This window comes from Pantoea agglomerans NBRC 102470 (assembly GCF_001598475.1).
GTDB lineage: Bacteria > Pseudomonadota > Gammaproteobacteria > Enterobacterales > Enterobacteriaceae > Pantoea > Pantoea agglomerans.
In genome coordinates, this window is sequence record NZ_BCZA01000007.1 from 172083 (window position 1) to 227810 (window position 55728).

At 56.2% G+C, this 55728-nt stretch carries 56 protein-coding genes and 2 tRNA genes (2 of these 58 running past the window's edge); 38 read left to right on the forward strand and 20 right to left on the reverse strand.

The window, feature by feature from the left end; all coding sequences use genetic code 11:
* A protein-coding gene (locus PAG01S_RS15720) for a calcium/sodium antiporter (RefSeq protein WP_010251901.1) crosses the window boundary here: on the reverse strand, positions 1-439 show its start. The gene continues 542 nt to the left of window position 1, outside the view; only the first 439 of its 981 coding nucleotides appear in the window; the start codon lies at positions 437-439; its stop codon lies off the left edge, out of view.
* On the opposite strand from PAG01S_RS15720, the gene PAG01S_RS22280 reads away from it, so the two are divergent.
* The 8 genes from PAG01S_RS22280 (at position 438) to murA (ending at position 5472) form a co-directional block, all read left to right on the forward strand.
* A complete protein-coding gene (locus PAG01S_RS22280) occupies positions 438-695 on the forward strand; it encodes a hypothetical protein (RefSeq protein ID WP_124889623.1) in 258 nt (85 codons plus the stop codon). The two genes, PAG01S_RS15720 and PAG01S_RS22280, sit on opposite strands and share 2 nt — an antisense overlap.
* Complete coding sequence (gene mlaF, locus PAG01S_RS15725) at positions 667-1482, forward strand: phospholipid ABC transporter ATP-binding protein MlaF (protein ID WP_010672012.1); 816 nt, start codon at positions 667-669, stop codon at positions 1480-1482. The genes PAG01S_RS22280 and mlaF overlap by 29 nt, the downstream gene beginning before the upstream one ends.
* Before the next feature lie 4 nt (positions 1483-1486).
* Entirely contained in the window at positions 1487-2269 is a 783-nt protein-coding gene (gene mlaE, locus PAG01S_RS15730; protein ID WP_010251894.1) for a lipid asymmetry maintenance ABC transporter permease subunit MlaE, read from the forward strand.
* A 4-nt stretch (positions 2270-2273) separates the two neighbouring features.
* Complete coding sequence (mlaD, locus tag PAG01S_RS15735; protein WP_010251890.1) at positions 2274-2819, forward strand: outer membrane lipid asymmetry maintenance protein MlaD; 546 nt, start codon at positions 2274-2276, stop codon at positions 2817-2819.
* Between the two features lie 15 nt (positions 2820-2834).
* Positions 2835-3470 carry a phospholipid-binding protein MlaC gene (gene mlaC / locus PAG01S_RS15740; RefSeq protein ID WP_010251887.1) on the forward strand — a complete coding sequence of 212 codons (636 nt, stop codon included), beginning with the start codon at positions 2835-2837 and terminating at the stop codon, positions 3468-3470.
* Complete coding sequence (mlaB, locus tag PAG01S_RS15745) at positions 3470-3775, forward strand: lipid asymmetry maintenance protein MlaB (RefSeq protein WP_010251883.1); 306 nt, start codon at positions 3470-3472, stop codon at positions 3773-3775. The genes mlaC and mlaB overlap by 1 nt, the downstream gene beginning before the upstream one ends.
* A 113-nt stretch (positions 3776-3888) precedes the next feature.
* Positions 3889-4146, forward strand: a complete 258-nt coding sequence (gene ibaG, locus PAG01S_RS15750; RefSeq protein WP_010251880.1) for a BolA family iron metabolism protein IbaG — start codon at positions 3889-3891, stop codon at positions 4144-4146.
* A 66-nt stretch (positions 4147-4212) separates the two neighbouring features.
* Positions 4213-5472 carry a UDP-N-acetylglucosamine 1-carboxyvinyltransferase gene (murA, locus tag PAG01S_RS15755; protein WP_010251868.1) on the forward strand — a complete coding sequence of 420 codons (1260 nt, stop codon included), beginning with the start codon at positions 4213-4215 and terminating at the stop codon, positions 5470-5472.
* 73 nt (positions 5473-5545) lie between these two features.
* On the opposite strand, the gene PAG01S_RS15760 is transcribed toward murA, so the two are convergent.
* Complete coding sequence (locus PAG01S_RS15760; RefSeq protein ID WP_022625265.1) at positions 5546-5830, reverse strand: helix-turn-helix domain-containing protein; 285 nt, start codon at positions 5828-5830, stop codon at positions 5546-5548.
* 237 nt (positions 5831-6067) lie between these two features.
* Positions 6068-7039: an octaprenyl diphosphate synthase gene (gene ispB / locus PAG01S_RS15765; RefSeq protein WP_031592018.1), complete on the reverse strand. Its 972-nt coding sequence runs from the start codon at positions 7037-7039 to the stop codon at positions 6068-6070.
* A gap of 257 nt (positions 7040-7296) precedes the next feature.
* Here ispB and rplU point away from each other — a divergent pair, with 257 nt between their 5' ends.
* The 3 genes from rplU to cgtA all read left to right on the forward strand — a co-directional run bounded on the left by rplU (position 7297) and on the right by cgtA (position 9296).
* On the forward strand, positions 7297-7608 hold the full coding sequence (gene rplU, locus PAG01S_RS15770; protein WP_008925416.1) for a 50S ribosomal protein L21: 312 nt from the start codon (positions 7297-7299) through the stop codon (positions 7606-7608).
* 15 nt (positions 7609-7623) lie between these two features.
* The gene (rpmA, locus tag PAG01S_RS15775; protein WP_003851093.1) at positions 7624-7881 is read left to right on the forward strand and encodes a 50S ribosomal protein L27; all 258 of its coding nucleotides are present in this window, start codon (positions 7624-7626) and stop codon (positions 7879-7881) included.
* Positions 7882-8123: 242 nt separating this feature from the next.
* Positions 8124-9296: an Obg family GTPase CgtA gene (gene cgtA / locus PAG01S_RS15780; protein ID WP_003851092.1), complete on the forward strand. Its 1173-nt coding sequence runs from the start codon at positions 8124-8126 to the stop codon at positions 9294-9296.
* Between the two features lie 72 nt (positions 9297-9368).
* Here cgtA and PAG01S_RS15785 read toward each other — a convergent pair whose 3' ends face one another.
* From PAG01S_RS15785 to PAG01S_RS15805, 5 genes are read right to left on the reverse strand one after another with little or no spacing between them, the layout of a single operon-like run.
* Positions 9369-9788, reverse strand: coding sequence for a hotdog fold thioesterase (locus tag PAG01S_RS15785; protein ID WP_029519501.1), 420 nt, complete (start codon positions 9786-9788; stop codon positions 9369-9371).
* 2 nt (positions 9789-9790) lie between these two features.
* The gene (gene dhbA, locus PAG01S_RS15790; RefSeq protein WP_062759361.1) at positions 9791-10549 is read right to left on the reverse strand and encodes a 2,3-dihydro-2,3-dihydroxybenzoate dehydrogenase; all 759 of its coding nucleotides are present in this window, start codon (positions 10547-10549) and stop codon (positions 9791-9793) included.
* Positions 10546-11400, reverse strand: a complete 855-nt coding sequence (locus PAG01S_RS15795; protein ID WP_052271178.1) for an isochorismatase family protein — start codon at positions 11398-11400, stop codon at positions 10546-10548. The genes dhbA and PAG01S_RS15795 overlap by 4 nt, the downstream gene beginning before the upstream one ends.
* A gap of 18 nt (positions 11401-11418) precedes the next feature.
* Complete coding sequence (locus PAG01S_RS15800; RefSeq protein ID WP_010251844.1) at positions 11419-13035, reverse strand: (2,3-dihydroxybenzoyl)adenylate synthase; 1617 nt, start codon at positions 13033-13035, stop codon at positions 11419-11421.
* A gap of 10 nt (positions 13036-13045) precedes the next feature.
* On the reverse strand, positions 13046-14224 hold the full coding sequence (locus PAG01S_RS15805; protein WP_062759362.1) for an isochorismate synthase: 1179 nt from the start codon (positions 14222-14224) through the stop codon (positions 13046-13048).
* A 177-nt stretch (positions 14225-14401) separates the two neighbouring features.
* Here PAG01S_RS15805 and fepB point away from each other — a divergent pair, with 177 nt between their 5' ends.
* Positions 14402-15370, forward strand: coding sequence for a Fe2+-enterobactin ABC transporter substrate-binding protein (gene fepB, locus PAG01S_RS15810; RefSeq protein WP_062759363.1), 969 nt, complete (start codon positions 14402-14404; stop codon positions 15368-15370).
* Here the strand turns inward: fepB and entS are convergent.
* Positions 15365-16609: an enterobactin transporter EntS gene (entS, locus tag PAG01S_RS15815; protein WP_022625272.1), complete on the reverse strand. Its 1245-nt coding sequence runs from the start codon at positions 16607-16609 to the stop codon at positions 15365-15367. The two genes, fepB and entS, sit on opposite strands and share 6 nt — an antisense overlap.
* A 145-nt stretch (positions 16610-16754) precedes the next feature.
* Between entS and fepD the strand changes: the two genes are divergently transcribed.
* The 3 genes from fepD to PAG01S_RS15830 are packed head-to-tail and all read left to right on the forward strand — an operon-like array spanning position 16755 to position 19509.
* Positions 16755-17744, forward strand: a complete 990-nt coding sequence (fepD, locus tag PAG01S_RS15820) for a Fe(3+)-siderophore ABC transporter permease (protein ID WP_073832255.1) — start codon at positions 16755-16757, stop codon at positions 17742-17744.
* Positions 17741-18721, forward strand: coding sequence for an iron-enterobactin ABC transporter permease (gene fepG, locus PAG01S_RS15825; protein ID WP_062759364.1), 981 nt, complete (start codon positions 17741-17743; stop codon positions 18719-18721). The genes fepD and fepG overlap by 4 nt, the downstream gene beginning before the upstream one ends.
* On the forward strand, positions 18718-19509 hold the full coding sequence (locus PAG01S_RS15830; RefSeq protein ID WP_022625275.1) for an ATP-binding cassette domain-containing protein: 792 nt from the start codon (positions 18718-18720) through the stop codon (positions 19507-19509). The genes fepG and PAG01S_RS15830 overlap by 4 nt, the downstream gene beginning before the upstream one ends.
* A gap of 43 nt (positions 19510-19552) precedes the next feature.
* On the opposite strand, the gene PAG01S_RS15835 is transcribed toward PAG01S_RS15830, so the two are convergent.
* The 3 genes from PAG01S_RS15835 to fes form a co-directional block, all read right to left on the reverse strand.
* A complete protein-coding gene (locus PAG01S_RS15835) occupies positions 19553-23482 on the reverse strand; it encodes an enterobactin synthase subunit F (protein ID WP_062759365.1) in 3930 nt (1309 codons plus the stop codon).
* Positions 23475-23693, reverse strand: a complete 219-nt coding sequence (locus PAG01S_RS15840; protein WP_029519500.1) for an MbtH family protein — start codon at positions 23691-23693, stop codon at positions 23475-23477. Before PAG01S_RS15840 ends, PAG01S_RS15835 begins: the two co-directional genes overlap by 8 nt.
* Before the next feature lie 102 nt (positions 23694-23795).
* The gene (gene fes, locus PAG01S_RS15845; RefSeq protein ID WP_073970686.1) at positions 23796-25001 is read right to left on the reverse strand and encodes an enterochelin esterase; all 1206 of its coding nucleotides are present in this window, start codon (positions 24999-25001) and stop codon (positions 23796-23798) included.
* A gap of 250 nt (positions 25002-25251) precedes the next feature.
* On the opposite strand from fes, the gene PAG01S_RS15850 reads away from it, so the two are divergent.
* Entirely contained in the window at positions 25252-27519 is a 2268-nt protein-coding gene (locus tag PAG01S_RS15850; RefSeq protein WP_062759366.1) for a TonB-dependent siderophore receptor, read from the forward strand.
* A 63-nt stretch (positions 27520-27582) separates the two neighbouring features.
* On the opposite strand, the gene dacB is transcribed toward PAG01S_RS15850, so the two are convergent.
* Positions 27583-29016, reverse strand: coding sequence for a serine-type D-Ala-D-Ala carboxypeptidase (gene dacB, locus PAG01S_RS15855; RefSeq protein ID WP_010251813.1), 1434 nt, complete (start codon positions 29014-29016; stop codon positions 27583-27585).
* Between the two features lie 249 nt (positions 29017-29265).
* On the opposite strand from dacB, the gene greA reads away from it, so the two are divergent.
* The gene (gene greA, locus PAG01S_RS15860; protein ID WP_010251811.1) at positions 29266-29742 is read left to right on the forward strand and encodes a transcription elongation factor GreA; all 477 of its coding nucleotides are present in this window, start codon (positions 29266-29268) and stop codon (positions 29740-29742) included.
* 106 nt (positions 29743-29848) lie between these two features.
* Here greA and yhbY read toward each other — a convergent pair whose 3' ends face one another.
* Positions 29849-30142, reverse strand: a complete 294-nt coding sequence (yhbY, locus tag PAG01S_RS15865; RefSeq protein WP_010251809.1) for a ribosome assembly RNA-binding protein YhbY — start codon at positions 30140-30142, stop codon at positions 29849-29851.
* A gap of 127 nt (positions 30143-30269) precedes the next feature.
* Between yhbY and rlmE the strand changes: the two genes are divergently transcribed.
* The 17 genes from rlmE (at position 30270) to PAG01S_RS15945 (ending at position 48291) form a co-directional block, all read left to right on the forward strand.
* On the forward strand, positions 30270-30899 hold the full coding sequence (gene rlmE, locus PAG01S_RS15870; protein ID WP_010251807.1) for a 23S rRNA (uridine(2552)-2'-O)-methyltransferase RlmE: 630 nt from the start codon (positions 30270-30272) through the stop codon (positions 30897-30899).
* A 113-nt stretch (positions 30900-31012) separates the two neighbouring features.
* Entirely contained in the window at positions 31013-32938 is a 1926-nt protein-coding gene (ftsH, locus tag PAG01S_RS15875) for an ATP-dependent zinc metalloprotease FtsH (RefSeq protein WP_010251805.1), read from the forward strand.
* Positions 32939-33017: 79 nt separating this feature from the next.
* Positions 33018-33857: a dihydropteroate synthase gene (gene folP / locus PAG01S_RS15880; RefSeq protein WP_010671999.1), complete on the forward strand. Its 840-nt coding sequence runs from the start codon at positions 33018-33020 to the stop codon at positions 33855-33857.
* Positions 33854-35188, forward strand: coding sequence for a phosphoglucosamine mutase (gene glmM, locus PAG01S_RS15885; protein ID WP_010251799.1), 1335 nt, complete (start codon positions 33854-33856; stop codon positions 35186-35188). The genes folP and glmM overlap by 4 nt, the downstream gene beginning before the upstream one ends.
* A gap of 216 nt (positions 35189-35404) precedes the next feature.
* On the forward strand, positions 35405-35743 hold the full coding sequence (gene secG / locus PAG01S_RS15890) for a preprotein translocase subunit SecG (protein WP_062759367.1): 339 nt from the start codon (positions 35405-35407) through the stop codon (positions 35741-35743).
* A gap of 37 nt (positions 35744-35780) precedes the next feature.
* A tRNA-Leu gene (locus PAG01S_RS15895) sits at positions 35781-35867 on the forward strand.
* 59 nt (positions 35868-35926) lie between these two features.
* A tRNA-Met gene (locus PAG01S_RS15900) sits at positions 35927-36003 on the forward strand.
* A gap of 212 nt (positions 36004-36215) precedes the next feature.
* The gene (gene rimP / locus PAG01S_RS15905; RefSeq protein WP_010251795.1) at positions 36216-36668 is read left to right on the forward strand and encodes a ribosome maturation factor RimP; all 453 of its coding nucleotides are present in this window, start codon (positions 36216-36218) and stop codon (positions 36666-36668) included.
* Between the two features lie 24 nt (positions 36669-36692).
* On the forward strand, positions 36693-38180 hold the full coding sequence (nusA, locus tag PAG01S_RS15910) for a transcription termination factor NusA (RefSeq protein WP_010251792.1): 1488 nt from the start codon (positions 36693-36695) through the stop codon (positions 38178-38180).
* 17 nt (positions 38181-38197) lie between these two features.
* The gene (gene infB, locus PAG01S_RS15915; RefSeq protein ID WP_010251789.1) at positions 38198-40891 is read left to right on the forward strand and encodes a translation initiation factor IF-2; all 2694 of its coding nucleotides are present in this window, start codon (positions 38198-38200) and stop codon (positions 40889-40891) included.
* Between the two features lie 65 nt (positions 40892-40956).
* Positions 40957-41364 carry a 30S ribosome-binding factor RbfA gene (gene rbfA / locus PAG01S_RS15920; RefSeq protein ID WP_010251785.1) on the forward strand — a complete coding sequence of 136 codons (408 nt, stop codon included), beginning with the start codon at positions 40957-40959 and terminating at the stop codon, positions 41362-41364.
* Positions 41364-42308 (forward strand): tRNA pseudouridine(55) synthase TruB, encoded by a 945-nt coding sequence (gene truB / locus PAG01S_RS15925; RefSeq protein WP_010251781.1) that lies wholly within the window; start codon positions 41364-41366, stop codon positions 42306-42308. The genes rbfA and truB overlap by 1 nt, the downstream gene beginning before the upstream one ends.
* Positions 42309-42439: 131 nt before the next feature.
* On the forward strand, positions 42440-42709 hold the full coding sequence (gene rpsO / locus PAG01S_RS15930; protein ID WP_003851063.1) for a 30S ribosomal protein S15: 270 nt from the start codon (positions 42440-42442) through the stop codon (positions 42707-42709).
* Between the two features lie 310 nt (positions 42710-43019).
* Complete coding sequence (gene pnp, locus PAG01S_RS15935) at positions 43020-45158, forward strand: polyribonucleotide nucleotidyltransferase (protein ID WP_010251767.1); 2139 nt, start codon at positions 43020-43022, stop codon at positions 45156-45158.
* A gap of 129 nt (positions 45159-45287) precedes the next feature.
* Positions 45288-46172: a lipoprotein NlpI gene (gene nlpI / locus PAG01S_RS15940; RefSeq protein ID WP_010251765.1), complete on the forward strand. Its 885-nt coding sequence runs from the start codon at positions 45288-45290 to the stop codon at positions 46170-46172.
* A 105-nt stretch (positions 46173-46277) separates the two neighbouring features.
* Positions 46278-46334, forward strand: a complete 57-nt coding sequence (yrbN, locus tag PAG01S_RS22745) for a protein YrbN (protein WP_098053093.1) — start codon at positions 46278-46280, stop codon at positions 46332-46334.
* A 16-nt stretch (positions 46335-46350) separates the two neighbouring features.
* Positions 46351-48291 (forward strand): DEAD/DEAH family ATP-dependent RNA helicase, encoded by a 1941-nt coding sequence (locus PAG01S_RS15945; protein WP_033769504.1) that lies wholly within the window; start codon positions 46351-46353, stop codon positions 48289-48291.
* A gap of 55 nt (positions 48292-48346) precedes the next feature.
* Here the strand turns inward: PAG01S_RS15945 and PAG01S_RS15950 are convergent, their stop codons facing one another.
* Positions 48347-49093, reverse strand: a complete 747-nt coding sequence (locus PAG01S_RS15950) for an SDR family NAD(P)-dependent oxidoreductase (RefSeq protein ID WP_062759368.1) — start codon at positions 49091-49093, stop codon at positions 48347-48349.
* 174 nt (positions 49094-49267) lie between these two features.
* Between PAG01S_RS15950 and PAG01S_RS15955 the strand changes: the two genes are divergently transcribed.
* On the forward strand, positions 49268-50188 hold the full coding sequence (locus PAG01S_RS15955; RefSeq protein WP_062759369.1) for an AraC family transcriptional regulator: 921 nt from the start codon (positions 49268-49270) through the stop codon (positions 50186-50188).
* On the opposite strand, the gene PAG01S_RS15960 is transcribed toward PAG01S_RS15955, so the two are convergent.
* The 3 genes from PAG01S_RS15960 to ubiU form a co-directional block, all read right to left on the reverse strand.
* Positions 50189-51199, reverse strand: coding sequence for a luciferase-like monooxygenase (locus PAG01S_RS15960; RefSeq protein ID WP_010251755.1), 1011 nt, complete (start codon positions 51197-51199; stop codon positions 50189-50191).
* Between the two features lie 120 nt (positions 51200-51319).
* Complete coding sequence (locus PAG01S_RS15965) at positions 51320-52198, reverse strand: U32 family peptidase (RefSeq protein WP_033759648.1); 879 nt, start codon at positions 52196-52198, stop codon at positions 51320-51322.
* Positions 52199-52207: 9 nt separating this feature from the next.
* Positions 52208-53203 (reverse strand): ubiquinone anaerobic biosynthesis protein UbiU, encoded by a 996-nt coding sequence (gene ubiU / locus PAG01S_RS15970; protein ID WP_062759370.1) that lies wholly within the window; start codon positions 53201-53203, stop codon positions 52208-52210.
* Between the two features lie 204 nt (positions 53204-53407).
* Between ubiU and ubiT the strand changes: the two genes are divergently transcribed.
* Positions 53408-53932, forward strand: coding sequence for a ubiquinone anaerobic biosynthesis accessory factor UbiT (ubiT, locus tag PAG01S_RS15975; RefSeq protein WP_010251750.1), 525 nt, complete (start codon positions 53408-53410; stop codon positions 53930-53932).
* Positions 53926-54432 (forward strand): GNAT family N-acetyltransferase, encoded by a 507-nt coding sequence (locus tag PAG01S_RS15980; RefSeq protein ID WP_010251747.1) that lies wholly within the window; start codon positions 53926-53928, stop codon positions 54430-54432. Before ubiT ends, PAG01S_RS15980 begins: the two co-directional genes overlap by 7 nt.
* Here PAG01S_RS15980 and PAG01S_RS15985 read toward each other — a convergent pair.
* Positions 54416-54709 (reverse strand): GIY-YIG nuclease family protein, encoded by a 294-nt coding sequence (locus PAG01S_RS15985; protein WP_031292823.1) that lies wholly within the window; start codon positions 54707-54709, stop codon positions 54416-54418. The genes PAG01S_RS15980 and PAG01S_RS15985 overlap by 17 nt on opposite strands.
* 75 nt (positions 54710-54784) lie before the next feature.
* On the opposite strand from PAG01S_RS15985, the gene PAG01S_RS15990 reads away from it, so the two are divergent.
* The gene (locus PAG01S_RS15990; RefSeq protein ID WP_022625289.1) at positions 54785-55213 is read left to right on the forward strand and encodes a YhbP family protein; all 429 of its coding nucleotides are present in this window, start codon (positions 54785-54787) and stop codon (positions 55211-55213) included.
* Positions 55214-55247: 34 nt separating this feature from the next.
* Here the strand turns inward: PAG01S_RS15990 and PAG01S_RS15995 are convergent, their stop codons facing one another.
* A protein-coding gene (locus PAG01S_RS15995; RefSeq protein WP_062759371.1) for a type 1 glutamine amidotransferase domain-containing protein crosses the window boundary here: on the reverse strand, positions 55248-55728 show its 3' portion. Its footprint extends 41 nt past the window's final position; 481 of the gene's 522 nt are visible here — the last part of the coding sequence; its start codon lies off the right edge, out of view; it ends in the stop codon at positions 55248-55250.

The following is a 55728-nucleotide window of genomic DNA, read 5'->3' on the forward strand; positions in this document are numbered from 1 at the left end:
CAATGCGAATCACCACCATCAGATAAATCGCGGCAATGGCGATCAGGCCTATTCCATCCAGTCGACTAAGCTGATTGTCAAACAGCATGAAACCGCTGAGCAGGGTAACCAGCAACATTAACGGCAGTTCACGGCGTATCAGATTAGAATGGACGCTGAGCGGGTGCATAAGCGCAGCGGCACCCAGGATGAGTAAAATATTGGTAATATTCGAGCCGAGCGCGGTGCCAACAGCAAGATCCATCTGGCCATGCTGCGCGGCGGAAAAGGAGAGGATCATCTCTGGCAGCGAGGTGCCGATGCTGACAACGGTCATGCCAATAATCAGTGGCGGGATGCCAAATGATCGACACAGTATAGAGGCGCTAAACACCAGACGATCGGCACCATATGCCAGTAAAAGCAAACCGATAATCAGCAGTGCAGAAGCTACGAACATGAAAAATCCTTGCGTAAAAACCCAGGCCGGCAATGCCTTTCCCGACCGGTTTAAGGTTCTGTTTGGCGAGACAGGCGCTGATTTTGACCGTCCGGACGGCAAAAGTAAATTTAATGACCATTTTCGCCAAATCTTAGCGGTAAGTTTCTGTAAAGCTATCGTGAATCAGGACCGAACAGGCTACCATCGTACCCCATGTTTACGCCCGATCCTTACAAGAGGTTATAATGATCCAGCAGCAATCGAATCTGGTTGAGGTTCGTGGCGTGAGTTTTTCGCGCGGAGATCGCACCATCTTCGATGACATTTCGCTGACCGTGCCAAAAGGCAAAGTGACGGCGATAATGGGGCCGTCGGGGATAGGAAAAACCACGCTGCTACGCTTGATTGGGGGGCAACTTCAGCCGACCCGCGGTGAAATCTTTTTCCGTGGTGAAAACATTCCGTCATTGTCTCGCACTAAATTGTACGAAGCGCGCAAAAAAATGAGCATGCTGTTCCAGTCTGGCGCGCTGTTTACTGACCTGACGGTCTATGAAAATGTTGCCTGGCCGCTGCGTGAACATACCCGTCTGCCTCCTCCGCTGCTGCACAGCACAGTGCTGATGAAGCTGGAAGCGGTGGGTCTGCGTGGCGCGGCCCAGCTGAAGCCCGCGGAGCTGTCGGGCGGAATGGCGCGTCGTGTGGCACTGGCGCGCGCTATCGCGCTGGAGCCGGAACTGATCATGTTTGATGAGCCTTTCGTCGGTCAGGATCCGATCACGATGGGCGTGCTGGTAAAACTCATTGATGAACTGAACCATGCTCTGGGCCTGACCTGTATTGTGGTCTCGCACGACGTACCGGAAGTACTGAGTATTGCGGACTATGCCTATATCGTGGCCGGACAAAAAATTATCGCACACGGCACCACGCCGGAGTTGCGAGCGAACAATGACCCGCGCGTTCGCCAGTTTATTGATGGCGATGCGGATGGTCCGGTTCCCTTCCGTTTTCCTGCCGGCGACTATCTCGCTGATTTAACCGGCTCAGGGAGTAACTAAACTGATGGTGTTGAAGGCGCTGGCGACATTTGGACGTCAGGGAATTGAAACGTGCGCCAGTTTTGGACGCGCAGGACTCATGCTCTTTCATGCGCTGGTGGGCAAGCCAGCGTTCCGCAGACACACGCCGCTACTGATTAAACAACTTTATAGCGTCGGCGTGCTGTCGCTGCTGATCATCGTGGTTTCCGGTCTGTTTATCGGCATGGTGCTTGGCCTTCAGGGTTATCTGGTCTTAAACACCTATGGCGCGGAAACCAGCCTCGGTATGCTGGTGGCGCTGTCATTGCTGCGCGAACTGGGGCCGGTTGTGACCGCGCTGCTGTTCGCCGGACGGGCAGGGTCTGCGCTGACCGCCGAAATCGGCCTGATGAAGGCCACCGAACAGCTCTCCAGTATGGAGATGATGGCGGTTGACCCGTTGCGCCGGGTGGTCTCGCCGCGCTTCTGGGCCGGTTTTATCAGTATGCCGTTACTGACGCTAATTTTTACCGCGGTAGGGATTGCCGGTGGGGCGCTGGTCGGGGTGAGCTGGAAAGGGATTGATCCTGGTTTCTTCTGGTCGGCGATGCAGAATGCCGTCGATTTTCGTGCCGATGTGGTTAACTGCCTGATTAAAAGTGCGGTATTTGCCATTACCGTGACGTGGATTGCGCTGTTTAACGGCTATGATGCGATTCCAACCTCTGAAGGGATCAGTCGCGCGACGACGCGCACTGTGGTGCACGCGTCACTGGCGGTGCTCGGATTGGATTTTGTGCTGACAGCACTGATGTTTGGGAATTGATGCAATGCAAAGCAAAAAAAGCGAAATCTGGGTTGGCATATTTATGATTATGGCGTTGCTGGCGGCGCTGTTTCTCGCGCTGCGCGTCGCCGATTTAAAGTCAATGGGCACCGAGCCGACGTGGAAGCTCTACGCCACCTTTGACAATATTGGTGGTCTCAAAGCCAGTTCGCCGGTCAAGATTGGTGGGGTGGTGATTGGCCGGGTGACCGACATTGAGTTAGAGCCGAAAACGCTGCTGCCGCGTGTCACCATGGACATCAGCGATCAGTATGCGAATAAAATTTCAGACACCAGCTCGCTGGCGGTTCGCACTCAGGGACTACTGGGTGAGCAATTCCTGGCACTCAATTTAGGATTTGACGATCCTGAACTGGGTTCGGCGATGCTGAAAGATGGCGATACGCTGCGCGATACGAAATCCGCCATGGTGCTCGAAGACCTGATCGGTCAGTTCCTTTATAAGAGCGGCGATAATAAACAAAACAGTGAAAACAAGGATGCGCAGGAAGGCGACAGTGCTGCGCCTGCGGCACCGGCTCAACCTTAAAGAAGAGGGTATACCATGTTTAAACGTTTACTGATGATTGCCATGCTGGTGGTTGCGGTACCGCTGACGGCAACCGCAGCCGATCAGAGCAACCCCTACAAACTGATGAATGAAGCGGCGCAAAAGACGTTCACCCGTCTGAAAAACGAGCAGCCGAAAATCAAGCAGGACCCTAACTACCTGCGTCAGATTGTGCGTCAGGAGCTGCTGCCTTATGTGCAGATCAAATATGCGGGCGCGTTAGTGCTGGGCCGCTACTATCGTGATTCCACGCCCGCTCAGCGTGAAGCCTACTTCAGCGCCTTTGGTGACTATCTGGCGCAGGCTTATGGTCAGGCACTGGCACTGTACAACGGACAGAGCTACCAGATTCAACCTGAGCAGCCGTTAGGCGATGCCCAGATTGTCGCTATTCGCGTTTCCATTATCGATCCAAATGGCCGTCCACCGGTTCGCCTCGACTTCCAGTGGCGTAAAAACAGCCAGAGCGGTAACTGGCAGGCGTATGACATGATCGCTGAAGGCGTCAGCATGATCACCACCAAACAAAATGAGTGGAGCGATCTGTTACGTACCAAAGGTATCGATGGTCTGACGGCGCAGCTGAAATCTTCTGCGGCACAGCCAATCACGCTGGATAAACAACAATAATGCACGAATCGTTACGCTGGGAGCGGGAAGCCAGCACGCTATTACTGAAAGGCGAACTGGATCGCGACACGTTGATGAGCCTGTGGCAGCAACGTGAAACGCTGATTAAAGATGTCGATACCATCGACGTCGCGGCGCTGGAGCGTGTGGACTCTTCCGGGCTTGCCCTGCTGGTGCATCTGCGGGAAATCGCGCGGGCACAGGGTATTACCCCTCGCTTTACGGGCATCAGCGACAAACTGCATTCGCTGATTACGCTTTACAATCTGCAACAGATTATTGTTTCTGCGGATAAAAGCGCCTGATATCCGGTTGTTATGCTAAGCCCCTGTTTTCAACAGGGGCTTTTGCGTATTTAAGAGTCAGCCGCTTTCCTCTACTATGTCAGCCTTATTATTATTAAGTGAAGTTAAGCCCAATGGAAAACAGTGAAATTCAGGCCGTGCTGATGGCAGCATTGCCTTTAGACGAAGTGCATGTGATGAGCAATGATGGCAGCCATTTTCAGGTGATCGCCGTAGGCGAACTGTTTGGCGAACTGAGCCGCGTGAAAAAGCAGCAGGCTGTCTACGCGCCGCTGATGGAATTTATCGCGGATAACCGCATTCATGCTGTCTCTATCAAAACCTATACTCCCGCTGAATGGGCGCGTGACCGTAAACTCAACGGTTTCTGATCCCCAGCGGGGTGAACTCGTCGCTGGCGAGTCCAATCTTTAGCTAGTTAATTGAGAGCCGTGTTAATGGACAAATTTCGTGTGCAAGGCCCCACCCGCTTAAGTGGTGAAGTAACCATTTCCGGGGCAAAGAACGCCGCGCTTCCTATTCTGTTTGCTGCGCTGCTGGCTGAAGAGCCGGTCGAGATCCAGAATGTGCCAAAGCTGCGCGACATTGATACCACCATGAAGCTGCTGAGCCAGCTGGGTGCGAAGGTGGAACGCAACGGTTCTGTGCATGTCGATGCCAGCGCGGTAGATGTATTTTGTGCGCCTTACGATCTGGTCAAAACCATGCGTGCCTCAATCTGGGCGCTGGGCCCGCTGGTGGCGCGTTTTGGTCAGGGTCAGGTTTCCCTGCCGGGTGGCTGCGCTATCGGCGCGCGTCCGGTTGATCTGCACATTACCGGTCTTGAACAGCTGGGTGCCGAGATCAAGCTGGAAGAGGGCTACGTGAAAGCGTCAGTCAATGGCCGCCTGAAGGGCGCACTGATTGTCATGGACAAAATCAGCGTCGGCGCGACCGTGACCATCATGAGTGCTGCGACGCTGGCGACCGGTACCACCGTGATTGAGAATGCGGCGCGTGAGCCGGAAATTGTCGATACCGCCAACTTCCTTAACACCCTGGGCGCCAGAATCAGTGGTGCAGGCAGCGATAAAATCACCATCGAAGGCGTAGAGCGTCTGGGTGGCGGTGTTTATCGTGTCCTGCCGGATCGTATCGAAACCGGTACCTTCCTGGTGGCTGCCGCCATTTCGGGTGGCAAAGTGATGTGTCACAAAACCCAGCCGGATACGCTGGATGCTGTGCTGGCCAAGCTGCGTGATGCGGGTGCCGATATCGAAACCGGCGAAGACTGGATCAGTCTGGATATGCACGGCAAGCGGCCAAAAGCGGTCAATGTGCGCACTGCACCGCATCCAGGTTTCCCGACCGATATGCAGGCGCAGTTCACACTGTTAAACATGGTTGCGGAAGGCACGGGCGTGATTACCGAAACCATTTTCGAAAACCGTTTCATGCATATCCCGGAACTGATTCGTATGGGCGGACATGCTGAGATTGAGAGCAACACGGCGATCTGTCATGGGGTTGAAACCCTGTCAGGTGCGCAGGTGATGGCGACCGATTTGCGTGCGTCTGCCAGCCTGGTTCTGGCTGGTTGTATTGCGGAAGGAACGACGTTCGTTGATCGCATTTATCACATCGATCGTGGCTATGAGCACATCGAAGATAAGCTGAAAGCCATGGGCGCAAACATCGAGCGCGTCAGCGAAGAGTAATCCCGCAGATGCTCTGAAAGAGCCAGCCCCCTTTGGGGGCTGGTTTTTTTTCGCCTGAGGATCGCCTGAGTTTTCAGGCGGTATCGGAATGATCGACAGGCGCCCGGATACGTTTTCTGCGATCCAGCAGGCAGTGGGTCTCGGGATCGTAATAGCGGCTGGGCCAGATCTCACAAGGATGAACCTTGATCGCGTCAGCGATCAACCATTCGCCCTTGGGCCATGGACGCGTGAGCGCATTAGCCAGCGTTGATGAACTGAGACCTGCTGCGCGTGATAGCGCCGCGAGTGTCATTCCACGCTTATGCAGCGCCGCGATAATGTCAGCCGGGTGCCAGTCTTCCATCCTTTTTTGCATATCCTGTTCTCCTTTTCCCTGTCATTGCGTCGTCCAGCAGGACGTGAGCTTTCCTTTTTACCGTTATCTGGAAAGATTGAGGTTTTTATAGCAAATAGTTCCCATTAGTTTCCAGTAATATTTGGATCCAGCATCTGATCTGTGGGGTGGCATGCAAAAGGAGTGCAACAGCTAAGAGATAACAAAAAGAAGTGAGAGCAGGGACGTAAAACGGAGCCTGTCAGGCTCCGTGAGGGATCAGAAATCGCGCTGAACTGACATGTGCGCCAGCGACTCCAGCGCACTGCGCCACGGCGATTCGGGCAGAATACGCAAGGCGTCAATGGCTTTATCCGCTTCCTGTTCGGCGCGGCTGCGCGTCCATTCGAGTGAACCACACTGATTCATCGCTTCCAGTACCGGTTCCAGCAGATGGCGGCCATTTCCCTGCTCAATGGCTTCACGGATCATCTTCGCCTGCTCAGGTGAGCCGTGCTGCATAGCATGCAGCAGTGGCAGCGTGGGTTTGCCTTCACTCAGATCATCGCCGGTATTTTTGCCCAGCGTCTCGCCGTCAGCACTGTAATCCAGTAAGTCGTCAATTAACTGGAAAGCGGTGCCCAGATAGCGCCCATAATCCTGTAGCGCTTTTTCCTCTTCAGGTGTGGCTTCAGCCAGTATCGCCGAGGCCTGCGAGGCCGCTTCAAACAGACGCGCGGTCTTGCTGTAAATCACGCGCATGTAACTCTCTTCGGTGATGTCGGGATCGTTGACGTTCATCAGCTGCAGGACTTCGCCCTCAGCAATCACGTTTACCGCTTCTGACATCAGCGCCAGGATACGCAGCGAACCCATGCTGGTCATCATCTGGAAGGCGCGGGTGTAAATAAAATCACCGACCAGCACGCTTGCCGCATTGCCAAACGCCGCGTTCGCGGTCGCTTTGCCACGACGCATATCGGATTCATCCACGACATCGTCATGCAGCAGCGTGGCGGTGTGGATAAATTCGATCAGCGCCGCATTGGTCACGTGCAGATCGCCCTTGTAGCCCATGGCACGTGCGGATAGCACGGCAATCATGGGACGGATACGCTTGCCCCCACCACTGATGATGTAGTAGCCCAACTGGTTGATGAGCGAGACATCTGAATTCAGCTGGTCGAGGATGGTCTGGTTAACGGCAGCCATATCCTGTGCGGTTAATTCATTAATCTGTTCTAAGTTCATTCGTCTTTTCAGCTATGACTCGTTATCTCTGCCATGGTAAGTGCTTTTACCCAGCCAGCGTTCAGGTAATCTGTTACTGATTGTACTTGAATTTTCTGCCTGAGAAACGGTTGCATTCAGCCTGTGTTTTTTTTCTGCAAGAGTGTGCAAAGTGCTCTTGTCTTCTTCTGGAGTTTTGCGTAGAATTCGCGCCCTATTGTGAATATTTAGCGCGCCGCCTGATGAACTAAAAGGCAAGCGCAGAAGCGGAGTTTTATATGTACGCGGTTTTCCAAAGTGGTGGTAAACAACACCGAGTAAGCGAAGGTCAGACCGTTCGCCTGGAAAAGCTGGACATCGCAACCGGTGAAACGATTGAGTTTGACCAGGTTCTGATGATTGCTAATGGCGAAGACGTGAAAATCGGCGCGCCACTGGTTTCAGGCGGAATGATCAAGGCAGAAGTTGTTGCTCACGGTCGTGGCGAGAAAATTAAGATCGTTAAGTTTCGTCGTCGTAAGCACTACCGTAAGCAAGCAGGCCATCGCCAGTGGTTCACTGATGTGAAAATCACTGGTATCACGGCATAAGAGGAGATCTGACAAATGGCACATAAAAAGGCTGGTGGTTCGACTCGAAATGGTCGTGACTCCAATGCAAAACGTCTGGGTGTAAAACGTTTCGGTGGCGAATCTGTTCTGGCAGGTAGCATCATCGTTCGTCAGCGTGGTACCAAATTCCACGCCGGTACCAATGTAGGTTGTGGTCGTGACCACACCCTGTTTGCTACCGCAGACGGTAAAGTACAGTTCGAAGTTAAAGGTCCGAACAACCGTAAATACATCAGCATCGTTGCTGAGTAAGGTTGTCGTGACGCAGACGTTTAACGTCTGAACGCACGAATTGAAGGCCCCGCAGCTCCTGCGGGGCTTTTTACATTCTGCGGTCTGTTGCGGTAAAAGCGACGCATCACAAAAGTTTGCTGTACACTTTATGTACGCACTGGCGAAAGCCAATCCTGATTTATCCGCCGCTGGTCAGCGCAGAAGACCCTGGCGGACCCGTCTGCAGAGTGCTGCAGGCGATTGTGTGACGGAGATAGAAAATGAAGTTTGTAGATGAAGCGACAATTTTGGTCGTCGCCGGTGATGGCGGTAATGGTTGCGTAAGCTTCCGCCGCGAAAAATATATCCCGAGAGGCGGCCCTGATGGGGGTGATGGCGGTGACGGCGGTGACGTTTATCTGATCGCTGATGAAAACCTCAACACCCTTATCGATTATCGTTTCGAAAAATCTTTCCGCGCCGAGCGTGGGCAGAACGGCCAGAGCCGCGACTGTACTGGCAAACGCGGTAAAGATATCGAAGTTAAAGTGCCGGTCGGCACCCGGGTTATCGATCAGGGTACCGGCGAGACACTGGGCGACATGACGCGGCACGGCCAGAAACTGATGGTCGGCAAAGGCGGCTGGCATGGCCTGGGTAACACCCGCTTTAAATCATCTGTAAACCGCAGTCCGCGCCAGAAAACCATGGGTACCCCAGGTGAAAAGCGCGATCTGCAGCTGGAGCTGATGCTGCTGGCAGATGTCGGGATGCTGGGCTTACCGAATGCCGGTAAATCGACCTTTATCCGTGCCGTATCGGCAGCGAAGCCAAAAGTGGCGGACTATCCGTTTACCACGCTGGTGCCGAGCCTGGGCGTGGTTCGTATGGACAGCGAGCAGAGCTTCGTCGTGGCCGATATCCCTGGCCTGATTGAAGGCGCAGCCGATGGCGCAGGCCTCGGCATTCGCTTCCTGAAGCACCTTGAGCGCTGCCGCGTGTTGCTGCACCTGATCGACATCGACCCCATCGATGAAAGCGATCCGGTTGAAAATGCCCGCATCATTCTCGGCGAGCTGGAAAAGTACAGCGAGAAGCTGTTCAACAAGCCACGCTGGCTGGTCTTCAACAAAATTGATCTGATCAGTGAAGAAGAGGCGCAGTCACGGGCTAAAGCGGTGGCTGAAGCACTGGGCTGGGAAGATAAGTATTACCTGATTTCTGCCGCAAGCCGTACCGGTGTCAACGAACTCTGCTGGGACGTGATGAGCTTCATCAACGCTAATCCGAAAGAAGCGGAGCTTGAAGAGAAGCAGCCGGAGAAAGTGGAGTTCATGTGGGACGATTACCACAAAGAAACCATTGAAAACACGGTTGAAGTGGAAGATGAAGAGTGGGATGACGACTGGGATGATGAAGACGACGAAGGCGTTGAAATTATCTATCAGCGTTAACCGATCGCCTGCTACAGCGTGATATGCAATGCCCCCTTTCAGGCCTGAAAGGGGGCATTGTTCTTTCTGCAGCTAGCTCATCACCGCCACACTCAGTCGCGCACTGCAGCACAGCTGATCCCGACCGTTCCGAATCTCAATCTGCCAGCTCTGACTGCGTTTACCCAGATGCAGTGGACGGCAAATTCCCCGCACCAGACCGGCAGAAACCGCACGATGATGGCTGGCATTCACTTCTACGCCAACCACGCTGCTGCCTTCCTCAACCGCCAGATATCCGGCAATTGAGCCCATCGACTCCGCCAGCACCACGGACGCACCGCCATGCAGCAGCCCGAACGGCTGTTGCGTACGGGCATCGACCGGCATCGTCGCTTCCAGATAATCATCACCTATCAGGGTAAAAACGATACCCAGATGGGCCACCAGAGAGTTCTCACCCAGCGCATTCAGGGCGGGAAGATCAATGGATCGCTTCCAGATCGCTGTCATTATCAGGCTCCCAGGGTTGCGCCACCATCAACCACAATATCCTGCAGCGTCACATGGCTGGCAAGATCCGACGCGAGAAACAATACGGTGGCTGCAATTTCCTGCGGCTGCGCGATCTTGCCCAGCGGGATACCCAGCTTGAACTGATCCGGGAAGCCGGCAATCATCTCCTGCTCACCCGTCGGTGTGTGCCACAGGCTGCGCTGCATATCGGTGTCGGTGGAACCCGGTGAAACGATGTTGCAACGGACGCCATAGGGCGCCATCTCCAGACCCACGGTCTGACAGAGACTGCGCAGCGCCGCTTTTGAAGCGCCATAAGCGGACATGCCAATACGCGGGGCATGAGCCGAATTAGACGCGACGGTGACGATGGCACCGGCGCGCTGTTCGCGAAAGCGTGGCAATGTTTGCTGGAACAGATTAAACGCGCCGCCCGCATTGACGTTAAGACACGCCTGCCAGTCGGCAAACGACAGCTCATCGGTGGCACCAATCCGTAAGATACCGGCTGCGTTGACCAGCACATCAATGCGCGGTTGCACGGCCAATACGCGCTGGCAGATCGTTTTGACCTGCGCCGGATCGGCCACATCCATCGTGTGGCAGGGATACGGGTAATCATGGCCCTTAAAACGTTGATCAAAGGCCTCGACCTGTGCGCCAGCCTGATGAAAGGCTAACGCAGTATGATAGCCGATGCCCTGGCCGGCACCGGTTACCCAGACGATTTTACCGCTGAAGTCGAATGTGTGGCTCATTTCGCCGGCTCCCGCGTCAGCAGCGCCCACCAGCCATCAATGCTCGGATTTTTCGCCAGGCTGACGAAATCGATATCACGATGTACCTGACGCCAGCGTGCCGCCAGCGCCATCACGCGTACTGAGTCCAGACCGTAATCAATCAGGTTTTCATCATCTTCCGGCACCTCATCATCTTCCAGCAGCGGCAGGATCAACGCGCGCAAATCATCTTTGCTGAGTGGCACAGGCATCAGATCGGCGGTCATCACCACTTTTCCGCTACGGCCCGCGGTGTAGGTCAGCGCCATCATATGTTCCTCACGGCTGAAGTCAGCCAGCGCATCGGCCACCATAAACGGCTGAATATTGCGCATAAACGCATCGGTGGCGGTGGTCAGGCAGCCAATATGGGCATAGACGCCGGTGATAATCAGCTGATCGCGACCCATCTCCTGCAGGATCGACTCCAGCGGCGAGCGGTGAAATGCACTGTAGCGCCATTTGGTCAGGACCTGATCGTCCTCATCCGGTGCCAGCGCATCCACGATCTTCTGCTGATCGGGATGTTTATTCAGGCCCGGTCCCCACATGTCGTTGAGCAGCGCACGATCTTCATCGCTCTGCGCGTTTGGCTGAGCGGTGTAAAACACCGGAATACCCTGCGCTTTGCAGTAGCGACGCAGCCGGGCAATATTGTCGACTACCTGCTCAACCAGCGGGCTATTTTCGCCCCAGAAGTTGAGAAAATAGCGCTGCATATCGTGGATCAGCAGGGCGGCGCGGTCCGGCTCCAGCATCCATTTCACTTTGTTGTTGGGCAACTCGGTGGCGGCTGGCAGTGGATAAGAGGTCAGTTGTGGAATAGCCATTGAAAATCTCCGGACAGATCAGGCTTGCGCTTGTTGATCGGCAAGTTGTTGGCGCAGACGTTTTTTGTCCACCTTTCCGACCGCGGTCAGCGGCAGGGCATCTACGCAGGTAATACGGTCGGGCAGCTTAAATTCTGCCACGCCAAGTTCACGCAGGTGACGACGCAGCGCCACCGGTTTAACCGGCTGACGGGTGACGATAAAGGCACAACTCTTTTCACCCATCAGCTCGTCGCTCATGGAGACCAGCGCAGCGTGGATCACATCCGCATGGCGCTGCAGCAGGTTTTCGATCTCTTCGGCTGCGATCTTTTCGCCGCCCCGGTTGATCTGATCTTTCTCCCGGCCCTGCACGATGATGTTGCCAGAGGGCGTGATCTCAATCAGATCGCCAGAGCAGTAAAAGCCCTGGTCATCGAAGCTGGCGGCGTTATGTTCCGGGCTGTTGTAGTAGCCGCGGAAGGTATAAGGACCACGCGTCATCAGGCGACCGATGGAGCCTGCTGGCAATGGGTTACCCTGATCGTCGGCGACCCACACCTCGTCATCCGGGGAGATCGGGCGTCCCTGCGTGGTGAGAATGGTCTGCTCATCGTCATCCAGTCGGGTGTAGTTCACCAGACCTTCCGCCATACCAAATACCTGCTGCAGGGTGCAGCCGATCTCGTTCTGGATGCGCGCGGCCAGCGTTTCGCCCAGCTTTGCGCCACCGACCTGAATGCGTTGCAGCGAGGCCAGCGCAGCATTGCTGCCCCATTCCTGAATCGCCTGCAGCCAGAGACTGGCGGCGGGCGGAACCAGGCCGGTATCGGTGACCTGATGCTTTTCAATCAGCGGGAAGCAGAGCGTTGCGCTGGGATCGGCGGCTAAGATCACCTGTCCGCCCGCGTAAAAAACGCCCAGCGCGCCCGGCGAACTCATCGGGAAGTTATGCGCGGCGGGCAGGGCGATCAGGTAGCGGGTGTCGGCGGTAACATCGCAGATAACGTCACTCTCACGGATGCTGTAGTAGTAATCATTATGGGTACGTGGGATCAGTTTCGGTGTACCGGTACTGCCACCCGACAGCTGGAAAAAGGCGACTTCATCGCCTGCGGTCGGGGTTGCGATGAAGTTGCCCGCGGGTTCAGCCAGCAGGGCGTCGAGGCTGTTTTCCGTCTGAGCATCATTACGCAGGATCACCTGTTGGAGTGAACGCTGATCGCGGCGAAGTTGCGCAATAAACGCATCATCGGCGAACAGTGCGTGGCTGCGATCGGCAATTAACAGGCTCGGCGAGATCTGACTGGCATAGGCGGCCAGTTCGGTGCGCTGATGGCTGAACAGGGCGTTAACCGGGGCAACGCCGATTTTGAACAGGGCAAACAGCGTCAGGTAAAATTCCGCCACGTTGCCAAGCTGCACCAGCGCCGTATCGCCTGACTTCAGGCCGCGACGCTGCAATGCCGCGGCCAGGTTGTCACTCAGCGCCGCCAGCTGGCGATAGGTAAATTGCCGTTCGCCATCAATCACCGCTACGCTCTCGCTGTCGCGATGACGTTCCAGGATATCGGTCATCGGCAGATCGAGCCAGTAGCCTTTTTCACGGTAACGTGCGGCCAGATCGTCCGGCCAGCGGCTGTAGGAAATCGTCATACAGGTTCCTTTATTGCAGTCCAAAAGCGCGAAGCATGGTGTCGAGTTTGACGCCGGTTTCACGCCATTCTGATTCAGGTTGTGAGTCCGCTACGATGCCTGCGCCCGCAAACAGCCGCACCCGCGGGCCATTCACCGTACCGCAGCGAATGGTGACGACCCATTCGCCATTGCCCTGATCGTCACACCAGCCGACGATGCCGCCAAACAGCTGACGTTCAAATGGCTCCAGTCGCTGAATCAGCGCCTGAGCACGCTGATGCGGGAAGCCGCTGAGGGCCGGTGTCGGATGCAGCAGACAGGCCAGTGACAGCGCATTTTCGCGATCGTCCAGCACGTCACCCTGAATCTGCGTAGCGAGATGCCACAATGTTGCGGTGGTCAGCAGTGAAGGTGTCTCGGGGACCGACAGCAGGCGGCTGCGCGGTTGCAGCGTCGCGCGCATCGCATCCGTGACCAGCTTATGCTCATGACGATCTTTTGCTGAGTGCATCAGGCTGTCGCCAGAGGCCTGGTCACGCTGCGGATCGCGATGACGCGGCGCTGAACCGGCCAGCGGACAGGAGCTGAACTGGCGGCCCTGCTTACGAATCATCAGTTCCGGGCTGGCGCCAACCAGCGCGCCACCATCGGGCAGTGGCAGATGAAAGTGATAGCTGTTAGGGTTCTGCGCCACGATGCGCTGCATCAGGGCGGCCGTATCAACCGGCTGTTCCGCCACGATATCCATCAGCCGCGACAACACCACTTTATCCAGATCGCCGCGCTGCGTAGCCGCCACCGCCTGCGCAACCATGTCGATGAAAATGTCATGGTCCGGCACCGCCGTGCGGCGACGCACCTGCGGCAGTTCAGCCTCAGTTAGAGAGGCACTGGCGTTGAGATCGTCACGGTTAAAGGTCTGATACGACTCAGGGATAAACAGCGCAGCGGGCTGATCCACGTCGAAGGGGATTGCACCCACCAGAATGGGATGGGCAATGCCCTGTTTTCTGGCTGAAGCAAAATGGTGCTGTAGTTGCTGCTGAAACTCCCCTGTCAGCTGCTCACCCTGCCTCACCGGCGCGGTAAGGGTAGTAAAACAGCCCTGTGTGGTCAGGCTTTGCCAGGGAGAGGTAAACAGAAAGCCACGGCAGAGTGCCGGGAAATCCTGCAACAAGGGATGTTCAAACGCCAGCGATTCCACCATAATTTCCACCTATAAATGATAAGATAACTAATAATGATTATCATTTGTATTGTGGGCCAGTAACCTACGTTGATTAGCCGAAAGTGTCAATAATTACGCGGCGATTCAGCTGGTATGGCCGGTTAAATCAGCACAAATGGTCTCTCTCTTTTTCCGGGTAAAAGTGGACGAAAATCTATGAGTAAACATGGTGTCACATTGGCGATAGCGCTGTTTTTCCTGAGCATCAGCCTGTTCAGTGTTACCGCTGCTGCCCAGACCGGCTGGCCGCGAACTGTCGCCGGGGCAACAGGCAATATCACGCTGACCCAGGCACCGATGCGCATTGTTTCGACCAGCGTTACCCTGACCGGCTCGCTGCTGGCCATTGATGCGCCGGTCGTCGCTAGTGGCGCAACCGCACCCGGCAGTCGGCTGGCTGATAAGCAGGGATTCTTCCGTCAGTGGGGCGAAGTGGCCAAACAGCGCGGCGTAAAACGTCTCTACATTGGTGAGCCCAGTGCAGAAGCGATTGCTGCTGAAGCGCCAGACCTGATTGTGGTCAGCGCCACCGGGAATGATTCGGCGATCAAACTGGTCGATCAGCTCGCGGCGATTGCGCCGGTGCTGGTGGTGAATTACGACGATAAAAGCTGGCAGCAACTGGTGACGTTGCTGGGTGAGGCGACCGGGCATGAAGCGGAAGCTGCCGCCCGGAAAGCTGAGTTTGATGCGCGAGAAAAGGCTCTGAAAGCGAAGCTGACCCTGCCGCCGCAGCCGGTTTCAGCGATGGTGTGGAACGGGGATGGCCGGGCAGTCAATCTATGGACGGATGCGTCGGCGCAGGGGAAATTACTGCAGCAACTGGGCTTCACTCTGGCGACGCCGCCGGCCACTCTTCAGTCTGGTCACAGCATGGGACAGCGTAAAGATATCCTGCAACTATCAGGAGAAAATCTGGCGGCAGGCCTTAATGGTCAATCATATCTGCTGTTTGCCGCTGAAGAGCCCACCGCCGCACAGGTGATGAGCAACCCTTTCCTGGCGCAGACCCCAGCTGTGCGCGCAAAAGCGGTCTATGCGCTGGGGCTGGATAGCTTCCGGCTCGACTACTACAGCGCCAGCAATTTGCTGACGCGGCTGGAGACGTTATTCGTTAAATCATGATCCCGTTTCCGCCGGTGCAGGCGGTTGATAGCGACGCAGACGCGCCATCAGCAGCCACATGACGATGCCCAGCACGGTGGCTGCCAGACCAGACAGGCTGGCCGCCTGCTGCGGCAACAGCAGTGAACCCATCGCGCCAATCATCGCTGCACCTATCGCATCGCCGGTGACATTCTGCGCTGTCCAGAGGCTGTTGATCCTGCCGAGCAGCGCATCAGGCGTCAGCGTCTGGATCAGCGCGTACTGCACCAGGCTGTTGATGGCACTGAAATAGCCAAAGGCCGCGAGGCAGACCAGACTCGCGCTGAACCACGGCATCAGGCTGAACAGAGCCAGCGCGACGAAAGCAGCAATAGCACTCGCCAGAATCAGGCGGCCCGGCTGCGGTGACTGTGCCAGCCGTCCGCTGGTGAGGGCACCTGTGGCAGCACCCAGCGGAACGGCGGCATACATCAGCCCTAACTCCGTCACACCGACCTGCCAGTGTGGCGCCAGCGCCGGATAGAGCACGCGCACCGCGCTGGCTAACGTCACCAGCGCGCCGACCAGCGCCGCCATGCCAACGATCGGGCTGGCAAACAGGAATTGCACGCCGCTGACCAGTGCTTTTAGCGGATGCTCACGCGGCTGCGGCGGTGGCGCCAGCCGCGGCAACCGCAGCAGGGTTAGCACCGTCAGCAACGTGCCGAACGCCGCCAGTCCGTAGTTCCACGCCACACCGCCCTGCGCGATGACCAGTCCGGCAATGGCGGGGGAGAGAATCGCGCCAAAGCGCACCGTCAGCATGGTAATCGCACCTGCTTTCATCAGGTTTTCACGCCCGACCAGCGCCGGCGTCGCCGCCAGCAGCGCGGTGACGCCTATCGCGCCAAAAAAACCATCCCACAGTCCCAGCACAAAGACGGCGATCACCGACGGCGAAGGGAGCAGGGCATTGATGCATAAGGCGACAAAGCCCAGGCCACAGGTGGATCGGGCAAACAGGATCAGACGTCGGCGCTCATAGCGATCCGCCAGCACGCCGCCGGTCAGCAGGCCGATAAACATGCCGGCACCGGCCAGCGTCACCGCCAGACCCACCAGCAGCGGCGACTGCGTTAGCTGCTGAATCTGAACCGGTACCGCCACCGCCAGCATGCCGAGGGCGACGATGGAGATAAAGCGGGCGATAAAAATGGCGCGAAAGGCGGGGTGGGTTCTCAGCAGGCTGAGATCGATAAAGTGGGAGGGTTTGTTCATAGCGTCGCTTTTTTGCACCCATTTTCCTCATCATTGAGTCCGGGAGTCATGGTAACATACAAAAAATCACTAATAACGATAACAAGTATCATTATCATAATGACTCGTGCTGCGATCTCAATGAATCGGTGAAGGTTTAAACGTTATGCGTCAACTTCGTGCAATAGCAGGTTCAGGGATGCTGCTGTTGTTGCTTCTCGCGCTCAGCCTGATGCTGGGTGCCAAATCTATCCCCTTTCATGATGTCACGCAGGCCTTATTCAGCGACTGTAACCGCGTCGATTGTGTCATCGTGCGCGATGCCCGACTGCCGCGCACCCTGGCGGGTCTGCTGGCCGGGATCAGTTTAGGTCTGGCGGGCGCGCTGATGCAGAGCCTGACGCGCAATCCGCTGGCCGATCCCGGCATTCTCGGTATCAACGCCGGTGCAGGCTTTGCGGTGGTGCTGGGCATCGCCCTGTCTGGCGCTGACTCCCCCGCGGACTGGCTTGGCTTTGCCTTTACGGGCGCACTGCTGGCCTCCCTGCTGGTGGCGCTGACCGGTGCGCTGGGCGGTGGCCGCGTTAATCCGGTGCGTCTGACGCTGGCAGGCGTGGCGCTGGGCGCGGTGCTGGAGGGGTTAACCTCTGGTTTATCGCTGCTCAATCCTGACATCTACGATCATCTGCGTTTCTGGCACAGTGGCTCGCTGGATATCCGCAATTTTGCCATTCTGCGCACCACCTTTCCGGCGGTAGTCGCCGGTAGCCTGCTGGCGCTGCTGCTGGCGCGTTCGCTCAACAGCCTGAGTATGGGCGGTGATATGGCGACCGCGCTGGGTACCCGGGTGATGCGTACCCAGCTGGTGGGATTACTGGCTATTGCGCTGCTGAGTGGGGCGGCGACAGCCGCTGTCGGCCCCATCGCGTTTGTCGGCTTAATGACGCCACATCTGGCCCGCTGGCTGCTGGGTAACGATCATCGCTGGATGCTGCCCGGAACCCTTCTTATCACCCCCTGTTTGCTGCTGGCCGCCGATATTCTGGGACGGCTGCTGGTACCGGGCGAACTGCGCGTGTCGATTGTCACGGCCATACTGGGCGCGCCGATGCTGATTGTGCTGGTGCGCCGCAAGTCGGGAAGAGGACAGATATGAAACGGGTGATGGTTAATGCGCTGATGCTGCTGGTGGCCTGCGGGGTGCTGGCCTTTCTGAGCATTACGCGCGGCACCTTACCGATCTCCGCCAGCCAGTTGTGGGCCCTTATCAACGGCGAGGCGGCGCGTAACATACAGTTGATTGTACTGGAGTGGCGACTGCCGCGTGTCATGATGGCGCTGCTGATTGGTGCGGCACTGGGCGTCAGCGGGGCAATTTTTCAGTCGCTGCTGCGCAACCCGCTGGGCAGCCCCGATATTCTGGGTTTCAATACCGGCGCTTACAGCGGCGTGCTGGTGGCACTGGTGCTGTTCCAGCAAAACATGGAGGGCATGACGCTGGCGGCACTGCTTGGCGGACTGCTCACGGCGGGCGTGGTCTGGCTGTTCAGCTGGCGCAACGGCGTGGAGACCTTTCGTCTGATCATTGTGGGCATCAGCGTGCGGGCGCTGCTGATGGCGCTGAACAGCTGGCTGATTATCAGCGCCTCACTGGAGGCGGCACTGAGCGCCGGGCTCTGGAGCGCCGGTTCACTCAACGGCATTACCTGGGCGAAAACGACGCCGGTGATTACCGTGCTTCTGCTGGCGCTGCTGGCGACAAGCATGCTGGCCCGGCGCATGCGTCTGCTGGAGATGGGTGACGACACCGCCTGCGCGCTGGGCGTACCGGTTGAACGCAGCCGCGTTTTGCTGATGCTGACGGGCGTGATCCTCACCGCCGCCTCTACCGCGCTGGTCGGTCCTGTCTCCTTTATTGCGCTGCTGGCACCGCAGATTGCTCGTCGGCTATGTGGCGGTATCAAAGGCGCGCTGCCGCTGGCTGCCTTGTGCGGCGCGCTGCTGTTAACCGCCGCGGATTACGCCGCGCAGCACTTTTTCCTGCCTTATCAGCTGCCGGTTGGCGTCATCACGGTTAGCCTGGGCGGACTCTATCTGATTGCTTTACTGGTAAGGGAGGCGCGACGCCAATGACAGTGAAAACACGTTTGCAGGGCGACGCGCTGACGCTGGGGTATGACAAAAAAATCGTGGCGGAGAATCTCACCGTCGCGATCCCCGACGGTGAACTGACCGTTATTATTGGCCCCAACGCCTGTGGAAAGTCGACGCTGCTGCGTACCTTAAGCCGCCTGGTCTCGCCCCTGAAAGGCCAGGTGCTGCTGGATGGCAATGCGATTGCGCACTACGCTACCAAAGAGGTGGCGCGTCGGCTGGGTCTGCTACCGCAAAGCTCGAATGCACCAGCGGGCATCAGCGTCAGCGAACTGGTCGCGCGCGGGCGTTATCCGCACCAGTCGCTGTTTGGTCGCTGGCGACAGGAAGATGAGACGGCTGTTCAGCAGGCAATGCAGGCTACCGGCGTGGCAGATTTGGCGCAGCAGCAGGTTGATACGCTCTCTGGCGGCCAGCGGCAGCGGGTGTGGATTGCGATGGTGCTGGCTCAGCAGACGCCACTGTTGCTGCTGGATGAACCGACCACCTGGCTCGACATCGCCCATCAGATTGAGTTGCTGGAATTAATGCAGGATCTCAATCAGCAGCATGGCCGTACGCTGGTGGTGGTGCTGCACGATCTCAATCAGGCGTGCCGCTATGCCAGCCACCTGATTGCGATGCGAGACGGGAAAATTATTGCCGAAGGGAAACCGGCGGAGATCGTTACGCCGGAACTGATAGAAGCGATCTACGGCCTGCGCTGCATCATCATTAACGATCCGGTGGCCGGTACGCCGATGATTGTGCCGCTGGGAAGAGGCTGACCTGCGCTTTCTCCACCCGAAGAAAGCGCAAAGTCAGAACGGTTCAGGGATCCAGCGACGCCAGGCACTGCTGCAGTCGTGGCCCAATCTGTTCGAACATGCGCGGTGAGATGATCTCGACGTGCGCACAGTCCAGCGGCCAGATAGTCAGCTCGCCCACATAGGGCGCCCAGGCGCGGCGCGCATCCTGACCGGGCTGCTGCGTCTGTTCCGCCAGGAACAGGGTTGCGTGTCCGGTGAAGCGGGCACTGCGCGCTGTTGCCAGCAGGCGCACTGAACTGGCGTAGTTGGCTTCAATGGTGGTAAACAGTGCCTCCATTCCTTCACCGGCCTGCTGCCGTTGCGCAGCGATAAACTGCTCGCGCTCACGATTAACCTCTTCCAGCACCGCCGGATCCAGCACGTTTTCACCGCGCCGTTCATCCCAGTTCTGCGTCTCCGGCGGCCAGGTATCCAGCAGTCCAAGGAAGGCAACGGTTTCACCTTCGGCCTCCAGCCGCGCGGCGATACCCTGCGCCAGCGTGCCGCCCAGCGAGTAGCCCAGGAAATAGTAAGGCCCCTGTGGCTGCTGCTGACGCACCGTCGCCAGATGCGCCTCACACACCGCGTCAAGGTGCTGCGCCTGGTTCAGCGGGCTGGCGGTGTCGGGTGACTGAATGCCGAGTAGCGACCAGCGTGCATCCAGATAGCGCTGCAACACGCTGAACTGCCAGGCAAAACCGGAGGCGGGATGGAAGCAGAACAGCGTCGGGCCAGTGCTGCGTCGCAAGGGTAATACCGCTTCAAATCCGGCGCGAGCCACATCCGCGGGCTCGCTGCTGAGCAGTGCCGCCAGCTTTTCTACCGTGGATGCCACCATAATCTGGCCCACTGACACAGGCTGATTCAGCGTCCGGCGCAGCTGTGCTGCCAGCCGCATCGCCAGCAGCGAGTGGCCGCCCAGCGAGAAGAAATCATCCTGGGCGCTCACCGGTTCGCACTCCAGCAGTCTGGCAAACGCCTGCGCCAGTGTCGTTTCGAGTCCGGGATGCGGCGCGCGACCAGCCAGCGCTGCCTGCGTTTGCGGCAGCGGCAGCGCTTTGCGATCCAGTTTACCGTTGCTGCTGAGCGGTAACGCCGCCAGCTGAACAATCGCCACCGGCACCATATGCGCTGGTAACTGTGTGGCCAGAGTCTGACGCATTGCGTCGGTATCAATCGGGCCATCAGCCACCACATAGCCGACCAGCTGGCGGGCATCGCCCTGCTGATCGCTGCTGCTCCCCAGCACCACCGCATGTGTGACGGCCTGCTCAATGCCAGGTAGCGCAGCCATGGCGTGGTCGATCTCGTTCAGCTCGATACGCTGTCCGCGAATTTTAAGCTGATCGTCGCTGCGGCCCAGATACTTCACCGCACCATCCGGCAGCCAGCGCGCCACATCACCGGTGCGGTACATCCGGGAGCCGTGTCCCCACGGATCGGCGACAAACCGGCTGGCAGTGAGGTCGGGACGATCAAGATAGCCATGCGCCAGCTGCACGCCGGTCAGATAGAGATCGCCAGCCACGCCCGGTGGCACCGGCTGCAGACGTGCATCCAGAATCCGTAAGCCGGTGTTCCAGACCGGGAAGCCAATCGGCACGCTGGCCCCTTCGACGGCCGCCAGTTCCGGGCCAAAGGCCGGATAGTAGCTGACATCAACCGCCGCTTCGGTCGGGCCATAAAGATTATGCAAGGGCACACGGGTCAGCGCCTGCCACTGGCGCGATAACTCTGCGGGCAGCGCTTCGCCGCTACAGAAAACCCGGCGCAGGGTGGCGCAGCGCGCTATCGCGTCACCTTCCTGCAACGAAGCGACAAAAGCAGCCAGCATCGACGGAACAAAATGGGTGGTGGTCACGCGGTAGCGGGCAAACAGCTGCTGCAGCGCGTCCGGGTCGCGATGAGCATCGGGCGGAGCCATCACCAGCCGTGCGCCGACGATGAGCGGCCAGAAGAACTCCCATACCGAAACATCAAAGCTGCTCGGGGTTTTCTGCAACACCACATCATCGCTGCCGAGCGGATAGCGATCCTGCATCCATAACAGACGGTTGACGATCGCCTCATGACTGACCAGCACCCCTTTTGGCCGACCGGTCGAGCCGGAGGTATAGATGATGTATGCGCCATCCTGTGGACGCGGGGCCTGCATCAGCACGCTATCAACGGGTGTTAACAGCGCGTCGTAAAACAGCGGCGCGACGGGTGAGAGTGCCGCCAGCCGCTCGGCCAGTTCACGAAAGGTGATCAGCGTTTTCGGCGCGGCATCTTCCAGCATCATCTGTAACCGATCGTCCGGGTAGCCGGTATCAAGCGGCAGCCAGGTTGCCCCCACGCTGACGATCGCCTGCAGCGCCAGCGATAAAAAGACCGAACGCGGCAGCGCTACGGCGACGATATCACCCGGCGTCACTCCCTGCGCAATCAACTGTTGCCCCAGCGCGGCGACCTGCTGCTGCATCTGTTGATAGTCAAGCTGATGCCCCTCATCTGCCAGTGCCGGAGCGCGCGGCGAACGCTGTGCCTGACGGAGCAGCAGGCTGCTCAGGGTTTCTGCGGGCAGCATTACGGCAGTCTGGTTGATTGCCGCGAGCTGCTGATGCTCTTCCGGCATCAGCATGTCCAGCTCGCCACAGGCACTGGCTGGCCGGACGGCAAGCTGCTGAAGCAGCAGGCCAAAGCGGCTGGCGTGTTGCTTTAGCGTTGTGTCGCTGTAGCGCTGTGCATTAGCGAGTAACTCCAGCGTCAGGTCGCCCTGTTCGCTGAGGTAGATAGCAATCTCCAGATCGCGTACCGGTCCTGACGCCAGCTGATGGGTTATGCCTTTGATGCCAGCGAAATCGAGCTGGTAATCAAACATCTTCAGGTTGATTACCGGCCCATAGAGCGGATCGCTGTCGCCGGAGCGACCCAGATCGCGCTGCACCTGTTCAGCGTCGTAGCGCTGATGGCGACGCATTTTTTTGACTTCGCCCGCCAGACGCCCGGCCAGTGCCGTCAGCGGCTGTGCCGGATCGTAATGCACCGCCATTGGCAGCACGTTAATCACCGGACCGGTGGCGCAGAGCGCGGCCGAGCCGATGCGGCGCATAAAGATGAAACCGGCGGCGAACGCATGCTGACCGGTGAGGCGCGCCAGCCATAACGCCACCAGCGCAAAGGCGGTATCCGCAGCACTGAGGTTGTGCTGCCCGGTGTGCGTCAGCAAAGCCTGAAAAGTGTCGCGATCCACGGCAAACGTGTGGCGCAGCAGGTCGGTACTGGCGCTCTGACCGGCCAGCGGCAGAGCGGACAACGAGGCGGGCGCAGGTAGCTGCGCGCCTTTCTCCAGCCAGAACTGGCGATCGCGCTGCCAGCCCGAAGATTGCTGATAGCGCTGATATTCATCAACGACGTCGCTGAACGGCACGAACGGGCTTGGCTCCGGCGTGTCGCCGCGCTGCCAGGCGCTGTAGAGATTGGCGATACGGCGGGTCAGGGCGGTGAAACTAAAACCATCGACCACCAGATGATGATATCGCTGATACCAGTACCAGTGATCCTCATCCAGCCGAAACAGGCTGTGATGGTAGAGCGGCGCGCCGCTCAGCACCCGCAGATCGCCGGCCATATCCTGCTGCATCAGCGCACGTGCTGCGGCCTCAGGATCGGCGGCGTCGCGCAGATCGATCACCTCAGGCTCGCGGAAAGCCTGGGGTTCAGGCCACTGTAGCGGTTCACCCTCCTGCTCGCCAAAGGCCATATTCAGTGTGTCTGCTTCCTGCATGCCAGCAATTATGGCCCGTGACAGCAACGCGCTGTTCAGCGCACCGCGCAGTTCGACAAAATGCGCCACGGCGTAAGCATTGGAATAGGGCGATAGCTGGTCAGCGATCCAGATTCCGGGCTGAGCGGCCACCAGCGGCAGCGTTTTTTGTTCTGTCTGCGGGTTGAGGGTGATCTCAGACATTTTCGCCTCTGTCCTGCGTCATAACCGGACGGATATCGTGCCAGTTTTCATTCAGCCAGCTCAGACAGTCAGCCTGTGGTCCGGGACCAAACACCGGCTGCCATCCTGCCGGAACCGCACAAAAGGCGGGCCATAAGCTGTACTGCTGCTGATCGTTCTTCAGCACCTGACAATCCTGTTGCGGATCGTCGAAAGGGTTAAGTTGTTGCATGTCGGTCTCCTGTCCGCAGTCACCGGGCGCGCTAACGCCGCTGTCCTGCATATCCGATATCTTTCAGTGGCGCGCAGAAGGCGGAATATAAGCGGGTTAGGGCTATTGCCACATGGCTTTAAGGCCTGCCAGCAGTCCGCCGCGCCAGCACAGCGCATCGTGACCGCCTTCGACCGGGTGATAGCTGACCTGATGTCCGGCGGCAGCCAGATCGCGCTCAAGCTGCTGGTTTGCTGCCAGAATCAACCGCTCGCGTCGTCCCGCTTCCAGGTAGAAGCGGCGAGGGGGTGCCTGCAGCAAACCCTGTTGTAACTGCTGTGGCAGCCAGCCATTGGGATCGCCGCGCGCGGGCCACCAGAACGAACCGGAGAGGCTGATCGCTCCAGCAAAGGTTTCCGGCCAGGTCAGGGTGGCGTAAGCGGCAGAAAGGCCGCCAAAACTCTGTCCCGCTACCAGCGTGCTGTCGGCACGAAACGGCGCCCAGCGCTGAACCTGCGGCAACAGCTCGTGCTGAATCGCCAGCCAGAAGTCAGGGTTACAGGTCAGCTCACGCGTGCGGTGTTCGCGGTCGATGATGTCGATCATGACATAGACCGCAGGGGGCAGTTCGCCCGCCTCTGTCAGTTGCTGAAGCGGGCCGGCAACCGGCATGTTCTGTGCCCAGAACTGACCATCCAGCAGCAGTACCAGCGGACGATCGCCTGCACTGGCGTCTCCGGTGACAGAGATCCAGATCTGACGCTGGTTCCCCAGCCGTTCGCTGCGCCACAAATAGTGTTGCAGCGGAATATCGGCGGCACGGCCTTCATCAACCGCACGCCACACCTGCTGATCCGGCGCGTGTGGCAGGTGCAGTGGCGAGACCCTCATTCCGCGTCCACCCGCCCAGCTTCGCAAAGGATTCAGCGGGTCGCTTTGCGCCTGCGGGAATTTCTGACTCCACCACTGGCGCACTGCCTGCATATCGGCCTGCCCGGTAAAAGTCTCTTCCTGACTATCAGGAATCAGGCAGTAGCTGCCGCGCCAGTCAGCGGGCAGGGCGGTTTGCCACCACCAGACATCGGTATCGGGAACAGGCGTTAATGAGGAGGGGACCGCTGAATGATGATGATCGGTTACGCCGGTAATATTGATCCAGACGCGCCGGGTATCGGAGTGCTGCGTGTCACCCTGGGGATCGCGCCAGAAAAAGGTGACCTGACAGGTTCCCTTTTCGCCAGCTTCAACCAGAGGAATGCCCCGTTGCTGCTGCTGTTGCCACCAGCGTTCACTGCCGGTTTCTTCATTTAACCACGTCATACGCGCCATCTTTCGATCACCCTTGATTAGGGTCATGCATGTTATGAATAATAGTATTGATAATTATTTGCATTTGCAATAGGGTGTTTCCGCCCGACAGGGAGCGCGCGCATCCTCTCTGCCGCACCGGCTTTCAGACTGATGCAAAGCGGTTCTGACGCTGGCCCGGCGACAAGGGGAAAACGTTGCAGGCAAGGTTATTACTTTTTTACCGGCACGCCGGCAGTGGCATCCTCGCCGGCACTCCAGGAACAGAAAAATGAAAAAGTTATCCCGGCTTTCGTTAGCCATTATGATTGAACTGGGTTTCACCGCCTCTCTCATTTCTGCCGGTGCCATGGCTGCCGAAGCCACCCGCCAACCGGCTATCGACAGCAGCCCCTCCGATACCCTCCACGACGACACCATGATGGTGACCGCCGCCGAGCAGACGTTGCAGGCACCTGGCGTGTCGACCATCACCGCCGACGAAATAAAAAAACATCCACCCGCACGCGATGTCGCCGAAATTATTCGCACCATGCCTGGCGTCAATCTGACCGGTAACTCCACCAGCGGCCAGCGCGGAAACAATCGCCAGATCGATATCCGCGGCATGGGGCCGGAAAATACCCTGATTCTGATCGATGGATTGCCGGTGACCAGCCGCAACGCGGTTCGGCTTGGCTGGCGTGGCGAGCGTGATACGCGCGGCGACACTAACTGGGTGCCGCCAGAGATCATTGAGCGCATTGAGGTAATCCGCGGTCCGGCAGCGGCTCGTTACGGTAACGGTGCAGCGGGCGGCGTAGTGAACATCATCACCAAAAAAGAGATGGATAACCAGTGGCACGGCTCATGGAGCGCCTATTACAACGTGCCGGAACACAAGGAGGAGGGCGCGACCCGTCGCACCAACTTCAGCCTTGAAGGGCCGCTAGGCGAGGATGTCAGTTTCCGGCTCTATGGCGGTCTGGCAAAAACGCAGGCTGATGCTTACGACATTAATGAAGGGCACGCCGCAGACCGCACCGGCAGTTACGCCGGATCGTACCCGGCGGGCCGGGAAGGCTCGATCAACAAAGATATTCATGGCCTGCTGCGCTGGGCATTTGCGCCGATGCAGACGCTGGAAGTGGGGGCCGGTTACAGTCGTCAGGGCAACCTCTACGCCGGGGACACGCAGAACACCAATACCAACGCCCTGGTGAAAAGCAAATATGGTGACGAGACCAACCGGTTCTATCGGCAGAACTTTTCTGTTAAGTGGACCGGTGCCTGGGATAATGGCATCAGCACCAATACCTACGCGCAATATGAGAACACCCGCAACGCGCGTCTGAATGAGGGGCTGGCAGGCGGCACCGAAGGCATCTTCGCCAACAGCAACTTCAATACCATCCAGCTGGATGATGTGTTGTTGCACAGTGAGATCAGTGTGCCGTTTGAATGGCTGGTGAACCAGACCGCGACTTTCGGGACGGAATGGAATCAGCAGCGGATGAAGGATCCTTCATCGACGACTCAGGCCGCCAGCTACGGGTCGATTCCCGGTATCGCTACGACCGGCCGCACACCCTATTCGCAGGCGGAGATCTTCTCGCTGTTTGCCGAAGACAATATTGAGCTGACCGACAGCACCATGCTGACGCCGGGCCTGCGCTTCGATCACCATTCGATTGTCGGCGATAACTGGAGCCCGTCGCTCAACCTGTCACAGGGATTAGGCGATGAGTTCACACTGAAAATGGGTATTGCGCGCGCCTATAAAGCCCCGAGCCTCTATCAGACCAACCCGAACTATCTGCTCTACAGCAATGGTCAGGGCTGCGCCGCCAGTGCCGGTGCCTGTTATCTGATGGGTAATGACGATCTGAAAGCGGAAAACAGCATCAATAAAGAGATTGGGGTCGAATGGAAGCGCGACGGCTACCAGGCGGGCCTGACCTGGTTCCGCAACGACTACCGTAACAAGATCGAGGCTGGCACGGCGCCAACCGGCACCGCATCTAACGGCAAAACCGACATCTACAAATGGGAAAATGTGCCGAAAGCGGTCGTCGAGGGGCTGGAAGGCACGGTTAATGTCCCGTTCTCCGAAAGCGTAACGTGGAACAATAACTTCACTTACATGCTGCAGAGTAAGAATAAAGAGACCGGCGATCGTCTGTCGATTATTCCGGAATATACGCTCAATTCGACGCTGAGCTGGCAGGCGATGCAGGACCTCTCCCTGCAAACGACCCTGACCTGGTACGGTAAACAGGTACCGAAGAAATATGACTATAAAGGTAACGCCGTTACCGGTAGCGCCACCGATCAGGTGAGCCCCTATTCGGTTGTGGGCATGAGCGGCACCTATGACGTTAATAAATATGCCAGCGTCACCGTGGGTATCGACAACCTGTTCGACAAGCGCCATTTCCGTCAGGGCAACGCGCAGACCACCGGCAATGCCACCACCGGAGCGTGGCTCTATGGCGCAGGGGCCAATACCTTTAACGAGTCGGGCCGCACCTGGTATATGAGCGTGAATACCCGCTTCTGATGGACGGGCAATAAAAAGCGCAGCGGTTGATCTGACCGCTGCGCTTTTTTTATGACTGAATAATCAGTTGTTCTGATTGATATCGCGGTAGAGACGGCTCTCAAATCGCACCAGCGGAATACGGCGGGTACGCTGATCTTCCGGCGGGACCGCATAACCGGAAAGGAACTGAACGAATGCCACCCGCGCACCACTGGAGGTGGTGATAAAGCCCGCCAGGTTATAGACGCCCTGCAGTGAGCCGGTTTTCGCCGAGACTTTGCCATCCAGCCCCGCCTCATGCAGCCCGCCGCGATACTGCAGCGTGCCGTCGTAACCTGCCAGCGGCAGCATCGAAATATAATCCAGCGTGTTGTCATTCTTCGCAATGAACTGCAATACCTGCATCATGGTTTGCGGCGAAATCAGGTCATGGCGGGAGAGACCTGAACCATCCACCTGAATGCTATTACCCATGTCGACATTAGCTTTGGCTTTCAGGATGCGGCGAACGGCATCCTGTCCGGCGCGGAACGTGCCGGGCACATTGAAGTAGTGATGACCAATGGTGCGAAACACCGTGTCGGCAATCATGTTGTCTGACTTCTTCAGCATGGTGTGCAGCAGCGTATGCAGCGGCGCGGACTGGGTCGATGCCAGCACGGTACCCGGTTCGGTGACCTGCGTCTGTCGCACCAGATGCCCGCTATAGTCAATCTCAGACGACCGCAGTTCCGCCTTGAGGATTTCGCCAGCCCAGGCCGCGCCATCCTGCACCGCAAATGCCAGCGGCAGCGGTTCCGCGCGCTGGCGCATACAGCCCGTGAGGGTGTAGCGGTTCAGCTCGCCCGGCACCACATCCAGTTCGCAATATTGCCCTTCGCCGCTGTTGCGGCCAATGGTGCGCACCTGGCTGTACATATGCGCCGGATAATAGGAGGCGATACGTACAAAGGCATTCTCACCCGGCGTATTAGCACTGTAGAGCGACACCGAGAAGCAGTTTTTATCAACGATTGCCGCACCCGGCGGAGCGCTAAAGCACTGAGTCATATCGTTCCACGGCCAGCCCGGCGCCATATCGTGACTGGCAAAAACGGAGGTGTCGATAACCAGATTGCCTTTGATATGGTTAATGCCCTGCTTCTTTATCGCCGCCACCATGTTGCGCAGATCCTGACGGCTTAAGGTGGGATCACCGCCGAAACGTGCAACTAAATCGCCGTTCAGGGTGCCATCGATAATGGCGCCGCGAGTCTCAAAAGTGGTCTGAAAACGGAAGTCGCCACCCAGTTCCAGCAATGCAGCCAGCGCCGTCACCACTTTCATGGTACTGGCGGGCAGGGCCATCTGTTTTCCGTGATAATCAATAATCGGTGTTGATGCGCCTACTTTCTGTACCATCAGTGCCAGATTGGCACCGTCTGGCAGGTACTGCATATATTCATCAACTGGCGCTGCGTGTGCCTGCAGCATAAATGCGCAGCTTAATCCGGTAACAAGTCGTGAAAATCGCATAATCTCGCGGTAACTGGCAGGTGAGGGCGTCAATACTACGTCGCTGGACGGTGCAAAGTAAACGATGACCCGCAGGGAACTCTGGGGTAAAATACGTATCAAATTGCAAAACTCTTTTCTGGCCTGGAAGCATCTCCGGGTCAGGATTCTTTTATTTGCAAAAACGGGCTAATGCGCCGCAGAACGCTTTTTTCTGCAGTCACCGGTCAGGATGACATCGTTAAACAGGAAAGATGGCGAGGAGCTTAAATGAATCAGATTCCGATGACGTTAAGAGGCGCTGAAAGATTGCGCGAAGAGCTGAACGAGCTGAAAACCGTGAAGCGCCCGCGCATTATCGCCTCTATCGCTGATGCACGCGAACATGGCGATTTAAAAGAGAACGCGGAATATCACGCTGCGCGTGAAGAGCAGGGTTTTTGCGAAGGCCGTATTCAGGAGATTGAAGCCAAACTCTCCAATGCGCAGGTTATCGACGTCACTCAGATGCCGAAAACCGGACGCGTGATTTTCGGTGCAACCGTCACCGTGCTGAACGTCGAAACCGACGAAGAAGCCACGTATCGCATTGTGGGCGATGACGAAGCGGACTTTAAGCAAAATCTGATTTCGGTCAATTCGCCGATGGCGCGTGGCCTGGTGGGTAAAGAGGCCGATGACGTGGCTATCGTGAAAACCCCGGGCGGCGACGTTGAGTATGAAATCCTGAAGGTGGAATACCTTTAAGATGTTGCTACGCTTTGAAAAGCGTTAAAGCACAATGTAAAGAAAGGAAAAAGGCCGCATTGCGGCCTTTTATCTGAGGTAAGAGCATGTCACTTTCTTTGCCCACTTAGCGTGGCAGAGAAATTTTGCTCTCTTTAGAGGGGCGATACAGCACCAGCGTTTTGCCGATCACCTGTACGTTGCTGGCACCGGTCTCACGCACGATAGCCTCAACGATCAGCTGCTTCGTTTCACGATCTTCCGAGGCAATTTTTACCTTGATCAGTTCGTGATGCGACAGAGCCTGCTCGATTTCGGCCAGCACGCCTTCAGTCAGGCCATTGCCACCCAGCATAACCACTGGCTTGAGCGGATGGGCGAGGCCCTTGAGGTGCTGTTTTTGTTTGGTACTTAGATTCATCGTAGTTTTTTACTTACTCAGGGATTGAAAACGGTTCATTCTACCGCCATCTCGGGTATATCACCAAATCGACGCAACCCATTGCGTGCAGGTTTATCGCTACGATGACGATTTAGTTGGAAATATTATGACGGGTAAAAAGCGTTCGGCCAGCTCCGGCCGCTGGCTTCAGGAACACTTTAGCGATAAATATGTGCTCCAGGCGCATAAAAAAGGGTTGCGTTCGCGCGCCTGGTTTAAACTTGATGAAATACAACAGGGTGACAAGCTTTTCAAACCCGGCATGACCGTGGTAGATCTGGGTGCTGCACCCGGTGGCTGGTCGCAATATGTGGTACAGCAAATTGGGAACAAAGGGCGAGTCATTGCCTGTGATATCCTGCCAATGGATCCGATAGTCGGTGTCGATTTCCTTCAGGGCGATTTTCGTGAAGAATCGGTGGTCAATGCGCTGCTTGAACGCGTTGGCGATCAAAAAGTTCAGGTTGTCATGTCCGATATGGCGCCGAATATGAGTGGTACACCTGCCGTAGATATTCCCCGGTCGATGTATTTAGTCGAGCTGGCGCTGGAGATGTGTCGGGATATCCTGGCACCTGGCGGCAGTTTTGTAGTGAAAGTGTTTCAGGGAGATGGCTTCGATGAATACCTGCGGGAAATTCGCTCCCTGTTTACGAAAGTGAAAATTCGTAAGCCGGACGCTTCACGTTCACGTTCACGTGAAGTGTATATTGTGGCGACTGGGCGCAAACTATAACCAAATTGCTGGAGAAGTCCGCAGTTTTGCTGCGATTCCATGTATGCGGGATCTATAGTACCCTACGCTATCTGTTAACACCGTTGTAATATGAGGTTAATCCCTTGAGTGACATGGCGAAAAACCTGATTCTCTGGTTAGTCATCGCGGTCGTGCTGATGTCAGTATTCCAGAGCTTTGGGCCCAGCGAGTCGAATGGCCGTCGGGTTGATTATTCAACCTTCCTGTCGGAAGTGAACCAGGATCAGGTCCGCGAGGCACGTATTAACGGGCGTGAAATTAACGTCGTTAAAAAAGACAGCAATAAATACACGACCTACATTCCTGTCAACGATCCCAAGTTGCTCGATAACCTCTTGACCAAAAACGTCAAAGTGGTTGGCGAACCGCCGGAAGAACCAAGCCTGCTGGCTTCAATCTTCATTTCGTGGTTCCCGATGTTGCTGCTGATCGGTGTGTGGATCTTCTTTATGCGTCAGATGCAGGGCGGCGGCGGTAAGGGCGCGATGTCCTTCGGCAAGAGCAAAGCCCGCATGTTGACGGAAGACCAGATTAAAACCACTTTCGCCGACGTAGCAGGTTGTGACGAAGCGAAAGATGAAGTTGCTGAGCTGGTGGAATATCTGCGTGAGCCAAGCCGTTTCCAGAAGCTGGGCGGTAAGATTCCAAAAGGCGTTCTGATGGTGGGGCCACCGGGTACCGGTAAAACCTTGCTGGCAAAAGCGATTGCCGGTGAAGCGAAGGTGCCTTTCTTTACCATCTCCGGTTCTGACTTTGTGGAAATGTTTGTCGGTGTCGGTGCATCCCGTGTGCGTGACATGTTCGAACAGGCCAAAAAAGCGGCTCCGTGCATCATCTTTATCGATGAGATCGACGCAGTCGGTCGTCAGCGTGGCGCCGGTTTAGGCGGTGGACATGACGAACGTGAGCAGACGCTGAACCAGATGCTGGTTGAGATGGATGGTTTCGAAGGTAACGAAGGTATTATTGTTATCGCCGCAACTAACCGTCCTGACGTACTGGACCCTGCGCTGCTGCGTCCAGGTCGCTTTGACCGTCAGGTTGTTGTTGGCCTGCCAGATGTTCGCGGTCGTGAGCAGATCCTGAAAGTGCATATGCGTCGTGTGCCGCTGGCAACTGATGTTGATGCAGCAATCATTGCACGTGGTACGCCAGGCTTCTCGGGTGCCGATCTGGCCAACCTTGTTAACGAAGCAGCGCTGTTCGCGGCCCGTTCAAACAAGCGTGTGGTTTCGATGGTAGAGTTCGAGAAAGCGAAAGACAAAATCATGATGGGTGCGGAACGTCGCTCCATGGTGATGACGGAATCGCAGAAAGAGTCAACTGCCTACCACGAAGCAGGCCACGCCATTATTGGTCGCCTGGTGCCAGAGCATGACCCGGTTCATAAAGTAACGATTATCCCGCGCGGTCGCGCACTGGGTGTGACCTTCTTCCTGCCTGAAGGCGACGCGATCAGCGCCAGCCGTCAGAAACTGGAAAGCCAGATCTCAACGCTTTACGGCGGTCGTCTGGCAGAAGAGATCATCTATGGTGCAGAACGTGTTTCTACCGGTGCGTCCAACGATATTAAAGTTGCGACCAATCTGGCACGTAACATGGTGACGCAGTGGGGCTTCTCTGAAAAACTGGGCCCGTTGCTCTATGCAGAAGAAGAGGGTGAAGTGTTCCTTGGACGTTCTGTCGCGAAAGCGAAACATATGTCTGATGAAACGGCCCGCATCATCGACCAGGAAGTTAAGCACCTGATCGACAGCAACTACCAGCGTGCTCGTCAGATTCTGGGTGAGAACATGGACATCCTTCACGCGATGAAAGACGCGCTGATGAAGTATGAAACCATTGATGCACCGCAGATCGACGACCTGATGGCGCGCCGCGAAGTGCGTCCGCCAGCGGGCTGGGAAGATCCAGGCAGCAACTCAGACAGCAACGGTACGCCAAAGGCGCCACGTCCGGTTGATGAACCGCGTACGCCAAACCCAGGCAATACCATGTCAGAGCAGTACAACAAATAAGACGCAACATCGTCAGACAAAACCCCGGCTGGTCCGGGGTTTTTTACATCCAGATATTGATCAGCAAGGAGTTTCCGCCATGAAGTTGTTCGCCCGTGATTCCCATCTCGATTTATCTTTTCCACATGTGATGGGCATTCTTAACGTCACGCCGGACTCCTTTTCAGATGGTGGAAAGCATAACGCGCTGGTTGATGCGCTGACGCATACCAATGAGATGGTCAATGCAGGCGCAACCATCATCGATGTGGGTGGGGAATCAACCCGTCCTGGCGCGGATGAAGTGAGTGTGGAGGAGGAGCTGGAGCGGGTGATTCCGGTCATCGATGCCATTGCCCAGCGTTTCGAAGTCTGGATTTCAGTGGACACCTCTAAAGCTGACGTCATCCGGGAAGCCGCGCGAGTAGGTGCTCACATCATAAACGACGTGCGTTCGCTTTCTGAACCCGGAGCACTGGAAGCCGCCGCCTCGACCGGGCTGCCCGTCTGTTTAATGCATATGCAGGGCGAACCGCGCACCATGCAGCAGGCACCGGTTTACGAAAATATTTTAAGCGAAGTGGACACTTACTTCGCTCAGCAGATAGCGCGCTGCGAAGCGGCGGGCATTAAAAAAGAGCGTCTGATACTCGACCCGGGCTTCGGTTTCGGTAAAAATCTCAGCCACAATTATGAACTGCTGGCTCATCTTGGCGATTTTCACCACTTCGGCCTGCCGCTGTTAGTGGGGATGTCGCGTAAATCGATGATTGGCCAGCTGTTAAACGTCGGCCCGTCACAGCGTTTAACCGGCAGCCTGAGTTGCGCGGTGATTGCTGCTATGCAGGGCGCGCAGATTATTCGCGCCCATGATGTAAAAGAGACGGCTGAAGCGATGCGCGTGGTCGAAGCGACCCGAAGAGCAAAAGGAGTATCATGAGTAATCGTAAATATTTCGGTACAGACGGCATTCGTGGCAAAGTCGGTGAAGCACCCATCACCCCCGATTTCGTCCTGAAGCTGGGCTGGGCCGCAGGTAAAGTGCTGGCGCGCCACGGTTCAAAGAAGATCATTATCGGTAAAGATACCCGTATCTCTGGCTATATGCTGGAGTCCGCGCTGGAAGCCGGTCTCGCAGCAGCAGGCCTGACGGCCGCCTTTACCGGCCCGATGCCGACACCAGCCATCGCCTATCTGACCCGTACCTTCCGCGCAGAGGCGGGCATTGTGATTTCAGCGTCACATAACCCGTTTGACGACAACGGGATTAAATTCTTCTCGTCCGAGGGCACCAAACTGCCCGACGACGTTGAAGAGGCGATTGAGCTGGAGATGGAAAAGCCGATTACCTGTGTTGAATCAGCGCAGTTAGGTCGTGCCAGCCGTATTGTGGATGCAGCAGGGCGTTACATTGAGTTCTGCAAAGGCACTTTCCCCAGCGAACTGAATCTGAATGGCCTGAAAATTGTGGTCGACTGCGCCAATGGTGCCACTTACCACATTGCGCCGAATGTATTGCGTGAACTGGGCGCGACGGTGATTGCTATCGGTGTCCAGCCAGACGGCATGAACATCAACAAAGAGTGCGGTGCCACCGACCTCAAACTGCTGCAGCAGCGCGTGCTGGCGGAGAAGGCCGATATCGGCCTGGCCTACGACGGTGACGGCGATCGCATCATGATGATTGACCATCTGGGTGACAAAGTTGATGGCGACCAGATCCTCTACATCATTGCGCGTGAAGCCCTGCGTCAGGGACAGTTACGCGGCGGCGTGGTGGGTACGCTGATGAGTAACATGGGGCTGGAGTTAGCGCTGAAACAGCTTGGCATTCCGTTTACCCGTGCCAAAGTCGGTGACCGTTATGTACTGGAGAAGATGCAGGAGAAGGGCTGGCGTCTCGGTGCAGAGAACTCCGGTCATGTGATCCTGCTGGATAAAACCACAACCGGTGACGGTATCGTTGCAAGTTTGCAAGTGCTCACTGCGATGGTGCGTAATCACATGAGCCTGCACGATCTCTGTAGTGGCATGAAGATGCTGCCGCAGGTTCTGGTTAACGTACGCTTTGCGGGCGAACATGATCCGCTTCAGAGTGACGCGGTAAAAGCTGTCACGGCTGAAGTGGAAAAAGCGCTGGCGGGTCGCGGACGCGTTCTGCTGCGTAAATCAGGTACTGAGCCATTAATTCGTGTCATGGTCGAAGGCGAAAATGAGGCGCAGGTCACCGAACTGGCGAATCGCATCGCCGACCAGGTCAAGGCCGTTTAAAACCGTAACAGGCGGTCTGCAGGGTGCTGAACTGCCTGTAAAATCACCGGGATGGCGTTTTTTTCTGCAAACAGTAGGGGTAGTAAAAATTGCACTTGCAGAGATATGCGCCTTTGGTTAGTATTCACACCCGCTTCTGATGGGTGATGACGAGACTCCCCATCAATACTGGTTGAAGCTTTAACTGTACGATTACCGTGCAAGGAACAGGATGATATGTACCAAGCTCTTTTAGTAGTTTTCCTTATTGTAGCTATCGCCCTCGTGGGTATGATCATGCTGCAGCAAGGCAAAGGCGCTGATATGGGAGCCTCATTCGGTGCAGGCGCATCCGGTACGGTGTTTGGTTCTTCGGGCTCAGGTAATTTCATGACTCGTACAACCGGCATCTTAGCAGCGCTGTTTTTCATCATCAGCCTGGTACTGGGTAATCTGAACAGCAATAAAGCGTCTAAAGGAAGCGAGTGGGAAAATCTTTCTGCGCCGGCGCAGTCTTCTCAACAGACTGAAAAGCCAACTCAACCGGTAACGCCGGGCAGCGATATTCCTAAGTAAGATCGTCAGCACAACGAATCGTTGTGGTCAGTGCAGTGCCGTGGTGGTGGAATTGGTAGACACGCTACCTTGAGGTGGTAGTGCCCGATTGGGCTTACGGGTTCAAGTCCCGTCCTCGGTACCAAATAGCAGTATCCCTTGCATTTTATGCAGGTCTGGCGTATTATTCGCCACGTTTTCGGACGCGGGGTGGAGCAGCCTGGTAGCTCGTCGGGCTCATAACCCGAAGGTCGTCGGTTCAAATCCGGCCCCCGCAACCAATTTTCCCTTTGAGTTCTTTTTCAAATATACTGTATGCATCGACGGACGCATTCACGGTTATTTTTTGAAAGAAAATTCTTTGGATGGAGTCCGGGCCGCATTGCGGCATACAGGGTCCAGTGATTAAAAGCCCCGAATATTCGGGGTTTTTTGTTATTAGCGAATCGTAATACTGGGCTATAGGCCCTTTTTTTATGTCTTGGGGGTGGGCTTGTCCACATTAGAGCAAAAATTGACAGAGTTGGTATCGGCTCCCGTAGAAGCGCTGGGTTACGAACTGGTTGGAATTGAATTCGTTCGTAGTCGCACATCTATCCTGCGCATCTATATTGATAGTGAAGATGGCATCAATGTCGATGATTGCGCCGATGTCAGCCACCAGGTAAGTGCGGTAATGGATGTTGAAGATCCCATTACGGTCCCTTACAACCTAGAAGTCTCTTCACCGGGACTCGATCGTCCTCTGTTCACTGCAGAACACTACACCCGCTTTATGGGTGAAGAAGTGAGTCTGGTGTTGCGTATGGCCGTGCAGAACCGCCGTAAATGGCAGGGAACCATTAAGTCAGTTGATGGCGAGATGATCACGGTGCACGTTGAGGGTAGCGATGAAGTGTTCGCACTGAGTAATATTCAGAAAGCGAACCTGGTCCCCCACTTTTAAAAGTCCGGATTGAGGCTAACCAGGATGAACAAAGAGATCTTAGCTGTTGTAGAAGCCGTTTCTAACGAAAAAGCCCTGCCGCGTGAGAAAATCTTCGAAGCGCTGGAGAGCGCGCTGGCGACTGCGACCAAGAAAAAGTACGAGCAGGAAATTGAGGTACGCGTCAGCATTGATCGCCGCAGTGGCGATTTCGATACTTTCCGCCGCTGGGAAATCGTAGAAGAGGTGACACAGCCGACGCGCGAGATCACGCTGGATGCGGCCCGCTTCGAAGATGAAGCATTCAATCTGGGCGAATATGTCGAAGATCAGATTGAATCGGTCACCTTTGACCGTATCACCACCCAGACTGCTAAGCAGGTTATCGTGCAAAAAGTGCGCGAAGCTGAGCGCGCAATGGTGGTTGATCAGTTCCGTGAGCAGGAAGGCGAAATTATCACGGGCGTGGTGAAGAAAGTTAACCGCGACAACATCTCCCTCGACTTAGGCAGCAATGCCGAAGCGGTGATTCTGCGCGAAGATATGCTGCCGCGTGAAAACTTCCGTCCAGGCGACCGTATTCGTGGCGTACTCTACTCTGTACGTCCGGAAGCGCGTGGCGCGCAACTGTTCGTGACGCGTTCTAAACCAGAAATGCTGATTGAACTGTTCCGCATCGAGGTGCCAGAAATTGGCGAAGAACTGATTGAAATTAAAGCCGCTGCCCGTGATCCGGGTTCGCGCGCTAAAATTGCAGTCAAAACCAACGACAAACGTATTGATCCGGTGGGTGCCTGTGTGGGCATGCGCGGCGCGCGTGTTCAGGCAGTTTCCAGTGAACTGGGCGGCGAGCGTATCGATATCGTGCTGTGGGACGATAACCCGGCGCAGTTTGTTATTAACGCCATGGCTCCGGCCGATGTGGCGTCAATCGTGGTTGATGAAGATAACCACACCATGGATATCGCCGTAGAAGCTGGCAATCTGGCTCAGGCGATCGGCCGTAACGGCCAAAACGTGCGTCTCGCTTCACAGCTGAGTGGCTGGGAGCTGAACGTGATGACCGTCGATGATCTGCAGGCTAAGCATCAGGCTGAAGCACATGCAGCGATCGATATGTTCACTAAACATCTCGACATCGACGAAGAGTTCGCCACCGTACTGGTGGAAGAGGGCTTCTCCTCGCTGGAAGAGCTGGCATACGTGCCAATCAACGAGCTGCTGGAAGTCGACGGCCTCGACGAAGAGACCATTGAAGCCCTGCGTGAACGAGCAAAAAATGCGTTAACCACCCTGGCACTGGCGAAAGAAGAGAGTCTTGGAAATCAGGAGCCCGCTGAGGATCTTCTGAATCTTGAAGGCCTCGATCGTGCGCTGGCGTTCCGCCTGGCGTCGAAAGGCGTTTGCACGCTGGAAGATCTCGCTGAGCAAGGTGTTGACGATCTGACGGATATTGAAGGCATGTCTGATGAACAAGCCGGCGCGCTGATTATGGCCGCACGTAATATCTGCTGGTTCGGCGATGACGCGTAATAACAGGAAGGAACAGCATGACAGATGTAACCGTAAAATCGCTGGCCGCAGAAATTCAGACTCCGGTCGATCGCCTGGTACAGCAATTTGCTGATGCGGGGATCCCTAAGTCTGAAAATGACGCGGTGACCCAGCAAGAGAAAGAAACCTTACTATCTCATCTGAACCGTGAACACGGTCAGGTCGGTTCAGCTAAGCTGACGCTGCAGCGTAAAACGCGCAGCACCTTGAATATTCCAGGCACCGGGGGTAAAAGTAAGTCGGTGCAAATTGAAGTCCGCAAAAAGCGTACCTATGTGAAGGGTGATGCAGAGGCTGAGCAAGCTCAGGCAGAAGCTGAAGCCGAGGCGCAGCGTGAAGCGGAAGAGCAGGCGCAACGCGAGGCTGAAGAAAAAGCCCGTCGCGAAGCTGAACAGAAAGCGCAACGTGAAGCCGAAGATAAAGCCAGGCGCGAAGCCGCTGACAAGGCCAAACGTGCAGCAGCGGAAAATGAAAAAGTGACAAATCAACCTACCGACGAAGTGACCAGGGCTGCGCAATCAGACAAAGCCCGTCGCGAAGCTGAAGCTGCCGAACTGAAGCGTAAAGCTGAAGAAGAAGCCCGCCGTAAGCTTGAAGAGGCTGCCCGCCTCGTAGCAGAAGAAGCCCGCCGTCTGGCTGAAGAGAAATCAGCTGAATGGGAAAAACCGGAAGAAGAGGATAAAGGCGACTATCACGTCACCACTTCGACCCATGCCCGTCAGGCGGAAGATGAAAACGACCGTCAGGTTGAAGCAGGTCGTGCGCGTGCGCGTACTACGGCTAAAGCTGCGCGTCCGGCGAAAAAAGGCAACAAACACTCTGAAGCCAAAACTGACCGTGAAGAAGCGCGTGCGCAGGTTCGTGGTGGTAAAGGCGGCAAGCATCGCAAACCTAGCGCACTGCAGCAGGGCTTCAACAAGCCAGCGCAGGCCGTTAACCGCGATGTTGTGATTGGCGAAACTATCACCGTAGCCGAACTGGCTAACAAAATGGCGGTGAAAGGTTCTCTGGTCATTAAAGCGATGATGAGAATGGGCGCCATGGCGACCATCAACCAGGTCATCGACCAGGAAACTGCACAGCTCGTTGCCGAAGAGATGGGCCACAAAGTGACCCTGCGTCGTGAGAACGAGCTGGAAGAAGCGGTAATGGACGATCGTGATACTGATGCTGCGCAGGAGTCTCGTGCTCCGGTTGTCACCATCATGGGCCACGTCGACCACGGTAAAACGTCCCTGCTGGACTATATTCGTTCCACTAAAATCGCCTCTGGCGAAGCGGGCGGTATTACTCAGCACATCGGTGCTTACCACGTTGAAACCGACAACGGTATGGTTACCTTCCTGGATACCCCGGGCCACGCCGCGTTTACCGCGATGCGTGCACGTGGTGCGCAGGCGACCGATATCGTTATCCTGGTGGTTGCAGCAGACGATGGCGTGATGCCACAGACTGTCGAAGCTATTCAGCACGCCAAAGCCGCTAAAGTGCCGGTTGTGGTTGCAGTGAACAAGTGCGATAAGCCAGAAGCGGATCCGGATCGTGTTAAAAACGAACTGACTCAGTACGGTATCATTCCGGAAGAGTGGGGCGGCGAAAACATGTTCGTTAATGTCTCTGCGAAAGCGGGTACCGGCATTGATGACCTGTTAAACGCTATCCTGCTGCAGGCGGAAGTGCTGGAACTGACCGCTATCCGTGAAGGTATGGCGAGCGGCGTGGTGATCGAATCGTTCCTCGACAAAGGTCGTGGTCCGGTTGCCACCGTGCTGGTACGTGAAGGTACGCTGAACAAAGGCGACATCGTTCTTTGTGGTTTCGAATATGGCCGCGTTCGTGCAATGCGTGACGAACTGGGTCGCGAAGTCATGGAAGCGGGTCCATCTATCCCGGTTGAGATTCTGGGCCTGTCCGGCGTGCCGGCTGCGGGTGATGAAGCGACCGTGGTACGTGACGAGAAGAAAGCACGTGAAGTTGCGCTCTATCGTCAGGGCAAATTCCGCGAAGTTAAACTGGCTCGCCAGCAGAAATCTAAGCTCGAGAACATGTTTGCTAACATGACCGAAGGCGAAGTGTCTGAACTGAACATCGTTCTGAAAGCTGACGTTCAGGGTTCTGTGGAAGCAATCTCCGACTCCCTGCAGAAACTCTCCACCGACGAAGTGAAGGTGAAGATTGTGGGTTCAGGCGTGGGCGGGATTACCGAAACCGATGCGACCCTGGCTGCTGCCTCTAACGCCATCCTCCTTGGCTTCAACGTTCGTGCCGATGCCTCTGCGCGTCGCGTCATTGACGCAGAAAGCCTGGATCTGCGCTACTACTCTGTCATCTATAACCTGATTGACGAAGTTAAAGCGGCGATGAGCGGCATGCTGGCACCAGAGTACAAACAGCAGATCATCGGTCTGGCTGCGGTGCGCGATGTGTTCAAATCACCGAAGTTTGGCGCGATTGCCGGTTGTATGGTGACGGAAGGTAACATCAAGCGTCACAATCCAATCCGTGTCCTGCGCGACAACGTGGTAATTTACGAAGGCGAGCTGGAATCTCTGCGTCGCTTTAAAGATGACGTCAACGAAGTGCGTAACGGCATGGAGTGCGGTATCGGCGTGAAGAACTACAACGACGTTCGCGTTGGCGATATGATCGAAGTGTTTGAAATCATCGAAATTAAACGCACCATCGAGTAATAGACTGCTGATGTGTTGCAATTTGGGAGGCCTCTGGCCTCCCGAATTATTTGGGAGAAATAATGATGGCGAAAGAATTTGGTCGCCCGCAGCGCGTTTCACAAGAGCTGCAAAAAGAGATTGCGATGATCCTGCAGCGTGAGATCAAAGATCCACGTCTTGGCATGATGGTCACCGTATCAGGCGTTGAAGTCTCACGCGATCTCGCTTACGCAAAAGTGTTCGTGACTTTCCTCAATGACAAAGATGAAGAAGCGATTAAACATGGCCTGAAAGCGCTGAAAGAAGCGTCAGGTTATATCCGCATTCTGCTGGGCAAAGCGATGCGTCTGCGTATCGTGCCTGAGCTGACTTTCTTCTACGACAACTCGTTAGTCGAAGGGATGCGCATGTCCAATCTCGTCACCAGCGTCGTGAAGAACGATACTGAACGCCGTGGTCCGGACGCCACTGGCGATGACGAGGAGGCGTAATGAGTCGTCCGCGTCGTCGCGGTCGCGACGTCCATGGCGTGTTGTTGCTGGATAAGCCACAAGGCGTCTCGTCGAATGATGTCCTGCAGAAAGTGAAGCGTATCTTTAACGCGAATCGCGCAGGACATACCGGCGCGCTGGATCCTCTGGCTACCGGCATGTTGCCGATCTGCCTGGGTGAAGCGACTAAGTTTTCGCAGTATCTGCTCGATTCCGACAAACGCTATCGCGTGATTGCCCGACTGGGCGAGCGGACCGACACGTCAGACGCCGATGGCAACATCGTGCAGACGCGTCCGGTCAGCTTCAGTCAGGCCGATCTGGACAGTGCTCTGGAGAGCTTCCGTGGCGAAACGCTGCAGGTGCCTTCGATGTTTTCGGCACTGAAGCATCAGGGACGCCCGCTGTATGAATATGCGCGTCAGGGCATTGAGATTGCGCGTGAACCGCGTCCGATCACTGTCTATGAACTGCAATTTATTCGCTGGCAGGATAACGAGCTGGAGCTGGAAATTCACTGCTCCAAAGGCACCTATATCCGCACCATCATCGATGACCTGGGCGAAAAGCTGGGATGCGGTGCGCACGTGATTATGCTGCGTCGCGTTCAGGTTGCCCGTTATCCGTATGAAAGGATGGTGACGCTGGAACAGCTCAACACCCTGCTGACGGAAGCCACAGAAGCCGGCATTCCACTGGAAACGCAGCTCGATCCGCTGTTGTTGCCGATGGACAGCCCCGCCTCTGATTTCCCTGAAGTGAATATCCCGCCTGCCGTGGCAGATTTCTTCCGCCAGGGACAGCCGGTACAGGCCAGCAATGCGCCTGCCCAGGGGCTGGTAAGGGTATCGGAAGGCGAAGCGCGTAAGTTTATCGGTATGGCAGAAATTGCCGACGATGGCCGGCTTGCGCCACGTCGTTTAGTGGTTGAGTATCAGGATTGAGCCAGGCGTTCACTTTTCGCTGATGGGGCATTTGCGTTGCTATCGGGCGCAGAGTAGAATAGCGCGGCTTTAAAGCGGGATGCTGAATTAGAGATCGGCACCCATACATTCATTTATTACTGGAGTTTATTATGTCTCTAAGCGTAGAAGCTAAAGCAGAGATCGTTGCTAAATATGGCCGTGGTGCTAACGACAGCGGTTCAACTGAAGTTCAGGTTGCCCTGTTGACCGCGCAGATTACCCATCTGCAGGGTCACTTCTCTGAGCACAAAAAAGACCACCACAGCCGCCGCGGTCTGCTGCGCATGGTATCTCAGCGTCGTAAGCTGCTGGACTACCTGAAGCGTAAAGACGTTGCACGCTACAGCAGCCTGATCGAAAGTCTCGGTCTGCGTCGCTAAGTCTGAAGAATCTGATCGTCGGGGCATTATGCGGGCTTTTGCACTCTGTGCAGCTTACGATCAGATTTGTGCGAGTTTCGTGAAGAGGGGGCCTTTATGGCCCCTTTTTTCGAGCAATCGGCAGCAATCCGGACCAAACTGATGTATTGTTGCTTAGTGTGATCTTTAGTTTGCAGAATTTCGCGCGGCTAATGAGAGGCTTTACCGCAGGGGCGGTCGAGGGTTGTCATTAGTCGCGAGGATGCAACTGAAGATTGGTAATCAATGGCGGGCTACAGATAGCCATGCCCCGAAGTTAAGGACTTTGATTTTGCTGAATCCGATCGTACGCAAATTCCAATATGGTCAACATACCGTCACGCTGGAAACCGGCATGATGGCTCGCCAGGCGACAGCCGCTGTTATGGTGAGCATGGACGATACTGCAGTATTCGTCACTGTAGTAGGTCAGAAAAAATCTAAACCAGGTCAGGATTTCTTCCCACTGACCGTGAACTATCAGGAGCGTACTTACGCTGCTGGTCGTATCCCAGGCAGCTTCTTCCGTCGTGAAGGCCGTCCAAGCGAAGGCGAAACCCTGATTTCGCGTCTGATTGACCGCCCGATTCGTCCGCTGTTCCCGGAAGGTTTTGTTAACGAAGTTCAGGTTATCGCCACTGTTGTCTCTGTGAACCCACAGGTTCATCCGGACATCGTTGCCATGATCGGTGCTTCTGCTGCACTGGCGCTTTCTGGTCTGCCGTTCAATGGCCCAATTGGTTCTGCGCGTGTTGGTTACATCAACGATCAATATGTCCTGAACCCAACCGCAGATGAGCTGAAACAGTCTCGTCTGGATCTGGTGGTTGCCGGTACGCAGAATGCCGTTCTGATGGTTGAATCTGAAGCTGAGATCCTGTCAGAAGAGCAGATGCTGGGCGCCGTGGTCTTTGGTCACGACCAGCAGCAGATTGTTATCGAAAACATTAATGCTCTGGTTGCTGAAGCGGGCAAACCACGCTGGGACTGGCAGCCAGAAGCGGCCAATACCGCACTGATTTCTCGCGTTGCTGCCCTGGCAGAAGCGCGCATCAGCGATGCTTACCGCATCACTGACAAGCAGGAGCGTTACACCCAGGTTGGCGTCATTAAAGACGAAACCATCGCTGCGCTGCTGGCTGAAGATGAAACGCTGGATGGTTCAGAAATCGGCGACATCGTGCATAGCCTTGAAAAAACCGTTGTTCGTACTCGCATCCTGAATGGCGAGCCACGCATCGATGGTCGTGAAAAAGATATGATCCGTGGTCTGGACGTGCGTACTGGCGTATTGCCACGTACACACGGTTCATCACTGTTCACCCGTGGTGAGACGCAGGCACTGGTTACTGCAACGCTGGGTACGACCCGCGATGCGCAGAACCTTGATGAGCTGATGGGCGAACGTACCGACAGCTTCCTGTTCCATTACAACTTCCCTCCATACTCTGTCGGCGAAACCGGCATGGTAGGTTCGCCGAAGCGTCGTGAGATTGGTCACGGTCGTCTGGCGAAGCGCGGCGTGTTAGCGGTAATGCCTAAAGCGGAAGATTTCCCTTACACCATTCGTGTTGTTTCTGAAATCACCGAATCTAACGGCTCTTCTTCAATGGCCTCTGTCTGCGGTGCCTCACTGGCGCTGATGGATGCAGGCGTGCCAATCAAAGCCGCCGTTGCCGGTATCGCAATGGGTCTGGTGAAAGAAGATGAGAAGTTTGTTGTTCTGTCTGACATCCTGGGCGATGAAGATCACCTGGGCGACATGGACTTCAAAGTAGCCGGTAGCCGTGAAGGTATCACCGCGCTGCAGATGGACATCAAAATCGAAGGCATCACGCGTGAAATCATGCAGGAAGCGCTGAACCAGGCCCGTGGTGCACGTCTGCACATTCTGGGCGTTATGGAACAGGCTATCAGCACACCGCGTACTGAGATTTCTGAATTCGCACCACGCATTTACACCATCAAAATCAGCTCTGACAAGATCAAAGATGTGATCGGTAAAGGCGGCTCAGTGATTCGTGCACTGACCGAAGAGACCGGCACAACGATTGAAATTGAAGATGACGGCACCGTGAAAATCGCTGCGACCGATGGTCTGAAAGCGAAAGAAGCGATTCGTCGTATCGAAGAGATTACCGCAGAGATCGAAGTGGGCCGCGTTTACAGTGGTAAAGTGACCCGTATCGTTGACTTCGGCGCCTTCGTTGCAATCGGCGGCGGTAAAGAAGGTCTGGTTCACATTTCACAAATCGCTGATAAGCGCGTTGAGAAAGTGACTGACTATCTGCAGATGGGTCAGGAAGTACCGGTTAAGGTGATGGAAGTTGATCGCCAGGGCCGTGTACGTCTGAGCATCAAAGAAGCGACAGAATCTAAGCCGCAGGCTGAAGAAGCTGTCGCGGTGACCACGCCTGACGCTGCTGAATAAGTCGTTGCTGATTTGCCCCTCTCTGCCTGGCAGAGAGGGGCGTTTGTATCATCGCGAGGGCGGGAATCCTTGTGCACAGCAGGCGGATGACAGGATGGTTATCCCAATGTTTGTTTTCGGGAGTGGGAAATGAAGCCTTTTCTGCGCTGGTGTTTTGTTGCGACAGCTTTGACGCTGGCAGGATGCAGCAACTCCAATTGGCGTAAGAACGAAGTTCTTGCAGTGCCTTTACAGCCCACACTGCAGCAGGAAGTGATACTGGCGCGCATGGAACAAATTCTTGCCAGTCGCGCTCTCACCGATGATGAACGCGCACAGCTGTTATATGAGCGCGGAGTGTTGTATGATAGTTTAGGTCTGCGGGCATTAGCGCGGAACGATTTTTCGCAAGCGCTGTCTATAAGACCAGATATGCCCGAAGTGTTTAACTACTTAGGCATATATTTAACGCAGGCGGGCAACTTTGATGCCGCCTATGAAGCGTTTGATTCTGTACTTGAGCTTGATCCAACTTACAACTATGCGCATTTAAACCGTGGTATCGCCCTCTATTACGGCGGTCGATACAAGTTAGCGCAAGATGATCTGCTGGCGTTTTATCAAGACGATCCTAACGATCCTTTCCGCAGTTTGTGGCTCTATCTCGTTGAACGTGAGATGGATGTCGACAAGGCAAAAGTCGCGCTTCAACAGCGTCACGACAAAGCGGTCAGAGATCAATGGGGATGGAATATTGTCGAGTTCTACCTTGGAGATATCAACGAGAAAACGTTGATGGAAAGTCTCAAGGCGGACGCAACGGATAACACCTCGCTCGCTGAACATCTCAGTGAAACCAACTTCTATTTAGGTAAGTACTACCTAAGTCTGGGGGAGAAGGACGACGCGAAAGCGTTGTTCAAACTGGCGGTGGCCAACAACGTCAATAACTTTGTTGAACACCGATACGCATTGTTGGAACTGGCGCAACTCGGCCAGGCACAAGACGATTTATCAGAATCTGACCAGCAATAGCTGACGAACTTAATTTGCCTGTAAAACCTGTTAAGTCATCATCTTAAAGGATGAAGGCTTTTCTGTTCGTCAAAACTTTTAATTTGAGCCGGTTCACACTTTTTGATGAAAATGACTGAAAGTTTTCACGACGAGTTATGTAGACTGGCCGCCGCAATCTAAGAGGCACGTGTACTACATGACTGATATTCAAACCACTTTTGCTGACCTTGGCCTGAACGCCGACATCCTTGAATCACTGAATGGCATGGGCTACGTAAAGCCATCCCCAATCCAGGCTGAGTGTATTCCTCACCTGCTGGCGGGCCGTGACGTGTTAGGCATGGCGCAGACCGGGAGTGGTAAAACCGCGGCGTTCTCTCTGCCGCTGTTACACAACATTGATCCTACTGTTAAAGCGCCACAAATCCTGGTGCTGGCACCTACCCGCGAACTGGCGGTACAGGTTGCTGAAGCAGTTACCGAATTCTCTAAACACATGCGTGGCCTGAACGTGGTTGCCCTTTACGGCGGCCAGCGTTATGACGTGCAGCTGCGCGCACTGCGTCAGGGACCACAGGTTGTTGTGGGTACGCCTGGCCGTCTGCTTGACCACCTGAAACGCGGCACGTTAGACCTTTCTAACCTGCGTGGCCTGGTGCTGGATGAAGCAGACGAAATGCTGCGCATGGGCTTCATCGAAGACGTTGAAACCATCATGGCGCAAATTCCAGCCGATCATCAGACCGCGCTGTTCTCTGCAACCATGCCGGAAGCGATTCGTCGTATCACCAAACGCTTCATGAAAGATCCACAGGAAGTGCGTATTCAGTCAAGCCTGACCACGCGTCCTGATATCAGCCAGAGCTACTGGACCGCTTACGGTCGTAAAACAGACGCACTGGTTCGCTTCCTGGAAGCAGAAGACTTTGATGCTGCCATCATCTTCGTGCGTACCAAAAACGCAACCATGGAAGTGGCAGAAGCGCTGGAACGTAGTGGCTATAACAGCGCCGCGCTGAACGGTGACATGAACCAGGCTCTGCGTGAGCAGACGCTTGAGCGCCTGAAAGATGGTCGTCTCGACATTCTGATTGCAACCGACGTTGCGGCCCGTGGCCTGGACGTTGAGCGCATCAGCCTGGTTGTTAACTACGACATCCCGATGGACTCAGAATCTTACGTTCACCGTATCGGCCGTACCGGTCGTGCTGGTCGTGCTGGCCGTGCGCTGCTGTTCGTTGAGAACCGCGAACGCCGTCTGCTGCGTAACATCGAACGTACCATGAAGCTGACCATTCCTGAGGTAGAACTGCCTAACGCAGAACTGTTGGGTGAGCGTCGTCTGGCTAAGTTTGCTGCTAAAGTTCAGCAGCAGCTGGAAAGCAGCGATCTGGATCAGTACCGTGCTCTGCTGGCTAAAATGCAGCCAGAAGACGAAATGGATCTGGAAACACTGGCAGCCGCACTGCTGAAGATGGCACAGGGCGAACGTCCTCTGATTCTGCCACCAGAAGCACCGCGTCCGGCACGTCGCGAATACCGCGATCGTGACGAGCGTGATGGCCGTCGTGACAGCCGTGAAGCGCGTGGCGATTCTCGTGCTCCGCGTGAAAACCGCGAAAGCCGTGATGGCGATCGTCCACGTCGCGAACGTCGTGACGTTGGCGAAATGCAGCTGTACCGCATCGAAGTAGGCCGCGATGATGGTGTTGAAGTTCGTCACATCGTTGGCGCTATCGCTAACGAAGGCGACATCAGCAGCCGTTACATCGGTAACATCAAGCTGTTCGGTACCCACTCGACTATCGAGCTGCCGAAAGGCATGCCAGGCGATGTGCTGCAGCACTTTACCCGTACCCGTATTCTGAACAAGCCGATGAATATGCAGTTACTGGGTGATGCACAGCCGAACGAAGGCCGTGGTGACCGTCGTCCAGCTGGTGCTGGCGGTGAGCGTCGCAGCGGTCCAGGTGCAGGCGGTCCGGGCGCAGCTAACCGTGAAGGTGGTCGTCGCTTCTCTTCTGAACGCCGTGAAGGTGGTCGTGAAGGCGGCGGACGTACTTTCAACCGTGAAGGTAGCCGTGGTCCACGTCGTGAAGAGGGCGCAGCCGCCGCTCCACGTCGTCGTGATGTATAACGACTTAGCGTCGTAACAAAAAGGGAAGCTAATGGCTTCCCTTTTTTTATGCCTGTCAGGCACCGCCGCTGATCATCACACGCTCGCCGCTGACCCAGGCGGACTCTTCAGAGGCCAGAAACAGCGCAACCTGCGCCACATCTTCCGGCAGACCAAAGCGTCCCAGCGGCGTGGCAGCCAGCAGTTGCGCTTTGAGCTGTGGGCTCATCCTCTTCGCGGCCAGTAATCCCTCCGTCAGAATCATGCCTGGTGCCAGGGCGTTAACCCGGATGTTCTTTGCGCCCAGCTCGCGCACCAGTCCCTGGGTCAGGGTATCCACTGCGCCTTTGGTTGCCGCCCAGAGCACGGAACCTGGCGTGCTGTTTTTACTGTTCAGGGCGCTGAGATTAATAATGCTGCCGCCGTGCGACGGGAAGTGACGAATCGCCTGCTGACAGACCATCAGCGTACCCAGCAGGTTAACGTTAATCTGCTGCTGCATCTCCTCCAGCGTCAGCGCCGCAAACTCGCCGTGATGAAAGCTGCCCGCATTGTTCACCACAATGTCGGGCGCGCCGAAGCACTCTGCGGTGGTGGCGAAGAGCCGTTCCACATCCCGCAGGAGAGAGATATCTGCCTGTACCGCCACGGCTTCACTGCCCAGGGTGACGATATCGCTGACCACGTCAGCCGCTCCCACTTCATCCTGACGATAATTGACCACGACGCGGGCGCCAGCCGCGGCAAAAGCGATGGCAATCGCCGCACCAATGCCTTTTGAGGCGCCTGTTACCAGCGCGATTTTATTCTGCAGTGCCTTCATTATGTTGTTCTCCGCCGTAATGATTGCGTCGAAAGACTATGCGCGCTGGTGCCGAAAAGCGGGTAGTGCAATCCTGCAAGCTTCTTGCACGATCCTGCAAAAGTAGCGCAGCGGGCCAGGTATTCCGCTCAGCGTCAGGTAATATCAGCACAGATAGCGGGAGGGGAGAACACAGTGACAGAGAGTGAGAAGTGGCAGGGGCTGGCGCAGTTAATTGCCCGTCATGCTCCGGAGGATGGGCGGCATTCCAGCGCCATAGATTGCCTGTTTTTTGGCCGGGTTTCAGCACCGACTGAGCCAATGCACTTTGCTCAATGGGCCAGTTTTGCCCTGGTGGCACAGGGCGGTAAGGCGCTGCATATCGGTGATGAGGTGCTGCACTATGGTCCGGGCGATCTGCTGCTGGTGACGCTGGATATGCCGGTGCGCGCCTGCGTCACCGTCGCCACGCCGGAAAAACCCAATCTGGGGATTGGTATTGCCATCAATGAATCCCGGCTGATGCGCTACCTCGAACAGTTTCCCCCGACGCTGCCGCTGGTGACACCAGACAGTGAACGCGGCGTCACCGTGCATAAGGTCTCACCTTTGCTGGTGGATGCGGTTATCCGGCTGGTACGCCTGCTTGACCATCCTGAGGACATTGATGCGCTGGCCCCGCTCATTGAGCAGGAGATTTTCTATCGGCTGCTGACCGGGCCGGAAGGTTCGCGCATCCTGAATATGGCGCTGGCTGAGCGGCCGGGCAACCGGGTCGCGCAGGCTGCCCGCTGGCTGCGGGAAAATTTTCATCAGCCGCTGAAGATCGATCGGCTCGCCAGCAGTGTCGGCATGAGCATCTCTTCGCTGCATCATCACTTCAAAGCCGTGACGGCTATGACGCCGATGCAATACCAGAAACAACTGCGGCTGAATGAGGCGCGACGTTTGATGATGGTGGAAAAGCTGGATGCCGGTACGGCAGGCTATCGGGTGGGGTATCAGAGCGCGTCACAGTTCAGCCGGGAGTATCGCCGCCTGTATGGGCAATCTCCGGCCAGGGATAGTCGTCAGCTGGCGGTGAGCCCGGAGAGATTGCGCCCACCGCAGAACTGATTACAGGCTGTTAGCCGCTTCCATCGCAATGGCGAAGGAGCGCAGGCGCGCTTCGGAATCAAAAATCTGGCCATTGACCATAATTTCATCCGCCTGGGTTTCACGCATCAGCGAGGCCAGCCCATGACGCACTTTGTCCGTATCGCCGACCAGCGACATGCTGAGCGCCTGCTGTACGCCATACTGTTCTGATGGCGACCAGAGATTATCCATGTTTTCAACCGGTGCCGGTAACGGGCCCGGTTTGCCGCGGCGCAGGTTAATAAACTGCTGCTGCTGCGAGGTAAACAGGAAGCGCGCATCACGCTCACTGTCTGCGGCGATCACGTTAATGCAGACCATGGCATAAGGCTTGTCGAGACGCGCCGATGGCTGGAAGTTTTCGCGGTAGACGTGCAGCGCCTGGAACAGCTGGTCAGGGGCAAAATGGGAGGCAAACGCAAACGGCAGGCCCATTTTTGCTGAAAGCTGTGCGCTGTAGAGACTGGAGCCGAGCAGCCAGACCGGAATCTGCAGGCCCAGACCGGGTACCGGCTGCACCGGCGGCTGCGCATCCGCTTCGGCATCGAACCAGCTAATCAGTTCAGCCACATCCTCGGGGAACGTGTCGATGTGCATGTTGGCCTGATGACGGCGCAGCGCCATCATGGTGCGCTGGTCAGAACCTGGCGCGCGACCTAAGCCGAGATCGATACGGCCAGGATAGAGAGAGGCCAGCGTACCAAACTGCTCGGCGATCACCAGCGGCGCATGGTTAGGCAACATAATGCCGCCGGAGCCCAGCTTCAGAGTCTCGGTATTCGCCGCCAGATAGCCAATCAGCACGGAGGTGGCTGCGCTGGCAATCCCCGTCATGTTGTGATGTTCAGCCAGCCAGTAGCGTTGATAGCCCAGTTTTTCAGCCTGACGCGCCAGCGCCAGCGAATTATGGAACGCATCCCGAGCGGTCGCGCCCTGTGGAATCGGCGCGAGATCCAGCACGGACAGGCGAAGAGGTTTTTTATCAGACATGACTACTCCCGTTGTATGGCGCAGGCGTTAAGTTAAGGCCTGCACCATTTAGTATTACGCATCATTCCTTATATTAAAACTGCTAACCTCAGCAGGAATATAGCCGGTATGTGCTTTTATTCAGGATGCCAGCGTCATGCCCGCCAGTTTGCGCCAGTAACCATTACAATCACTGCCTTTTGCGACCATTAGCGGAGCCTGACCGTTTTCATTGGCGCGGAAACGGTCAATCTCTGCCAGCGTCGTCACATCCTGCGGCGAGAGCCGTATGCAATCGACCTGGCCGTGCATACCAGCCAGATCGTTACCCAGGTTATAGCAGTAGCCGCTCATGGTCTGAATGCCATTGAGGACGAACACTTGCTGCCCCTCCTGGGAGTTGACGCGCCGGCCTGTCGGATAGTTGATACAGCAGGTTTCGCAATCATCTTTCGCGCGGTTTTCCGAGCGGGCGGTGAAGCAGCGCGCTGAGAGCGCCAGCGGCAGATGACCGTAGCCCAGCACCTCCACCTCAAACTGCTGCCGGATACCCCGCGTCTCGCACTGCTCCAGCAGCTGTAGCAGCCAGTCACGTGACATCTCCACCGGCATACACCAGCGCGTCATGCCCTCTTTGACCAGCAGCTGCAGCGTGTCGGCGTTATAAACATTGAGCGTCGGGCCCGCGACAAAGGGCAGATGACGCTCAGCGGCCATGTTTACCGTGCCGATATCATTGGCTTCAATCAGGAACTCACCGTTCTCTACGTAACGCTGCAGCTCTTTCAGCTCAGAGGGCGATTGCAGCAGCGCCAGCGTGCTCAGCACCACCTGTTTGCCGCTGGCCGCGAGTTCACGAGCCAGCGCCATCCAGCGGGCATAGGGCGTGGCGCGACGTTTACTGCACACCGCTTCGCCAAGGTAGATAATATCCGCGCTACTGCGGGCAGCCTGCTGGTAAAAATCTTCCAGCGTATCGGTCGGCCAGTACCAGAGCACCGGCCCAAGGGCATATTGCATCATGACTCCTTATTGCCATTCACGGTGATAAGCACCCAGCGTGGTTTGCGAACCTTCTGAGAGATCGCCCAGCGTCTGCATCCACTGTGGTGCAACTTCAAACTGTTCCGGCTGCGCCTTGCAGCGATCAATTGCCTGACGCCAGACGCGCGCCACGTCAGCGACATAGGCAGGGCTGCGCTGACGGCCTTCGATTTTCACCGAGGCGATGCCTGCCCGCAGCAGTTCCGGCAGCAGCTCCAGCGTGTTCAGACTGGTGGGCTCCTCCAGCACGTGATAACGCTTGTCGTTAACCACATAGCGTCCTTTGCAAAGTGTCGGATAACCCGCGCTTTCGTCCGGGGCGTAGCGATCGATCAACACTTCATTAAGACGTGACTCCATGCCCTGCGGCGTCTGCTGCCAGCGCACAAACTTCGCCGGGGAGCAGGCACCGGCGCTGTTAGGCGATTCACCGGTCAGCCAGGAAGAGAGGTAGCAGCGGCCTTCCGCCATGATGCACAGGCTGCCAAAGGCGAACACCTCCAGCGGTACCGGTGTGCTGCGTGCCAGCTGTTTAACCTGGTGAATCGACAGCACGCGAGGCAGCACCACACGCTGCAGATTGAAGTGGCGATGGTAAAAGCGAATCGCCTCCAGATTGGTCGCCGAAGCCTGTACAGAAAGATGACGTTCGACCTGGGGATAGTGCGTCGCGGCATACTCCAGCGTGGCGATATCCGCCAGGATCAGCGCGTCAGCTCCGTTTTGCGCCGCCACATCAATCGCCCGCTGCCAGCGACCCATGCCATCCGGATGGGCAAAGGTGTTGATCGCAACATGCAGTTTGCGACGATGCTGATGAAGATAGCGCGCGGCTTCAGCCAGTTTTTTATCGGTGAAATTCAGACCCGCAAAATGACGGGCATTGGTGTCATCTTTCAGCCCCACATACACCGCATCAGCGCCATTCTCTACAGCGGTGCGCACTGCGGGTAAGTTTCCTGCCGGGCAGAGCAGTTCCATAGATATTCCTCTCAACATGCAGATGGGCGTCGAGTCTAGGCATCTGGTCCGGGCAGCGTGTTGATTTGGGGCAGTGAAATTCAAATTCATCCGCCCGGCGGCGCTTTTTTTACCTGCATGGCAGCGGTTTTTATTGATCTCAGAGGAGGCGCGCAGAAAAGGATATGGCAATATACGTAAAATTTTCTGAAGGGAGTGACGAAAGTGTTAGAGCGGATACATGCCCATTGTGTGAAAAACGGTCCTAAAATCTTAGGGTTACCCGCTGCGTTCACCCCATTCCCGGTCAAAAAGTTGCTTCTGCAACAACTCTTAAACTGGCAATTTCGTCATGCTTTGGCTGAAGGTGAGTTAGACTTTCTGGATGGTCGCCTGCTGGGTATTGAAATTGCCGATCTCAATCTGCAATGGATAACCACGCTGCAGGACGGCCGACTGGCGGTATTGCAACAGTCCGAAGCGGATGTCTGGTTTCGGGGCAATGCCAATGATCTGTTGCTGGTGGCAGCACGTAAAGCAGATCCCGACATGCTGTTCTTTCAACGCCGGCTGGTGATTGAAGGTGACACTGAACTGGGACTTGAGGTGAAGAACGTAATGGATGCTATTGAACCCGAGGCTATGCCCACCGCGTTACGTACGGCAATTGAGCAGATGGCGGCATTTGTCGACGCCGGCATGAAACAGGACGCGAAGGCCGCTCAGGCGCGCGCAGGTGCTGCATGTTGATTCGTAGTGAAATTGGCGTGGATGCCGCAGGCATCGACGCGCTGCTCAGACGCTGCTTCAGTACCTCTGCAGAGGCGGAACTGACTCAGGCGCTGCGTGAAGATGGCTTGCTGACCTTAGGCGTGGTCGCGACGGATGACGAGGGACAGGTGCTGGGTTATGCCGCATTCAGTCCGGTCAGCGTTCAGGGTGAAGATCGCGGCTGGGTTGGGCTGGCACCGCTGGCCGTCGATGAGACGCTGCGCGGTCAGGGTATTGCCAGCAAGCTGATCTATGAGGGGCTGGATACGCTCAATGAATTTGGCTACAGCGCGGTAGTGGTGCTGGGCGATCCGGCGCTGTTCAACCGTTTTGGTTTTGAACCGGCGGCACGCCACGGCCTGCGCAGCCGCTGGCCGGGTACAGAGGCAACGTTCCAGGTCTACCGTCTGGCCGATAATGCGTATGACGGGGCGGAAGGGCAGATCGACTACGCCGAACCCTTTAATCGCCAGCCGTAATACCCAGCCAGCTCTCCAGACAGCCGGGCTGGCCCGCCACCAGCAGTAATTTCTGCTGGCGGGTCAGTTGCTTGACCTGATACTCCAGCCTGGAGGCGCTGGCGCGATCGCCCGCGTCACAGTGAAACACCAGGTCCAGCGGCCCTTTGCCGCGCAGCGCGCGGGCGCCGCGTCCGCTCTGGTGCTGAGCGACCCGGCGCACCACATCCGTGGTGATACCGGTGTACAGGCTCCCTTTCGCCGTACGGACGATGTAGAGTTGCCACTGCTGACTCATCGCAATCATTTCCCAAAAAAAGGTGCCGGGCAGTTTAGCGCGCTTCACTCTCCGGTGCACCGCCAGGAGTTTATCTTGTCCGATCACGCCCATCTGGTTCGCTATCTGAGAAAGCAGCATGTGCTTTCACTCTGCTGTACCGCCGACGATCAACTGTGGTGCGCTAACTGCTACTACGTCTTTGACGAGACGCGCATGGTCTTCTGGATCATGACGGAACCCGATACCCGCCACGGTGAGTTAATGGTGCAGAATCCGCAGGTTGCGGGCACCGTCAATGGCCAGCCCAGAAGTGTGCTGCTGATTAAAGGGGTGCAGTATCGTGGCCATGTCAAACGGCTGGAGGAGACAACAGAGCAGATCGCCAGAGCCGCTTACCAGAAACGTTTTCCGGTCTCACGCAAAGTGTCGGCACCGCTGTGGGAGATTGTGCTGGATGAAGTGAAGATGACGGATAATGCGCTGGGATTCGGCAAGAAAATTGCCTGGCAGCGGGAGAAATAGGAACGCCCTTTTCAGCAGAAAAGGGCGTCGCGGCTTACAGCGCTTCGAGGATCCGCAGGGATTCACGATTAAAGGCCGGTAAATCGGCCGGGGTGCGGCTGGTGACCAGCTTATCGTCGTCTACTACCACTTCCTTATCATGGAAGTCGGCACCGGCATTGATCAGGTCAATGGCAACGGCTTTAACGGTAGTCATCTTGCGACCGCGCACGCCGTTAGCGCTAATCAGCAGCTGTGGCCCGTGGCAGATGGCAAAGATTGGCTTGCCGCTGGCGACAAACCCTTTGGTAAAAGCAACAAAACGATCGTCGCCGCGCAGGGCATCGGGCGAGTGACCGCCAGGCAGGAGCAGAGCGTCAAATTCAGCCGGGCTGACGTCATCAATGCTGCGATCGATGGTCACTTCCGCTTCGCCTTTCTTGCCTTTAACGACATTACCGGCTTGTTTCTCAATGGTAACCACCTCAAAACCAGCGCGTTTGTAAACTTCCGCAGGTGAGGTAAATTCTGAGTCT

What these genes read in the sequence shown, in the direction of transcription:
- entS (WP_022625272.1), bottom strand. Translation starts at nt 16,609, where the DNA reads ATGAACAAACCCTCCCACTTTATCGATCTCAGCCTGCTGAGAACCCAC.
- PAG01S_RS15800 (WP_010251844.1), bottom strand. Translation starts at nt 13,035, where the DNA reads ATGACGATTTCCTACAGCCGCTGGCCGGACGATCTGGCCGCACGTTAC.
- nusA (WP_010251792.1), top strand. Translation starts at nt 36,693, where the DNA reads ATGAACAAAGAGATCTTAGCTGTTGTAGAAGCCGTTTCTAACGAAAAA.
- rplU (WP_008925416.1), top strand. Translation starts at nt 7,297, where the DNA reads ATGTACGCGGTTTTCCAAAGTGGTGGTAAACAACACCGAGTAAGCGAA.
- secG (WP_062759367.1), top strand. Translation starts at nt 35,405, where the DNA reads ATGTACCAAGCTCTTTTAGTAGTTTTCCTTATTGTAGCTATCGCCCTC.
- rlmE (WP_010251807.1), top strand. Translation starts at nt 30,270, where the DNA reads ATGACGGGTAAAAAGCGTTCGGCCAGCTCCGGCCGCTGGCTTCAGGAA.
- PAG01S_RS15850 (WP_062759366.1), top strand. Translation starts at nt 25,252, where the DNA reads ATGAAAAAGTTATCCCGGCTTTCGTTAGCCATTATGATTGAACTGGGT.
- PAG01S_RS15830 (WP_022625275.1), top strand. Translation starts at nt 18,718, where the DNA reads ATGACAGTGAAAACACGTTTGCAGGGCGACGCGCTGACGCTGGGGTAT.
- ibaG (WP_010251880.1), top strand. Translation starts at nt 3,889, where the DNA reads ATGGAAAACAGTGAAATTCAGGCCGTGCTGATGGCAGCATTGCCTTTA.
- mlaF (WP_010672012.1), top strand. Translation starts at nt 667, where the DNA reads ATGATCCAGCAGCAATCGAATCTGGTTGAGGTTCGTGGCGTGAGTTTT.
- PAG01S_RS15950 (WP_062759368.1), bottom strand. Translation starts at nt 49,093, where the DNA reads ATGAAGGCACTGCAGAATAAAATCGCGCTGGTAACAGGCGCCTCAAAA.
- infB (WP_010251789.1), top strand. Translation starts at nt 38,198, where the DNA reads ATGACAGATGTAACCGTAAAATCGCTGGCCGCAGAAATTCAGACTCCG.
- PAG01S_RS15805 (WP_062759362.1), bottom strand. Translation starts at nt 14,224, where the DNA reads ATGGTGGAATCGCTGGCGTTTGAACATCCCTTGTTGCAGGATTTCCCG.
- PAG01S_RS15985 (WP_031292823.1), bottom strand. Translation starts at nt 54,709, where the DNA reads ATGAGTCAGCAGTGGCAACTCTACATCGTCCGTACGGCGAAAGGGAGC.
- greA (WP_010251811.1), top strand. Translation starts at nt 29,266, where the DNA reads ATGAATCAGATTCCGATGACGTTAAGAGGCGCTGAAAGATTGCGCGAA.
- truB (WP_010251781.1), top strand. Translation starts at nt 41,364, where the DNA reads ATGAGTCGTCCGCGTCGTCGCGGTCGCGACGTCCATGGCGTGTTGTTG.
- fepB (WP_062759363.1), top strand. Translation starts at nt 14,402, where the DNA reads ATGAGTAAACATGGTGTCACATTGGCGATAGCGCTGTTTTTCCTGAGC.
- PAG01S_RS15980 (WP_010251747.1), top strand. Translation starts at nt 53,926, where the DNA reads ATGTTGATTCGTAGTGAAATTGGCGTGGATGCCGCAGGCATCGACGCG.
- mlaD (WP_010251890.1), top strand. Translation starts at nt 2,274, where the DNA reads ATGCAAAGCAAAAAAAGCGAAATCTGGGTTGGCATATTTATGATTATG.
- ftsH (WP_010251805.1), top strand. Translation starts at nt 31,013, where the DNA reads ATGGCGAAAAACCTGATTCTCTGGTTAGTCATCGCGGTCGTGCTGATG.
- PAG01S_RS15840 (WP_029519500.1), bottom strand. Translation starts at nt 23,693, where the DNA reads ATGCAACAACTTAACCCTTTCGACGATCCGCAACAGGATTGTCAGGTG.
- ubiU (WP_062759370.1), bottom strand. Translation starts at nt 53,203, where the DNA reads ATGGAACTGCTCTGCCCGGCAGGAAACTTACCCGCAGTGCGCACCGCT.
- mlaB (WP_010251883.1), top strand. Translation starts at nt 3,470, where the DNA reads ATGCACGAATCGTTACGCTGGGAGCGGGAAGCCAGCACGCTATTACTG.
- PAG01S_RS22280 (WP_124889623.1), top strand. Translation starts at nt 438, where the DNA reads ATGAAAAATCCTTGCGTAAAAACCCAGGCCGGCAATGCCTTTCCCGAC.
- nlpI (WP_010251765.1), top strand. Translation starts at nt 45,288, where the DNA reads ATGAAGCCTTTTCTGCGCTGGTGTTTTGTTGCGACAGCTTTGACGCTG.
- mlaC (WP_010251887.1), top strand. Translation starts at nt 2,835, where the DNA reads ATGTTTAAACGTTTACTGATGATTGCCATGCTGGTGGTTGCGGTACCG.
- PAG01S_RS15795 (WP_052271178.1), bottom strand. Translation starts at nt 11,400, where the DNA reads ATGGCTATTCCACAACTGACCTCTTATCCACTGCCAGCCGCCACCGAG.
- PAG01S_RS15760 (WP_022625265.1), bottom strand. Translation starts at nt 5,830, where the DNA reads ATGCAAAAAAGGATGGAAGACTGGCACCCGGCTGACATTATCGCGGCG.
- glmM (WP_010251799.1), top strand. Translation starts at nt 33,854, where the DNA reads ATGAGTAATCGTAAATATTTCGGTACAGACGGCATTCGTGGCAAAGTC.
- rpmA (WP_003851093.1), top strand. Translation starts at nt 7,624, where the DNA reads ATGGCACATAAAAAGGCTGGTGGTTCGACTCGAAATGGTCGTGACTCC.
- dhbA (WP_062759361.1), bottom strand. Translation starts at nt 10,549, where the DNA reads ATGAGCCACACATTCGACTTCAGCGGTAAAATCGTCTGGGTAACCGGT.
- dacB (WP_010251813.1), bottom strand. Translation starts at nt 29,016, where the DNA reads ATGCGATTTTCACGACTTGTTACCGGATTAAGCTGCGCATTTATGCTG.
- PAG01S_RS15785 (WP_029519501.1), bottom strand. Translation starts at nt 9,788, where the DNA reads ATGACAGCGATCTGGAAGCGATCCATTGATCTTCCCGCCCTGAATGCG.
- PAG01S_RS15965 (WP_033759648.1), bottom strand. Translation starts at nt 52,198, where the DNA reads ATGCAATATGCCCTTGGGCCGGTGCTCTGGTACTGGCCGACCGATACG.
- PAG01S_RS15835 (WP_062759365.1), bottom strand. Translation starts at nt 23,482, where the DNA reads ATGTCTGAGATCACCCTCAACCCGCAGACAGAACAAAAAACGCTGCCG.
- fes (WP_073970686.1), bottom strand. Translation starts at nt 25,001, where the DNA reads ATGGCGCGTATGACGTGGTTAAATGAAGAAACCGGCAGTGAACGCTGG.
- cgtA (WP_003851092.1), top strand. Translation starts at nt 8,124, where the DNA reads ATGAAGTTTGTAGATGAAGCGACAATTTTGGTCGTCGCCGGTGATGGC.
- rpsO (WP_003851063.1), top strand. Translation starts at nt 42,440, where the DNA reads ATGTCTCTAAGCGTAGAAGCTAAAGCAGAGATCGTTGCTAAATATGGC.
- folP (WP_010671999.1), top strand. Translation starts at nt 33,018, where the DNA reads ATGAAGTTGTTCGCCCGTGATTCCCATCTCGATTTATCTTTTCCACAT.
- fepD (WP_073832255.1), top strand. Translation starts at nt 16,755, where the DNA reads ATGCGTCAACTTCGTGCAATAGCAGGTTCAGGGATGCTGCTGTTGTTG.
- rbfA (WP_010251785.1), top strand. Translation starts at nt 40,957, where the DNA reads ATGGCGAAAGAATTTGGTCGCCCGCAGCGCGTTTCACAAGAGCTGCAA.
- ispB (WP_031592018.1), bottom strand. Translation starts at nt 7,039, where the DNA reads ATGAACTTAGAACAGATTAATGAATTAACCGCACAGGATATGGCTGCC.
- murA (WP_010251868.1), top strand. Translation starts at nt 4,213, where the DNA reads ATGGACAAATTTCGTGTGCAAGGCCCCACCCGCTTAAGTGGTGAAGTA.
- yhbY (WP_010251809.1), bottom strand. Translation starts at nt 30,142, where the DNA reads ATGAATCTAAGTACCAAACAAAAACAGCACCTCAAGGGCCTCGCCCAT.
- mlaE (WP_010251894.1), top strand. Translation starts at nt 1,487, where the DNA reads ATGGTGTTGAAGGCGCTGGCGACATTTGGACGTCAGGGAATTGAAACG.
- fepG (WP_062759364.1), top strand. Translation starts at nt 17,741, where the DNA reads ATGAAACGGGTGATGGTTAATGCGCTGATGCTGCTGGTGGCCTGCGGG.
- PAG01S_RS15960 (WP_010251755.1), bottom strand. Translation starts at nt 51,199, where the DNA reads ATGTCTGATAAAAAACCTCTTCGCCTGTCCGTGCTGGATCTCGCGCCG.
- PAG01S_RS15945 (WP_033769504.1), top strand. Translation starts at nt 46,351, where the DNA reads ATGACTGATATTCAAACCACTTTTGCTGACCTTGGCCTGAACGCCGAC.